This is a genomic window from Streptomyces sp. sk2.1 (assembly GCF_008120935.1).
Taxonomy (GTDB): domain Bacteria; phylum Actinomycetota; class Actinomycetes; order Streptomycetales; family Streptomycetaceae; genus Streptomyces.
In genome coordinates, this window is sequence record NZ_RDBO01000077.1 from 1521401 (window position 1) to 1565588 (window position 44188).

Annotated in this window: 37 protein-coding genes, 2 pseudogenes and 1 riboswitch; of the genes and pseudogenes, 33 read left to right on the top strand and 6 right to left on the bottom strand. The window is 72.8% G+C overall.

The features are described 5' to 3' along the window. Together EAO76_RS34000 and EAO76_RS34005 are read left to right on the top strand one after the other, a co-directional pair. Complete coding sequence (locus EAO76_RS34000; protein ID WP_148839932.1) at nucleotides 1–4296, top strand: TIGR02680 family protein; 4296 nt, start codon at nucleotides 1–3, stop codon at nucleotides 4294–4296. Next, complete coding sequence (locus tag EAO76_RS34005) at nucleotides 4293–5561, top strand: TIGR02679 family protein (RefSeq protein ID WP_262375931.1); 1269 nt, start codon at nucleotides 4293–4295, stop codon at nucleotides 5559–5561. The genes EAO76_RS34000 and EAO76_RS34005 overlap by 4 nt, the downstream gene beginning before the upstream one ends. A gap of 24 nt (nucleotides 5562–5585) precedes the next feature. On the opposite strand, the gene EAO76_RS34010 is transcribed toward EAO76_RS34005, so the two are convergent. Genes EAO76_RS34010 through EAO76_RS34025 form a run of 4 tightly spaced genes read right to left on the bottom strand, consistent with a single transcriptional unit; the run spans nucleotide 5586 to nucleotide 8274 of the window. Then, a complete protein-coding gene (locus tag EAO76_RS34010) occupies nucleotides 5586–6440 on the bottom strand; it encodes an energy-coupling factor ABC transporter ATP-binding protein (RefSeq protein ID WP_148839933.1) in 855 nt (284 codons plus the stop codon). Further along, entirely contained in the window at nucleotides 6437–7186 is a 750-nt protein-coding gene (cbiQ, locus tag EAO76_RS34015) for a cobalt ECF transporter T component CbiQ (RefSeq protein WP_148839934.1), read from the bottom strand. Before cbiQ ends, EAO76_RS34010 begins: the two co-directional genes overlap by 4 nt. 6 nt (nucleotides 7187–7192) lie before the next feature. After that, entirely contained in the window at nucleotides 7193–7573 is a 381-nt protein-coding gene (locus EAO76_RS34020) for an energy-coupling factor ABC transporter substrate-binding protein (protein ID WP_148839935.1), read from the bottom strand. Beyond that, nucleotides 7570–8274, bottom strand: coding sequence for an energy-coupling factor ABC transporter permease (locus EAO76_RS34025; RefSeq protein WP_148839936.1), 705 nt, complete (start codon nucleotides 8272–8274; stop codon nucleotides 7570–7572). The genes EAO76_RS34020 and EAO76_RS34025 overlap by 4 nt, the downstream gene beginning before the upstream one ends. Nucleotides 8275–8303: 29 nt before the next feature. Next, a riboswitch (cobalamin riboswitch) is annotated at nucleotides 8304–8488 on the bottom strand. 359 nt (nucleotides 8489–8847) lie between these two features. Between EAO76_RS34025 and EAO76_RS34030 the strand changes: the two genes are divergently transcribed. The 11 genes from EAO76_RS34030 to EAO76_RS34080 all read left to right on the top strand — a co-directional run bounded on the left by EAO76_RS34030 (nucleotide 8848) and on the right by EAO76_RS34080 (nucleotide 20120). Next, a complete protein-coding gene (locus EAO76_RS34030) occupies nucleotides 8848–9714 on the top strand; it encodes a Gfo/Idh/MocA family protein (RefSeq protein WP_148839937.1) in 867 nt (288 codons plus the stop codon). A 475-nt stretch (nucleotides 9715–10189) separates the two neighbouring features. After that, nucleotides 10190–11155 (top strand): winged helix-turn-helix domain-containing protein, encoded by a 966-nt coding sequence (locus EAO76_RS34035; RefSeq protein WP_187438877.1) that lies wholly within the window; start codon nucleotides 10190–10192, stop codon nucleotides 11153–11155. A 202-nt stretch (nucleotides 11156–11357) separates the two neighbouring features. Continuing rightward, nucleotides 11358–11687 carry a hypothetical protein gene (locus EAO76_RS34040; protein ID WP_148839939.1) on the top strand — a complete coding sequence of 110 codons (330 nt, stop codon included), beginning with the start codon at nucleotides 11358–11360 and terminating at the stop codon, nucleotides 11685–11687. A gap of 262 nt (nucleotides 11688–11949) precedes the next feature. Then, nucleotides 11950–13014 (top strand): phytanoyl-CoA dioxygenase family protein, encoded by a 1065-nt coding sequence (locus tag EAO76_RS34045; protein ID WP_148839940.1) that lies wholly within the window; start codon nucleotides 11950–11952, stop codon nucleotides 13012–13014. Beyond that, the gene (locus tag EAO76_RS34050; protein WP_222872218.1) at nucleotides 12996–14417 is read left to right on the top strand and encodes a DUF6271 family protein; all 1422 of its coding nucleotides are present in this window, start codon (nucleotides 12996–12998) and stop codon (nucleotides 14415–14417) included. The genes EAO76_RS34045 and EAO76_RS34050 overlap by 19 nt, the downstream gene beginning before the upstream one ends. A gap of 16 nt (nucleotides 14418–14433) precedes the next feature. Beyond that, complete coding sequence (locus EAO76_RS34055; RefSeq protein WP_148839941.1) at nucleotides 14434–15603, top strand: type III PLP-dependent enzyme; 1170 nt, start codon at nucleotides 14434–14436, stop codon at nucleotides 15601–15603. Nucleotides 15604–15615: 12 nt separating this feature from the next. After that, nucleotides 15616–16173, top strand: a complete 558-nt coding sequence (locus EAO76_RS34060; RefSeq protein WP_376041131.1) for a GNAT family N-acetyltransferase — start codon at nucleotides 15616–15618, stop codon at nucleotides 16171–16173. Nucleotides 16174–16179: 6 nt separating this feature from the next. After that, nucleotides 16180–17346 carry an MFS transporter gene (locus EAO76_RS34065; protein WP_148839942.1) on the top strand — a complete coding sequence of 389 codons (1167 nt, stop codon included), beginning with the start codon at nucleotides 16180–16182 and terminating at the stop codon, nucleotides 17344–17346. A gap of 205 nt (nucleotides 17347–17551) precedes the next feature. Continuing rightward, nucleotides 17552–18268 carry a 4'-phosphopantetheinyl transferase gene (locus tag EAO76_RS34070; RefSeq protein ID WP_148839943.1) on the top strand — a complete coding sequence of 239 codons (717 nt, stop codon included), beginning with the start codon at nucleotides 17552–17554 and terminating at the stop codon, nucleotides 18266–18268. Between the two features lie 88 nt (nucleotides 18269–18356). Next, nucleotides 18357–19490, top strand: coding sequence for a P1 family peptidase (locus tag EAO76_RS34075; RefSeq protein ID WP_262375932.1), 1134 nt, complete (start codon nucleotides 18357–18359; stop codon nucleotides 19488–19490). A gap of 90 nt (nucleotides 19491–19580) precedes the next feature. Further along, on the top strand, nucleotides 19581–20120 hold the full coding sequence (locus EAO76_RS34080; protein ID WP_148839944.1) for a hypothetical protein: 540 nt from the start codon (nucleotides 19581–19583) through the stop codon (nucleotides 20118–20120). A gap of 63 nt (nucleotides 20121–20183) precedes the next feature. On the opposite strand, the gene EAO76_RS34085 is transcribed toward EAO76_RS34080, so the two are convergent. Continuing rightward, nucleotides 20184–21068, bottom strand: coding sequence for an SIS domain-containing protein (locus EAO76_RS34085; protein ID WP_148839945.1), 885 nt, complete (start codon nucleotides 21066–21068; stop codon nucleotides 20184–20186). A 185-nt stretch (nucleotides 21069–21253) separates the two neighbouring features. Here EAO76_RS34085 and EAO76_RS34090 point away from each other — a divergent pair, with 185 nt between their 5' ends. The 19 genes and pseudogenes from EAO76_RS34090 to EAO76_RS34180 all read left to right on the top strand — a co-directional run bounded on the left by EAO76_RS34090 (nucleotide 21254) and on the right by EAO76_RS34180 (nucleotide 42492). After that, nucleotides 21254–22054, top strand: coding sequence for a DeoR/GlpR family DNA-binding transcription regulator (locus EAO76_RS34090; protein ID WP_148839946.1), 801 nt, complete (start codon nucleotides 21254–21256; stop codon nucleotides 22052–22054). 260 nt (nucleotides 22055–22314) lie between these two features. Further along, entirely contained in the window at nucleotides 22315–23496 is a 1182-nt protein-coding gene (locus EAO76_RS34095) for a Gfo/Idh/MocA family protein (protein ID WP_148839947.1), read from the top strand. A gap of 423 nt (nucleotides 23497–23919) precedes the next feature. Then, nucleotides 23920–24915 carry an MBL fold metallo-hydrolase gene (locus EAO76_RS34100; RefSeq protein WP_148839948.1) on the top strand — a complete coding sequence of 332 codons (996 nt, stop codon included), beginning with the start codon at nucleotides 23920–23922 and terminating at the stop codon, nucleotides 24913–24915. Nucleotides 24916–24984: 69 nt separating this feature from the next. Continuing rightward, nucleotides 24985–26385, top strand: coding sequence for an ATP-binding protein (locus EAO76_RS34105; protein WP_262375933.1), 1401 nt, complete (start codon nucleotides 24985–24987; stop codon nucleotides 26383–26385). After that, nucleotides 26382–26807 (top strand): roadblock/LC7 domain-containing protein, encoded by a 426-nt coding sequence (locus tag EAO76_RS34110; RefSeq protein ID WP_148839949.1) that lies wholly within the window; start codon nucleotides 26382–26384, stop codon nucleotides 26805–26807. Before EAO76_RS34105 ends, EAO76_RS34110 begins: the two co-directional genes overlap by 4 nt. Next, complete coding sequence (locus EAO76_RS34115; protein WP_148839950.1) at nucleotides 26804–27157, top strand: DUF742 domain-containing protein; 354 nt, start codon at nucleotides 26804–26806, stop codon at nucleotides 27155–27157. The genes EAO76_RS34110 and EAO76_RS34115 overlap by 4 nt, the downstream gene beginning before the upstream one ends. After that, nucleotides 27135–27749 carry an ATP/GTP-binding protein gene (locus EAO76_RS34120; protein WP_148839951.1) on the top strand — a complete coding sequence of 205 codons (615 nt, stop codon included), beginning with the start codon at nucleotides 27135–27137 and terminating at the stop codon, nucleotides 27747–27749. Before EAO76_RS34115 ends, EAO76_RS34120 begins: the two co-directional genes overlap by 23 nt. Continuing rightward, nucleotides 27746–29035, top strand: a complete 1290-nt coding sequence (locus EAO76_RS34125) for a cytochrome P450 (protein WP_148839952.1) — start codon at nucleotides 27746–27748, stop codon at nucleotides 29033–29035. Before EAO76_RS34120 ends, EAO76_RS34125 begins: the two co-directional genes overlap by 4 nt. A gap of 104 nt (nucleotides 29036–29139) precedes the next feature. Continuing rightward, nucleotides 29140–29541: a cell division protein SepF gene (locus EAO76_RS34130; protein ID WP_148839953.1), complete on the top strand. Its 402-nt coding sequence runs from the start codon at nucleotides 29140–29142 to the stop codon at nucleotides 29539–29541. 195 nt (nucleotides 29542–29736) lie between these two features. Beyond that, complete coding sequence (locus tag EAO76_RS34135) at nucleotides 29737–30999, top strand: ATP-binding protein (protein ID WP_187438878.1); 1263 nt, start codon at nucleotides 29737–29739, stop codon at nucleotides 30997–30999. Next, a complete protein-coding gene (locus tag EAO76_RS34140; protein ID WP_148839954.1) occupies nucleotides 30996–31364 on the top strand; it encodes a nucleotide pyrophosphohydrolase in 369 nt (122 codons plus the stop codon). The genes EAO76_RS34135 and EAO76_RS34140 overlap by 4 nt, the downstream gene beginning before the upstream one ends. Before the next feature lie 123 nt (nucleotides 31365–31487). Further along, nucleotides 31488–32012 (top strand): annotated as a pseudogene (locus tag EAO76_RS45560) (DUF6099 family protein); the annotation flags it as partial. Nucleotides 32013–32092: 80 nt separating this feature from the next. Beyond that, entirely contained in the window at nucleotides 32093–33016 is a 924-nt protein-coding gene (locus EAO76_RS34150) for an LLM class F420-dependent oxidoreductase (protein WP_148839955.1), read from the top strand. Nucleotides 33017–33209: 193 nt separating this feature from the next. Beyond that, nucleotides 33210–34217, top strand: coding sequence for a homocysteine S-methyltransferase (gene mmuM, locus EAO76_RS34155; RefSeq protein ID WP_376041146.1), 1008 nt, complete (start codon nucleotides 33210–33212; stop codon nucleotides 34215–34217). 44 nt (nucleotides 34218–34261) lie between these two features. Beyond that, a complete protein-coding gene (locus EAO76_RS34160) occupies nucleotides 34262–35770 on the top strand; it encodes a 3' terminal RNA ribose 2'-O-methyltransferase Hen1 (protein WP_148839957.1) in 1509 nt (502 codons plus the stop codon). Beyond that, a complete protein-coding gene (locus EAO76_RS34165; RefSeq protein WP_148839958.1) occupies nucleotides 35767–38340 on the top strand; it encodes a polynucleotide kinase-phosphatase in 2574 nt (857 codons plus the stop codon). The genes EAO76_RS34160 and EAO76_RS34165 overlap by 4 nt, the downstream gene beginning before the upstream one ends. Before the next feature lie 103 nt (nucleotides 38341–38443). Continuing rightward, entirely contained in the window at nucleotides 38444–39676 is a 1233-nt protein-coding gene (locus tag EAO76_RS34170) for an arginine deiminase (protein WP_148839959.1), read from the top strand. Between the two features lie 123 nt (nucleotides 39677–39799). After that, nucleotides 39800–40807 (top strand): ornithine carbamoyltransferase, encoded by a 1008-nt coding sequence (gene argF, locus EAO76_RS34175; protein ID WP_148839960.1) that lies wholly within the window; start codon nucleotides 39800–39802, stop codon nucleotides 40805–40807. Nucleotides 40808–41049: 242 nt separating this feature from the next. After that, the gene (locus EAO76_RS34180; RefSeq protein WP_148839961.1) at nucleotides 41050–42492 is read left to right on the top strand and encodes an amino acid permease; all 1443 of its coding nucleotides are present in this window, start codon (nucleotides 41050–41052) and stop codon (nucleotides 42490–42492) included. A 46-nt stretch (nucleotides 42493–42538) separates the two neighbouring features. On the opposite strand, the gene EAO76_RS34185 is transcribed toward EAO76_RS34180, so the two are convergent. Then, nucleotides 42539–42970 (bottom strand): ATP-binding protein, encoded by a 432-nt coding sequence (locus EAO76_RS34185; protein WP_148839962.1) that lies wholly within the window; start codon nucleotides 42968–42970, stop codon nucleotides 42539–42541. A 244-nt stretch (nucleotides 42971–43214) separates the two neighbouring features. Between EAO76_RS34185 and EAO76_RS34190 the strand changes: the two are divergent. After that, nucleotides 43215–44036, top strand: a pseudogene (locus EAO76_RS34190) (enoyl-CoA hydratase family protein); the annotation flags it as partial. Nucleotides 44037–44188: the final 152 nt, after the last annotated feature.

Here is a 44188-nt window from a genome sequence, read left to right on the forward strand (position 1 = left end):
GTGCGGACGGTTCGGTGGTGCCCCCGGTTCCCTGACGACTGCCTCGYCGACCTGTTCCACTACGACGTCGAGGAGTTCTGGTTCCGCGACGGCCGGCTGCTGCTGCGCGGCAACAACGGCACCGGGAAGTCCAAGGTGCTCGCCCTCACCCTGCCGTTCCTGCTGGACGGGGACCTCTCGGCCCGCCGGGTCGAGCCCGACGGCGACCCGGGCAAACGGATGGAGTGGAACCTGCTGCTGGGCGGCGAGCACCCGCATCCCGAACGGCTCGGCTACACCTGGATCGAGTTCGGACGGCTCGACGGGACCACCGGCGAACCCCATTTCCGTACCCTGCTCTGCGGGCTGAAGGCCGTCACCGGACGCGGCATCGCCCGCCACTGGTTCGCGGTGACCGACCAGCGGATCGGCGCCGGACTCGACCTGCTCGACGCGACCGGCACGGCCCTGTCCCGGGACCGGCTCGCGGAGGCCGTCGGCAGCCGCGGCATGGTGTACGACACGGCGAAGACGTACCGCCGGGCGGTCGACGAGGCCCTCTTCGGACTGGGGGAGCAGCGCTACGGCGCGCTCGTCGACCTCCTCATCCAGCTGCGCCAGCCCCAACTGTCCAAGCGCCCCAACGAGGCGGCCCTGTCCCGGGCGCTGACGGAGGCGCTGCCGCCGATGGACCAGGCGGTCGTCGCCGACGCGGCGGAGGCGTTCCGGTCGCTGGACGAGGAGAAGGAACAGCTGCGGGCGGCCCGCGAGGCCGAGGAGGCGTCGTCGGGGTTCCTCGACCACTACCGGCGCTACGCCCGCATCGCCTCCCGGCGCCGGGCCCGGCTGCCCCGCACCGAACACGCCCGCTACGAGCACATCCAGCGCGAACTCCTCAAGGCGCAGGACGCCCGCGAACAGGCCGTGGCGGACCGGGCGAAGGCCCAGGAAAGGGCCGCGTCGCTCGACGAACACGCGGCGCGGCTGGGCGCGCAGGACGCGGCCCTGCGGACCGGGCCCGAAATGCGCGACGCCCGCGCGCTCGACCAGGCGGCGGTCGACGCCTCCCGCACGGCGGCGGACCTGACGCGCGCCGAGGAGGACCGGCGGACGGCCGCCCAGGCGCACACCCGGGCCCTGGGCCGGCTCGACACCGCGACGAACCGGCTGACCGCCGCGCAGGAGGCACTGGACGACGTCCTGGGCCGGGTGGCCGGGAGCGCCGCGGCGGCCCGGCTCGACGTCCCGCGGACCGAGGACGCCCCCGTCCCGGCGCTGCGCCGCGCGGCGGACGAGGCGACGACGGGCCGGCGGCGCGCCGTCGGTCACGTGGAGGCCCTCGCCGAGCGCGCCGAACGGGCCGGGGAGGCGCACAACGCCGCCCGGCTGCGCGCCGACGAGGCCGACGAGGAGGCCGTGCACGCCGGGGAGCTGCTGGCCCGGGCCGAGGAAGGAACCGCGCAGGCCGGGCGCGCGCTCGTCGCGGCCGTCCGGGAGCACCTGTCCGGGTGCGCGGAGCTGCGGCCGGCCGGGCTGCCGGGGGTGCTCGACGCGGTGCAGGAGTGGGCGGGCCACCTGAACGGCCCCCACCCGGCGCTCGTCGCCGCGGCCGGAACCCACCGCGCCCTCGCCTCGGCCCTGGCCGACCGGGCCGCCGCCCTGACCCACCGCGAGACGGCGACGGCGGAACGGCAGCGGCTGGTGGCACAGGAACTGGCCGCGCTCGAAGCGGGCGGGCAGCGGGGCCCCTCGGCTCCGTACACCCGCACCCCCGACGTCCGGACCCGAGGCGCCGGGGCCCCGCTGTGGCGGCTGGTCGACTTCCGTCCGCACGTCACCGGGGCCGAACGCGCCGGACTGGAGGCCGCCCTGGAGGCGTCGGGGCTCCTCGACGCCTGGGTGCGGCCGGACGGTTCCGCCGTCGCGGCGAACGGGCACGACGTGTTCCTCGCGCCCGTGGACCGGCCCGGTGGGAACGGCCTCGACCGGGCGCTGTGCCCGGCGGTCGACCACGCCGACGCGGGGGCCGCAGCCGTGGGGGAACAGGCGGTCCAGCGCCTGCTGGCCTCGATCGGGCTGACCGGCGAGGACGGTGCCGGGCCGGCGGAGGGGGCCCGGTGGGCCGGGYCCCACGGCACCTGGGTCGCCACGGACGGGAGCTTCCGTATCGGCGCGCTGACCGGGAGCTGGGCCAAGGACGGCGCCCAGTACGTGGGGGAGGGCGCGCGGGAACAGGCGCGCCGCGCCCGGATCGCCGAACTGCACGTCGAGCGGGACGAGTCGGAGGCGGAGCGGGAGCGGCTGGCCGGGGAGCTGCGCGCGGTGGCGGGGCGCCGCGAGGTGCTCGACGCCGAACTCGCGGCCGTACCCGGCGACGACGAGCTGCGCCACGCACATGTACGGGTCACCGCCGCGACCGACGCGGTCCGGCGGGCCCGCGCCCGGCAGCGGGAGCGGGCCGCCGAACTCGACGGGGCGGCCGGGGAAGCGGAGCGCAGAGCGGCCGAACTCGGCGAGACGGCCGCCGACCTGCACCTCCCCACCGACCGGGAGGCACTGGCCCTCGTGCGTCAGGCACTCGCCGATCACACCGCCCACCTCGCGGAACTGTGGCCGGCCCTGCGCGAGCGCACGGACGCCGAGCACGCGGTCACCGGCGACCGGGCCGAGACCGACCGGGCCGAACACCGCGCCCTCGAACTCGCGGAACGCACCGCGGAGGCGGCCCGCCTGGCCGCCTCCGCGGACGAACACCTGCGCACGCTCCGCTCCACCGTCGGAGCGGCCGTCGCCGAACTCCAGCGGCGGCTGGAGGAGACCGCGACCGCCGCCCGCGCCTGCGCGGACGAACAGCAGCGGGCACAGGCGGACATCCGCGACGCGGACCGGCGGGCCGGGCACGCCGAGGGGCGCATCGAGCGGCTGGAGGAGGACGTCACGGACGCCACCGCCGCGCGCGGGCGCGCCGTCGCGGCGCTCCAGCGGTTCGTCTCGACCGGGCTGCTCGCCGTCGCCCTCCCCGACGTCGCCGTACCGGACGACGACGGCGGTACGTGGGCGGCGACCCCCGCTGTGAACCTCGCCCGTGCCATCGAGTCCCGGCTCTCCTCCACCGACGACTCGGACGCGGCCTGGGAACGCGTCCAGAAGCGGCTGAGCGAGGAGTTCGGCCGGCTCCAGGACGCGCTCTCCCGGCACGGGCACACCGCGACGGCCCGGCCGGGCGAGGACGGCATGCGGGTCGACATCGTCTACCAGGGCCGACGGCGCGCCGTGCCCGAACTCGCCGAGGCGCTGGCCGCCGAGGTCACCGAACTGACCCGCCTCCTGTCGGCGCACGAACGCGAGATCCTGGAGACCCATCTGATCACCGAGGTCGCCGGGACGCTCCAGGAACTGATCGGGGCAGCCGAACGCCGGGTGCGTGCCATGAACCGGGAACTGGAGGAACGCCCGACCTCGACCGGCATGAAGCTGCGCCTGGTGTGGCGGGCCTCCCGCCGGGCCCCGCAGGGCCTGGCCCAGGCCCGGGAACGGCTGCGCCAGTCGGCCGACGCCTGGTCGCCGCAGGACCGGGCGGCGGTCGGGGTGTTCCTCCAGGAGCAGATCGCCCGCCGCCAGGCCGACGACAGCGCGGGCAGCTGGCAGGAGGACCTCACCGCCGCCCTCGACTACCGGGCGTGGCACGAGTTCGGCGTCGAACGGCACCAGCACGGCAAGTGGGTGCCCGCCACCGGGCCCGCCTCCGGCGGCGAACGCGTCCTGGCGGCGTCCGTACCGCTCTTCGCCGCCGCGTCCTCCCACTACGCGAGCGCGGGCGGCGCGCACGCCCCGCGACTGGTCACCCTGGACGAGGCGTTCGCGGGAGTGGACGACGACTCCCGCGCCAAGTGCCTCGGCCTGCTGCGCGCCTTCGACCTCGATGTCGTCATGACCAGCGAACGGGAATGGGCCTGCTACCCGCAGGTGCCCGGCATCGCCATCGCGCAGCTCTCCCGCGTCGACGACATCGACGCCGTCCTGGTGACCCGTTGGGAATGGGACGGCTTCGACCGGCGGCGCGGCACCGAGCCGGGAACCGCACCGCGTACGACGACGGTGCCCCTCCAGCCCGACGGCCGCGAGCGGAGCGGCCGGGGCGTCGGGGGAACGGCCACCGGGACGGCGTGGACCGGTGGCACGCAGGAGCCGGGAGGAACCGGCGCCGTGCCGGGCACGGGGGACACCGCCGTACAGGAACCGGGCGGAACCGGCGTGCCGGGCACGGGGAACACCACTGCGCAGGACCGGGGAGAGCAGGAGTCCCTGTGGGGGTGAGCCCTTCCGACCGCCTCGACACCGACCGCCCCGGTGCCGACCGCCTCGGGCGGCTGCTCGGCGACCCCGGCCTCGCCTGGCTCCTGGAACGCGCCCGCCGACGGATGGCCGCTGGCCGGCCCCTGACCGGCACGGTCACCCTGGCCCACCCCGACGAACTCCAGCGGGAGGCCGCCGAACGCCTGCTGGGGCGCGCACCCGGCGCGGGCCGCTCCCTGACCGTACGCCTCGACGCGGTGGACGAGGTGTTGCGCCGGTCCGGGGCCGGTCCCGAGGGGCTGGAGGCCGCGGTGGTGGCCCTGACCGGGCCCGTCGCCGTGCACGCGGAGGTGCGCGACCGGGAGGAACGGGCCTGGGAGGACGCGTACGCACCGTTCGACACCCTGACCCCCGGGCTGGCCGACTGGGCGGAACGGGTCCGCGGGGACGGCCTCGTACGGCGGCTCGCACGCACCCCGGAAGCCGCCGGTCCGCTGGTGGACGCCGCCGCACGGGCGCTGCGCGCACTGCCCGCGGTTCCCCCGGTGTCACGTGCGACGTTCGCGGCACGCCATCTCTCCGGCGCCCACGCCCTGGACGAGGGAACCACGCTCGCCGCCCTGGTCCTGTCGGGGCTCCGGGCCCTCACGGGCTTCCCGGACGGCTCCGGCGCCGAGTGGCGGCGGGAGGCATGGGCGTCGGCGGGGCTGCTCAGGGACGACGTGTCGTCGACCGTCCTGACCCTCAACCTGCGGGGGACACCGGCCCTCGACTGGGCGGCCGACGAGGGGGAGCCCGCCGTCCTGACGCTGCGTTCGCTCACCCGGCACGCCCCGAGCGGCGCCCTCCCGGGAACGGGGACCGTGTACGTGTGCGAGAACCCGGCCGTCCTGTCCGCCGCCGCCGACACCTTCGGACCGGCGTGCCCGCCCATGGTGTGCCTCCAGGGGCAGCCCTCGGCGGCCGCGCTCGCCCTGCTGCGCGGCCTGTCCGCGCGAGGAGCCGGGTTCCTCCACCACGGCGACTTCGACTGGGGCGGGATGCGCATCGCCGCTGCGCTGGGGCGCGGTGTCGCGTGGCGGCCCTGGCGCTTCGGGGCGGCCGACTACCTGGCCGCTCTGGCCGGGGTGACGGAACCGCAGCGGCTGACCGGCGCGCCCGCCGCGACCCCGTGGGACCCGGCCCTGGCCGTCGCCCTCGCCGAGCACGGGATCCGGGTCGAGGAGGAGGCGGTGCTCGACGATCTGCTCGCGGACCTGGAGGAGCGGGCCCGTCGCGGCGGATGAGCCCGGGGCGCGCGCAGCGGCGGTTCAGCGGTCGGCCGGGATCTCCGGCATCAGTGCGGCCAGCTCCTCCGGGGTGCGCGGACCGGTGGCGTCTTCGGTCAACAGGCCGTGGATGCGCAGGAGTTCGGCCGCCGCGACACCCCACGGCAGACGCAGCCCCGCCTGCCGGAGCAGGTCGGTGCGGGCGAGGGCGGCGGGTGCCGGACCGATGTGCGCGCCGGACGGGGTGAGGAGTGCGGCGTCGTCGGCCCAGCGCAGGGCGAGATCGACGTCATGGGTGGCCATGACGACGGTGGTGCCGCTCGCACGCAGCCGGTCGAGGGTGTCGAGCAGCCGTTCCTGGCCGTCCGGGTCGAGCCCGGCGGTCGGCTCGTCGAGGATCAGCACCCGGGGCCGCATGGCGACGGCGCCGGCGATCGCGGTCCGCTTGCGCTGCCCGTAGGACAGCAGATGGGTGGGGCGGTCGGCCAGCGCGCCGATGTCCAGGGCGGTGAGGGCCTCGTCGACGCGCGCCCGCACCTCGGCGTCGGACAGACCCAGGTTGAGCGGGCCGAAGGACACGTCCTGGAGGACGGACGCGGCGAAGAGCTGGTCGTCGGGGTCCTGCACCACCAGCTGCACGGTCGTGCGCAGCCGGGTCAGCCCCTTGCGGTCGTACGCGACGGGGTTCCCCTCGACGGTCAGTTGCCCGGTGCGCGGCCGCAGCCCGCCGCTGAGCAGCCGCATCAGTGTGGTCTTGCCGCTGCCGTTGCGGCCCAGCAGCGCGAGCGCGCGCCCCTCGCGCACCTCGAAGTCGAGCCCGTCGAGGACGGTCGGCCCGTCCTCGTACGAGAAGGACGCGCCCCGCAGGGCGACCAGGGCGGCGGCGGGCTCGCTCATGACAGCGGCCTTTCCAGTACGAGGGCGAGGACGGTCAGGGCCGCGAGCAGGGCGAGGCTCGCCGCGGTGAAGGGGGCGGAGACCCGGGCCTCGGGCACCAGGACGCGCAGGGTGCCGTCGTAGCCCCGTCCGGCGAGCCCGGCCTGGAGCCGCGCCGCCCGGTCGAAGGCCCGGACGAACGCGGTGGCGCCGAGTCCGCCGAGGGAACGCCAGGTGGCGGCCCGCGTGGTGTGCCCGAGCCGGGCCGCCTGCGCCTGACGGATCAGGCGCAGGGAGTCCAGCAGCAGGAAACTCATGCGGTACGTCACCAGGGCGACGTCCACGACCGGCGCGGGCACCCCGGCCCGCACCAGGCGCGGCAGCAGGTCGGACATCGGTGTGGTGAAGGCGAACAGCAGCACCCCGAGGGAGGCGGCCGAGGTGCGCAGCAGCAGTTCCCCCGCCCGGACCGGCCCGTCGTCGGCGAGGGCCACGAACCCGCCGGGGCCGCCGACCCGCACCAGCAGGGTGGCCGCCCCGGTCACGCAGAACCCCAACGGCACCCGGTACGCCCGCCACAGCCGCCGGCCCGGCACGCCCGCCGGACCGGTCAGCAACACGAGCGCCGTCACCAGGACGAGCACCGCGCCGGGCCAGGGCGGCAGCGAGATCGCGAGCACGGTGAGCCCGAGTCCGAGCACGGCCTTGTCCACGGGGTGACGGCGGCGCCAGCGGTTGCTGTGCGCCGCCTCGTCGATCGGCAGCACGCGGGTTCAGGCTCCCTCGGCGGGGGAGTCCCCGGTGCCGACGGACGTGCTTTCGGTGTCCCGCCGTGCCCGCTCCTGCGCCTGCGCGAGTTCCGCGCCCTGGCGGCGGCCCCGGCGCAGCCCGAAGTAGTAGGCGAGGACGCCCGCGCCGAGCGCCGCCTGGAGGGCGAAGAGCGCCGACTCGATCTCGCCGGACGGCGGTTCGTACAGGGGCGAGAACCAGGGCTCGTAGTCCGGTTCGATCTCGGTGATCGCCGTCTCCGCCTCGGCGTCGGCGCCCGCGAACGGCTCCTCCTTGTGGTCGCCGAGGCCGAGTGCCAGCGGCAGGACCGCGAGCGCGGCGACGACGAGCAGCAACAGGGCGTTGATCTTCGCGTTACGGCTCATCGGGCCACTCCCTCGGGCGTGCCGGTCCGGTCCGCCCGGGTGGCCGCGAACACGCCGAGCCGGGTCAGCTCTCCCTTGCTGGACTGCGCCAGCAGCCGCATCACGACCACCGTCAGCAGCCCCTCGCTCACCGCGAGCGGGATCTGGGTGACGGCGAAGATGGAGCCGAACTTGCCGAGCGCGCCCAGGAATCCGCTGCTCGGGTCGGGGAAGGCCAGCGCCAGTTGCACACTGGTGACGCAGTAGGTGGAGAGGTCGGCGGCGAACGCGGCGAAGAACACCGCCACCATCAGCGGCACGTCGAACCGCCGCAGCAGCCGGTACAGCGCGTATCCGGCCCAGGGGCCGACGATCGCCATCGAGAAGACGTTGGCGCCGAGCGTGGTCAGGCCGCCGTGGGCCAGCAGCAGCGCCTGGAAGAGCAGGGTGATGGTGCCGAGCACCGCCATGATCGGCGGCCGGAAGAGGATGGCGCCCAGCCCGGTACCGGTGGGGTGCGAGCAACTCCCGGTCACCGAGGGGAGTTTCAGGGCGGACAGGACGAAGGTGAAGGCACCGGACGCGCCGAGGAGCAGGGTGCTCTCCGGGTGCTCCTTGACCTCACGGGTGAGTGACCGTACTCCGTGTACGACGAACGGCGCGGACGCGACGCCCCAGGCGATCGCGTGCGCCGGAGGCAGAAAGCCCTCGGCTATGTGCATGGCTCAGTAGACCCTCTCCAGCACCTCGTGGATGGTTGACGCGCCTTGGCCGGTCTCCTGGCTGACGGGTACCACCGCCCGTGCTCCGCCTTCCCGGGTCCGAGGACCCAGTGGCTGCCCGCAGGGGGCTGGAGCCGGACTTCCCGATCACAGTGGCGAGGGCCGCACCGGTATCACACCGGATTTCCCGTTCACCAAGGCGTGGTGACAGTAATGCCTGGCCCGGGGTGGTGACAAGCACGCCCGGAGGGGGCGGGGAGCGCCGCGCGCACGCCTGCGCGCCCGCGCGTGCAGGGATGCGATGCCGGGTGCGCCACGCCCGTTTCCGCACGCCCGCGCACCCGCGCACAGGGGCCGGCGCGCGGTGCCGGCCACCCGGGCGGACGGCCCGGTACGGGGGCGTACGGGGCCGTCCGCCCGTACCGCCCCTGCCGTCACCGCGTACCGCTCCTGTGGTCACTCCGTACCGCCCCTGCCGTCACCGCGGGCCGGGTCCGTTCGTCCCCTGTGCGAGACTCGATGCCGCACCATGGGCGGGCGGGCCGCCGCCACCGATGAAGGGAACGTCTCCGGATGCGCATCGGGATCGTCGGCACCGACAGCAGCCACGTCGACCAGATCGTCCGCCACCTCAACGTCGACGGGGCGGGCGGTGACGCGCGCGTCGTGGCGCTCAGCGGCGGGCACGGCCCGCGCAACGACGCCCTGGCGGCCACCGGCGGGATCACGAGCATCGTCGACGAGCCCGCCGGACTGCTCGGACTGGTCGACGCCGTCGTCGTCGCGGACCGGTACGGCACGCGCCACCGCGACCTCGCGGTCCCCTTCCTGGCCGAGGGCCTCGCGGTGTTCGTCGACAAGCCGCTCGCCCGCACCGTCGAGGACGCCCGGGCCATGATCGACACCGCGCTCGCCCACGGCGCGCCGCTCACCTCGTCCTCGGCGCTCCGCTGGATCCCCGACACCGAGGAGCTGGCGGCCCGGTCGGCGGCGAACGGCACACCGCACCTGGTCGTCGTGTCCGGGCCCGCCGACCCCGACAGCGAGTACGACGGGATCTTCTTCTACGGGATCCACGCGGTGGACATCGCCCTCCGGCTCGCGCCCGGAGCGATCTCCGCCATCCGTACGGATCTCACCGGCACCACCGTCACCGCGTCGTTCACCGCGGGCGGCACCCGGGTCGTCGTGAACCTCGTCCGGCCGGGCAGTACGGAGCAGATCCCGTTCCACGCGATGGCCGCCACCCGCGAGGCCATGGTCCAGCGGACGCTCGTCCCCGGCGCGGACTACTGCGTACCGGGTCTCGAAGCGTTCCTGGAGATGGTCCGTACGGGCGGGCAGCCGATCGGACACGAGGACCTGTTGCGTCCGGTCGAGGTCCTGGAGGCCGTCGCCGAGGCCCTTGACGAGGCGACCGCCGGTCCCCGGACGGGGTGAACCGGGCCCCGGTCCCGGTCTCGTCGGGACCGCGCCGACGAGGGCGCCCCGCGAACCGGACGAGGGTTGCGGCGGAGTGACGGGAGGGGAACCGACAGGTGCCCCCCGGAGGAAGGTTGGCCTGGTGAGGGCCCTCCCGGGGGTACTTCCCGGCGCGAAGTCAACACACTTTCAGGCAACATGTCTAGACCAGGGGTGGCTACCTTTCGTGTTCGGGTGCTCGCCCCGAGCGACGGTCGTGTGACCTGGGGCACAACGTTCTTGACAGTCGCCGCGCGGGTGTCGAAAGCTCATGCATCATTGGTCTGGACCACGAGGGGTGGGCGGGGTTCATGTTCGATTCGCCATGCGCTTCTGGCGCCGAAGTGTCGCTCATCTGGAGTGAACGCAGCTTCAGAACATGGGAGTTGACGGATCGTCGGTTCTTCGCCGGGATGTGCGTTCCGGTGCGTCGGCGTGCGGTCCTGGAGGGCTGATGGACCGACAGCAGCCCGACGTGCGGCTGGCATTGTGCGATCTGTGGCAGGCGTTCGGCGCCGTCGCGCTGTTGACCCGGTACGGATCCGACGCCCCCTGGCCCCACCGCTCCTGGGCCCGTGAGGCGCACGGGGCGCTGACGCCGCGTCTGAGGTCCGTGGTCGCCCTGGCCCGGCGGCGGGGGCGCGTCCCCTCGTTCCTGGGGTCGGGCATCGCCTCACGGCGGGCGGGGATCACCGAGGAGCTGGACGACCTGGCGCGCGCCCCGGCCGCCCCGGTCCGCGACGAGATCGCCCGGGAGTACCCGGCGGCCGTCGAGGATCCTCCGATCGCCGCGCTGATCCGTGACCCGGAGAACCAACTCCGTTGTCTGGCGGTCGATTTCGCGAACTTCTGGCGGATGGCGGTCGAGCCGCGCGAGGCCGGTCTGGCGCGCTGTCTGGAGGAGGAGATCCTCTTCCGCTCGCGCACCCTGGCGATGAGCGGGGGAGCGGCACTCCTCCATGAACTGGGGCTGCCGCTCGAACGCGCCGACGGCACGGGCCGGTTGACCGCCGTGCCGATGATGTTCGCGGACGGCACCCACTGGTGGTCGGTCGCCGGCGGCCGGATCGCGGTCTCCTTCGCGGCACGGGGAGCGGGGCTCCTGCACGCCGGTCGCACCGGCCGCACCGGACCGAAGCGGGAGGGCGCCGCCCAGGACCGGCGCGAGGACCGTCTGGCGATCCTGCTGGGTCGGGGGCGCGCCTCGGTCGTACGCGAACTGGCCGAACCGATCACCACCTCCGCACTCGCCGACCATCTGGGGCTCGCCGCGAGCACGGTCTCCCAGCACCTCTCGGCACTCGTCTCGGCCGGTGTGGTGCAACGCCACCGGGCCGGTACGCGCGTCCTGTACGAGCTGAACCGTTCGGGCATGACGTTGACGCAGTGTCTGATGAGTCAACAGGCGTCACAGGGCTGACCGACGGTGCCGACGGGCCCGCCGCAATCGGAGATCGCCCGACGGGCCCGCCGCCCCCGGCCACCGGGCCCATGGGCCCGCCCTCGACCATCGGGCCGACGGGCCCATCGCAACCGGACACCGGACACCGGACACCGGGCCGGCGCTTGGCGCCGCGCCCGGTGTTGTGTTTTTCATGACGCCCAAAGGCCCGGTGGCGAGCATGGCCAAAACGCTGTGCCACTCGGTGTCCAGAAGTGTGAGTTTGCGTCTCCCACCGGCGATTACGCCGGAAATCGAGGAGCCGATCCGGCATGCCGCCGGGGCGATTCGGTGTACGCCGAAAGGCTTGTCGGGCACCCGGGGCTCGACAAGAGTCGAGGCGGGAACTGCTCGACCGGAGGACCGCGAAGACGTGAGCAAGGCACTGGGAAACATTCATTTCCTGGAAACCGATCCGCCCGCAGGGCCGAGCGCGAACCACGACACCGACAGAGCCGACGGCACCGCCACGACCCACCGGACCGGCAGAGCCGTCGGCCACCGCACCTGACGCGCGACGCGACGCCGCCCGTACCGCCGCCTCCCGACCCGTCCGCCGCACCGGACGCACGAGGCCGGTGAACGGGCCGGCCCGTCGTTCGAACAACCCGGACCACACCCGTCGCACGGCCCGACACCGTACCGGCGCCGGTCGACGACGACGGCGCCGGGGCCGTCACCGGCACCCACCGAGGTGGAGCGCCCGGACCCGTACCGCAGGGGGAGCGGTCGGTCCGCCCAGCAACGAAGAACCCGAGCCCTGGAGTGAATGCATGACGACGCCCGACTCCTATCTGCACCGATCCCCTTCGGACCGCCCGTACTTCAGCTCGGACGGCGAGTCCTACCTGGCGCAGACACCACTGCGGGACATCCGGAAGTCGCGGGAACTGCGGGTGCTGTCCGAGGCGGACTTCGATTTCTGGCAGACCTACGGCTACGTCATCGTGCGGGAGGCGATCCCGGCCGACGCGGCGCGCCGCCTGCTCGACTTCACCTGGGACTTCCAGGGACTCGACCCGGCCCGGCCCGACACCTGGTACGAGGACCGCCCCTTCCGGGACGACCTGGACCGGGAACTGCACGTCTACGGGTTCGTCGAGGCGTACCACCACCAGCTCATCTGGGACAGCCGGCAGACGCAGCGCGTCTACGACGCCTTCGTCGACGTGTGGGACTGCGAAGAGCTGTGGGTGACCCTGGACCGGCTCAACCTCAACCCGCCCAACGTCGGGAACCGGGACCGGGCGCTCATCGCCCCCACCGACAAGGGCTTCGACATCGAGCTCCACTGGGACGTCGACACCACGCTCGGGGTCCTGCCCCAGCGGGTCCAGGGCATCATCGCGCTGAACGACACCCGGGCGGAGGCGGGCGGCTTCCAGTGCTCGCCGGAACTCTTCCGCCGGTTCGAGGAGTGGAAGACCGGGCAGCCCGCGGACCGGGACCCGATCAGGCCGGACGCCGACCGCGCGGAGTTCCCGGTGATCCGCCCGGAGCTGCGGGCCGGGGACCTGCTGATCTGGAACGGCCTGCTCGCGCACGGGGTGGCCCGCAACACCTCGCGGGACGAGGTCCGCGCCGTCCAGTACCTCTCGATGATGCCCGCGCTGGAGTCGCACGAGGAACTGCGGCGCTCCCGGATCGATTCGTGGCGCGACCTCGCCACCCCTGAGTGGAACGGGACGCTCGTCGGCGACGTCACGAAGCACGAAGCCCTCAGGTACGGCACTGCCACGCTGAACGACCTCGGCGAGAAGCTGCTGGGACTGAAGTCCTGGCGCGGGCAGGACGGCGAGTGGTCGACCGGAGAGCGGGCATGCGTCGAATCTGCCTGACCCTTCCGACCAACAGGGCCTGCGCCGCGACGATCTCGGCCGTCGGCGAGGAAGCGGACCACGCGGCCGAACACTTCGGCGTCGAGGTGCACCTGCTGATCCTGGACTCCTCGGGCGAACGGGAGTTCGCGGAACACGCCAGGGTCGTCGCCGGGGAACGCCGGGCCCCGCACGTGGTCGTGCACCACCTCGGCGAGGCGGAGCAGCGGGACTTCCTGCGGCGGGTGATCCGGCGCTCCGGCGTCGCCGAGCCCGACCTGACGCTCGATCTCATGCTCCCGGACGGCGTCTCCTACGGAGCCTGCACCAACCGGGCGTTCCTGATCGCCGCCGCGCTCGGCTGCCGGTCGGTGCACCGCCGGGACTCCGACAGCACGTACCAGGTCCTGGACGGCGAGACCGTCTTCCCCGTCCACCACGAACTCGCCTCGCTCGGCAAGGCCGCGGCCGACGCGGCGGCCGGGGTGTCCGAGACCGTGCTAGGCCCCGAGCACGCGCGCAAACCGGTGGCGATGGTGGGCAGTTCCTTCGTCGGCGAGCTGTCGGTGGACATCGGCGAGATCGCCGAGCTGGACGGCGACGTCTACCACGACGTCGTCGGCCTGTGGGCCCCGGGGCACTGGTCGGACGAGCAGAAGCGGGAACTCGTCGAGGAGTCCTTCAGGGGCGCGGGCACCGACCCGTTCGTCCGCGACCACTCGGTCCTCACCCATGTCGATCCGATGCGGGTCGACATGTGCAACATCAGCTTCCTGGACGAGGTGTACGAACGGGTGCCGCTGCCGCCCGCGACCGACACCATCGGCAGCGACTACTTCCTCATGCACCTGGTGCACGACGGCACGCTGCCCGGGGTCCTGCACAACCGCAACATCGTGAACTTCTACACCGCGGAACGCAGGACCGACGCCGGGTTCATGGCGTACCAACTGCGGTTCGCGAAGTTCTTCCTCTCCATGCTCTATTTCAACTTCATCTACGAGAAGATGGCGGAGGCCGGTCCCGCGCTGCTCGACGACCGGTACCGCGTCCGGCCCGCGGCGGTGGCCGAACTCGCCAGACGGAGCGCCCTGGTGGACCGGGCGGAGAACGTGCACCGGCTGGACGTCCTCAACCGCTCCTACCGGAAACTGGGCGGCAGGTACGCCGAGTTCGCCGAGGTCCTGGCGGCAGGCGGCCGACGGCTGCTCGAAGAGGCCCGTTCGGACATCGAGGACTTCGCGCTGCTGACCGAGAGCTGGGAATCCCTGGTGCGGGCGAGCGGATCCACCGGTCTCCATCCGACGGACTGGTCCACCGGTCTCCATCCGACGGAGGGGCCCACCGGTCTCCACCCGACGGACGGATCCACCGACTTCCAGCCGTCGGACGGGTCCAGCGGCCTCCCCTCGTCGGACCGGTAGGCGGGACCGGACCATCATGCAGCTGAACACACACATGCGCGCCGCGCTGACGGCGGCCGACGACGACCGGATCATCTTCGACCTCACCGGCATAGCGGCGCAGTACGAAGCGCTGCTGCGCGAACTGCCGGGAATCTCCGTCCGCTTCGCCATGAAGGCATGCCCGGTGGACGAGGTCCTGGCCTGTCTGGCGGAGCGGGGCTCCGGCTTCGACGCGGCGAGCCCCAACGAGGTGGCCCAGGCCCTGCGCACCGGGGTGCCGGCCGACCGGATCCACTACGGCAACACCATCAAGTCCGACCGGAACATCGCCGACGCCCACCGCATGGGGATCAGGACCTTCGCGACCGACAGCCTGGAGGACGTGGCGGCGATCGCGGCCCACGCCCCCGGCGCCCGGGTCTTCTGCAGGCTGGCCACCAGCGGGGCCGGGGCGCTCTGGGGCCTCAGCCGGAAGTTCGGCTGCTCGGCCGCCGACGCGGTGCTGGTGATGGAGGCGGCGCGTTCGGCCGGTCTGACCCCGGCCGGCCTGTCCGTCCACGTCGGTTCCCAGCAGATGACGTCACAGGCGTGGCAGGAGACCTTCGAGTCCCTCGCCGACCTGCTCACGGTGCTGAACCGGCGGGGCATCCTCCCGGACCACGTCAACCTCGGCGGCGGACTGCCCGCACTGGGCTACCTGGACAGCAGGGGCCGGCCCCTGGACCCGCCGGTGGACAAGATCTTCGCCGTGATCCGCGAGGGAACACAACACCTCGCGGCGGTGTCGGAGGCACCGCTGGACTTCCTCATGGAACCGGGCCGCCACCTGGTGGCCGACCACGGTGCGATCAGGGCACACGTGGCACGGCTGTCGTCCCGGCAGCAGCTCGACGGCGCCCGCGAGAACTGGCTGTACCTGAGCTGCGGGAAGTTCAACGGCCTCTACGAGATGGATCAGTTGCAGTACCGGCTGCTGTTCCCCTCGCACGACGAAGGCGACCACGTACCGGCCGTCGTCGCGGGCCCGACCTGCGACAGCGACGACGCCTTCGCCCACGAGCACAACCGCGTTCCGGTGCCCCGGGAGGTCGCCTCGGGGGACCCCGTGTGGATCCTCTCCAGCGGCGCCTACGCGACCGGATACATGACGCGGGGATTCAACGGCTTCGATCCGCTTCCGTACGCGTGGACGCGCGGCGACTAGAGGGACCACCACGTGCGCATACGGCACATATCCAATGACGACTGGGACGGCATCACCGCGCTGGAGGCCGAGGAGTACACCGCCGACGGACTGTCGGAGGGCCGGGACGCGCTGCGGTCCAGGGCCCACGCCTCACCGGCCACCTGCTTCGTCCTGGACCACACCGGCCGGGTCGCGGGATACCTGCTGGCCCTGCCCTACCCGAAGTTCGAGTACCCCGACCTGGACCGGAAGGAGGGCATCGTCCCCCACTCGCGCAACCTGCACCTGCACGACCTCGTCGTGGCCCGGCGGTTCCGCGGCAGGGGACTCGCGAAGAACCTCCTGCGCCACTTCACGGCGACGGCGGGATCGAAGGGGTACGAGGAGGTGTCCCTGGTCGCCGTCCGCGGCAGCGACACCTTCTGGGCGGCCCACGGGTACCGGGCCCATCGGGAGGTCGAGCCGCCGACGAGCTACGGGACGGGCGCGGTGTACATGTCCAGGACGGTGCCGGGAGTCCGGGCCGGAAGAACGAACCCCGCCGGCCTGCCGGCACCCGGGGTACCTCCGAAAGACGAAGTGGGCTGATTGAGCATGTCCGGTGTTCGTGACGAATTCCACCGAGCACAACTGGCGATCGGGGCGCTGTTCTGTTTCCTCGGGTTCCAGTACGCGACCTGGGCCTCCCGGCTCCCCGCGATCAAGGCGGAACTCGGCCTGACGGAAGCGGAACTGGGCCTGCTGCTGATGGCCTGCGGTGCGGGTGCGGCGGCCTCGTTCCCCCTTGTCGCGGTCCTGATGAGGCGGATGGGATCGCGCCGGCTCGCACTCGTGTCGGTCGGCTTCCTGAGCCTGCTCCTGCCGGCGCTCTCCGTGGCGCCCAACTACCCGGTCGCACTCCTGATCATCTGCTGCGACGGGGTCGCCGTCGGGAGTCTGAACGTCGCGATGAACGCCCAGGGGGCGGCGCTCGAAGCCGCCCACCGGCGCACCGCCATGGCCAGGCTGCACGCCGTGTTCAGCGCCGGTTCCCTGTTCGCGGCGCTGCTCGCCTCCGGGGTGAACGCGGTGACCCCAGAGGTCGCGGTGCACTTCGGGGTGGCCGCCGTCCTCCTGCTGCTGCTGGTCGGACTGACCCGGAAGGGCCTGCTGACGGAGGACCCGCGGCCCGCGGAGCAACAGGCCCCGAAGAAGAGCCGCCGCAGGCTCACCATGCCGTCCCGCGTGACGGTGTGGATGGGCTGCGCGATGGTCTTCGGCACCGTGACCGAGGGCGCCATGAACGACTGGTCGGCGCTCTACCTGGAGGACGTGGTCGAAGCGGCGCCGGAACTGGCGCCCCTGGGCATCGCGGTCGTCTCGGGGATGATGGTGCTGGCCCGCCTCTTCGCCGACGGCTGGCGCAGCCGCTGGGGCGACGGACGGATCGTCCGCGTCGGCAGCGCGGTGGCCGGTACGGGACTGGCGCTCGCCCTGCTGGCCGGCGGCATCGTGCCGACACTGATCGGGTTCGCCTGCGTCGGGCTGGGCGTCGCGGCCGTCACACCGTGCATCTACGTGGCGGCGGCGGGGCAGGGCACGGACGCGCTGGCCCTGGTCGCCGCCATGGGGACGACCGGTCTGCTGGCCGGGCCCGCGGTGATCGGCTTCATAGCGGAAGCCGGCAGCCTGGTCTGGGGCATGGGGGCGGTGGCCGCCTCGGCGATCCTGGTCTCCCTGTGCGCCACCCGGATCCGCTGGCCGGAACCCGCCGGGTCCTGACACCGCCCGCGCGGCCCCTTCGCGCGGCCCCCTTCGTACGCGACGGCGCGGAACACGAGATACCGTCGTGCACGCCGGGTCCGACGGCACCCGACCGCGGCCGGGAGCATCGGCGGAGCGTCCCGCGCGTCGGCCGTCCGGTGCCCGGACGGACCGGCTCCGGGACCGGTGCGGGGTGTGGGCAGTCAGCAGGCAAGGGGAGACCGTGATCGAGAAGATTCTGCCGTCGGGGGTGGCAGTGGCAGAGGTGTTCTCCGACCTGCCCGACGCCGTGCTGATGCCCGCCGAGGAGGAACTGGTCCACCGCTACGTGGAGAAGCGGAGGCTGGAGTTCACCACGACGCGTCACTGCGCGCGCCGCGCGCTCGGGGAGCTGGGCATCGCACCCGTCCCCATTCTCAAGGGCGAACGCGGCGCCCCGGTCTGGCCGCAGGGCACGGTCGGCAGCATGACCCACTGCACGGGCTACCGCGCCGCCGTCGTGGCGCGCGGCGCGGACGTGCTCACCATCGGCATCGACGCCGAGCACAACGCGCCGCTCCCCGACGACGTGCACGACAACATCGCGCTGACGACGGAACAGGAGCGCGAGCACGAGCTGCGCCGGAACAACCCGGACATCCACTGGGACCGGCTGCTGTTCAGCGCGAAGGAGAGCGTCTACAAGGCGTGGTTCCCGCTGACCCGCCGTTGGCTGGGGTTCGAGGAGGCCGACATCGTGCTCCGCCCGGACGGCGGCTTCACCGCCGAGATCCTGGCCTCCCGGGCGACGGCGGGGAGCGGTGCGAACCCCCGGGCGCCCTTCGGCGCGGTCCCGGAGCCGTCGGCCGGGCCGGCCGGGGAACCGTCGGAGTTCCACGGCCGGTGGCTGGCCGCGGACGGCCTGCTGGTGACCGCGATCGTCGTGGAGAAGCCGGTCTGAGGGCCGCCGCCGGCCGCCCGCCGGGGAGCCCGGAAGGGCCCTCGGGCCCTCTCGTCCGGCACGCCCCGTTCCCGTAACCTCTCACCGCATGAACGCAGATCACCGCGGCGAGGGCCGCATGCGCGCACGTGAGGCGGGCATTCCGCTGCCGGGCGAGCCCGGTCAGTGGAACGCGATCACGGACGTGCCGGGAGTCGAGGTCGGGTACGTCACGCTCGTCGAGGGCGACGACGTGCGGACGGGGGTGACCGCGCTCCTGCCGCGCGGCCGGGACGGCGTGGGCACGCCCTGCGCGGCCGGCTGGCACTCGTTCAACGGCAACGGCGAGATGACCGGCACCGCCTGGATCGAGGAGAGCGGCTCGCTCGCCGTGCCGGTGGTCATCACCAACACGTACGCGGTCGGCCCCGTGCACCGGGGCGTCGTGGAGTGGGTGCGCGCCAACTGCGGCGGCATGGCGCCGGAATGGCTGCTGCCGGTGGTCACGGAGACCTGGGACGGCCACCTCAACGACATCCACGGCGCGGCCGTGCGGTCCGACCACGCGGCGGAGGCGATCGGGACGGCGGCCTCCGGCCCGGTCGAGGAGGGGTGCGTCGGCGGCGGCACGGGCATGCGCTGCTACGGCTACAAGGGCGGCTCGGGCACCGCCTCGCGGGTGGTGCGGTACGGCGAGGACCGGTACACCGTCGGCGCCTTCGTCCAGGCCAACTTCGGCGCGCGGCGCGAACTGGTCGTGGCCGGTGTGCCGGTGGGGCGCGAACTGTCCGGACCGGTGGTGGAGCCGCCCGCGGCGGAGCCCGGCGGGGAACGCCCGGTGCCGCCCGGCGCGGGCTCGGTGATCGTCGTGGTGGCCACCGACGCCCCGCTGCTGCCCGGACAGTGCAAGGCGCTGGCCCGCCGGGTGACGCTGGGCCTCGCCCGCACCGGCACCACCGGCAGCCATTTCTCCGGCGACCTCTTCCTGGCCTTCTCCACGGCCAACCCGTCCGCGTTGACCAGTACGTTCCCCGAGAACGACGGCAGCGCGCCGTACGAGTCGATGCGCTTCGTGCCCTGGGGCCGGATGGACCCCTTCTACGAGGCGGTGGTCGAGTCGGTGGAGGAGGCGGTGCTCAACGTGCTCACCGGGGCCCACTCGATGACCGGCCGGGCCGGGCACCACGTCCCGGCGCTCCCGCTGGACCGGACCGCCGAGCTCCTGGCGGCGCACGGCCGCTGACCCGCCGGCACGGGTCCGGAGGAGGGTGCGGCGGCCCCCGCACGGCAGGGGCGCTGGCTCCGTACAGGTTCGTCGGCCATACTGCCCGCCGTGGAGCAGCGCATAGATCCGAACACTCAGCCCGGGTACGCCGCGGGCACAGACCCGGCGTACATCCCCGGTCTCACGGCCCCCACCACCGCCGTGAAGCCGGACACGAGCCAGGAACCGGCCCCGGAGAAGGAACCGGTGGCGGAGCCGGAAAGGACCGACCCGGAACGGACTGACCCGGCGGACGACGCCGGTCCCGTCGCGGAGACTGAATCCGGGGCCGCCACCGGACCGACGGCGGAGGAAGGGGAGCAGGCGGACGGCCCGGCGTTCGAGGTGAGCGACCGACGGGGATCGATCACCGTGGACCGCACCGGCGTCCGGTTCCGCCTGGACGACCAGGAGGCCGACTTCCGGTGGGACGAGGTCGGCGCCGTCGAGGTGAAGACCCCCCGGTTCGGCCGCCGGTTCACCGTCACGGTCCACATGTCGACCCGGCGGTGGTTCAACGCAGAGGTCGAGGCACCGGCCAGGGGCGACCTGAAGAAGTGGGCGGCGGAACTCGACGAGGTCCTGGACGCCTACTTCGAGGAGTCCTGAGCCCGACGCACGTCCGGAGGGGCCGGTCGTCCGGCCCCTCCGGGAGCATCGGAGCCGCGGGGGTCAGGACTCCGTGAGCACCACCGAGCGGGTCAGGTGACGCGGGCTGTCCGGGTCCAGGCCGCGGGCGGCGGCGCGGGCGATCGCCAGACGCTGGACGCGCACCAGCTCGGCCAGCGGGTCCAGGCCGCTCTCCAGCCACAGGGCGCCGGTCGCCCGCACCTGCTCCGCGAGCCCCTCGGGGGCGGTGCCGAACATCCAGGTCGCGGTGCCGGCGGTGGCGATGCTGATCGGACCGTGGCGGTACTCCATCGCGGGGTACGACTCCGTCCAGGACAGCGACGCCTCCTTCATCTTGAGCGCCGCCTCGTTGGCGAGCCCCGCCGTCCAGCCGCGGCCGAGGAAGGTGAACTGGGTGCACTCCAGCAGGCCCTCGGGCAGCGGCTCGGCCAGCGCGGTCTCCGCGTCGCGGACCACGTCGTCGGTGTGCAGGCCGAGGTGGGCGCGGAGCAGGGTCAGCAGCGTGGTGGCGAACCGGGTCTGCACGACGGACCGCTCGTCGGCGAAGTCGAGCACGACGACGTCGTCGGCGGCCGTCATGACCGGGGTGTCCGGGTCGGCGGTGATGGCCACCGTGCGGGTGGTGCCCCGGAGCCGGCCGAGCAGTTCCAGCACCTCGGTCGTGGTCCCCGAACGCGTGAGGGCGACGACCCGGTCGTAGCCGCGACCGAACGGGAACTCCGAGGCGGCGAAGGCGTCGGACTCGCCCTGCCCGGACCCCTCGCGGAGCGCGGCGTACGCCTGGGCCATGTAGAACGAGGTGCCGCAGCCGACGACCGCGATGCGCTCGCCGGTGGCGGGCAGCGCGCCCGCGTCGGTCCGGGCCAGCTCGGCGGCACGGCGCCAGCACTCCGGCTGACTGGCGGTCTCGGTCTCGACAAAAGACACGTCTGCACTCCGTACTCGTAGTGGGATGCTCATTTACGCACGTTACACGCGCTGTATGAACATCTTCAAGCAAGCAGTTTGCAGGATGCTTGACTGGGCAGGGCCTTGTGCGACGCTTGCGCGTGTCCGGCGACCGTATCCAAGGGGATGGGTGCCCGAAGACCGGGCCGGTGAGGAGAGTTCTCTTGTCCAGGGATGCCCGGTGGAACGCGCTGCTGGAACTCGTCGGCAAGAACGGCCGGGTGGAGGTCGAGGACGCGGCCGCCACGCTGGACGTCTCGGCCGCGACCATCCGCCGCGACCTGGACCAGCTCGCCGAACAGCAACTGCTCACCCGCACCCGAGGCGGCGCGGTGGCGCACGGCGTCAGCTACGAGCTCGCCCTGCGCTACAAGACCGGCCGCCACGCCCCGGAGAAGCAGGCCATCGGCCGTGCGGTCTCCGAACTGGTGGCGGTCGGCGAGGTGGTGGGACTGACCGGCGGCACGACGCTGACCGAGGTGGCCCGCTCGCTGGCGATGCGCTCCGACATCGTGGGCGAGGGTGCCATGGGGGCGGGCGGCCAGCCGACGCTGACCGTCGTCACCAACGCGCTCAACATCGCCAACGAGCTGGTGATCCGCCCGCAGATCAAGATCGTGGTGACCGGCGGGGTGGCCAGGCCGCAGTCGTACGAACTGACGGGCCCGCTGGCCAGCGGGGTGCTGGGCGAGATCACCCTGGACGTCGCCGTGCTGGGCGTCAACGCGATCGACACCGAGCGCGGCGCGTACGTCCACCACGAGGGCGAGGCCAGCATCAACCGGCTGCTCGCCCAGCAGGCGCAACGGGTGGTCGTGGCCGCGGACTCCTCGAAGATCGGCAAGCGGGCCTTCGCCCGGGTCTGCGATCTGGGGCAGGTCGATTTCCTGGTCACCGACAAGGGGATCGCGCCCGAGGCGGCCGCCCGCTTCGCGGAGGCCGGGGTCACGGTCGTCACGGTCTGAACGACGGCCGCCCGGCGAGGGGCGGGCATCCCGGAGCCCGGGGTGCCCGCCCCTCGCTTTTCGCGCGCGGTGGGGCCGTGTTGCGCGTGCTGTGTGCACCGAGCAGCAAATCAATGCCCATTCATGTTCGATAAGCCTGTGAAATGAACAACTCTTGCCATCGGTGTGCGCTGTCGTGAACTATGAACCCGTCCCGTACGGACCCGTCCGCCCCACGGCGCGGACCCCGCACCACCAGTACAGACAGAGAAGGGACCACCGTGTCAGACCTGCGACTCGGCGTCATCGGGCTCGGCCTGCGCCGTACCATCGCGACCTCCGCCCACCACCCCGGACAGGGGTCGGCGATCACCGCCGTCTGCGATCTCGACCCCGAGGTGCGGCGGCGCGAGGCCGAGCGGTTCGGCACCGACGTCGCGGTCGAGGACTACCGGCTGCTCCTCGACCGGGACGACCTCGACGCGATCGTCGTCGCCACCCCCGACGACACCCACGAGACCATCGCCGTCGACGCGTTGCGGGCCGGCAAGCCGGTCTTCGTCGAGAAGCCGCTCGGCATCACCGTCGAGAGCTGCGACAACATCCTGCGTGCCGCGTACGAGACCGGGACCGGGCTGTACGTCGGACACAACATGCGCCACATGGGTGTGGTGCGGCTGATGCGCGACATCATCGCCCGCGGCGACATCGGCGAGCCCCGGACGGTCTGGGTGCGCCACTTCGTCGGCTACGGCGGCGACTACTACTTCAAGGACTGGCACGCCGACCGGACCCGCACCACCGGCCTGCTGCTCCAGAAGGCCGCCCACGACATCGACGTCCTGCACTGGCTGGCCGGCGGCTACACCCGTCGCGTCAACGCGCTCGGCGACCTCCTCGTCTACGGCGACCTGCCGCGCCGGGAGCCGGACACCCCGCGCCCGGAGAACTGGCTGCGCGAGTTCGACTGGCCGCCGACGGCCCGCAAGGACCTGCACCACGTCGTGGACGTCGAGGACGTCTCGGTGATGAACATGCAGCTCGACAACGGAGTCGTGGCCGCCTATCAGCAGTGCCACTTCACCCCCGACTACTGGCGCAACTACACGGTCATCGGCACCGAGGGCCGGCTGGAGAACTTCGGCGACGGCCCCGGCGACGAGGTCAGGGTCTGGAACTCCGGCCCCAGCGGATACCGCCGCGACGCCGACATCACCTACCGGGTGCCGGACGCGGGCGGTTCGCACGGCGGCGGGGACACCCGGATCATGCGGGAGTTCTGCCGGTTCGTGCGGGAGGGCGGCGCCACCGACACCTCGCCGGTCGCCGCCCGGATGAGCGTCGCGGCCGGTGTGCTCGCGACCCGCTCCCTGCGCGAGGGCGGTGTGCCGTACGAGGTGCCCGCCCTCGACCCGGAACTGATCGCCTACTTCGAGGGCGGCCAGGTCCGCCGGCCCGCGTAGCGTCCGCGCCGGTCCGGCCGTGCGTCGGTCTGTGTGCGGGGCCATGTGCGGGCCCGCACACGGGCCCGTGTGCCGGTCCGGGCGTGGGTCCGTACGGGGTCCTCCGGACCGGTGCCTCCGGGGCGACGCCTTCCGGTGCTGCCACGAAGATCTTCGGACAGCTGTTTTCGGCCATGCTCGGTGGGTAATCGGCTTGTTCCGGTTTGGTGGCTCCGTGAGGGATGCCCGTCTCGGCGTGTGACATTGCCGGGTTGATTGGTATGAACTGCGTCGAATGCGGCATGTAGGGATGCGGAGTGTCGATTCCTCAGGGTTACCGGCACTGTACCGATGAGCGAAATGAAGGGTGATTTCACGCCAACGGAATGGGGCAGTGGCCGAGTTCGAACGCGCTGCCGGATCGGGGTCGGCATAATCGCGTCCATGTCGATCACGGGTGGGGACGTCGTTGACCTGGGGCAGGGCCTGTACGCGTGGCTTCCGCCGAAACGGGGCTGGGGGCTGGCGAACTGCGGCCTCCTCGTCTCGCCCCGCGGCGCGCTCTGGATCGACACCCCGTACGACCCCGTGCTGGCGGGTCAGTTCCTGACCGAGTCCACGAAGCGGCTGCCCGAGGGCGTCCACATCGACCGGGTGATCGTCACCCATGCGAACGGCGACCACTTCTGGGGCGCGGGGGTGCTCCCGGACGCGGAGATCATCGTGACCCGCGAGGCCCGGGAGCACATCCACTACGACCCCACGCCGAAGCAGCAGCACGCCCTCGTCACCGCGGGCGACCGGACCACACCGCTCGGGGACTACCTCGCGCGCCACTTCGGCGTCTTCGACTGGTCGGGCACCGAACCGGTCGTGCCGACCACGTACTTCACCGGGGAACTCGAACTGACCCTGGGCGACTACCCCGTCCGGGTCTCCTCGCTGCCGCCCGCGCACACCGCCGGTGACCTGATCGTCCACCTGCCGGTGCAGGACACCGTGTTCAGCGGCGACGTCATCTTCTCGTCCACCCCGGAGCGGCCCGGCGACCACCCGGTGCACTGGGCGGGCCCGATCGACAACGTGATCTCGGCCTGCGAGCAGGTGCTGGCCACCGGCGCCGGGACCATAGTCCCCGGACACGGCCCGATCCTCGACCGGGCCGGGGTGCGCGACCACATCGTGTACCTGGAGTACGTGCGCGAGCGCGCCCACGCCTTCCACACCGCCGGCGTCCCCTCCGTCGAGGCGGCCCGCCGGATCATCGGCGAGGGCCGCCACCCGGAACTCGGCCTTCCCGAGCGGCTGGTGGTGACCGTCGGCAGCGAGTACCGGCACCTGGACGGCTCCGAACTGCCCGGCGTGCTCGAAGTGATGACCGATGTCGCCGTGGTGGCCCGGGAGACGGAGCGGGCCCCGCGGTCGGCGGACCCGGCGTAACAGCAGGCGGAGCTTCGGCCGTCGGCCCGGGCCGGACGACCGATCCGACGACAGGAATGCGGTGACGGCATGGGATGGATAGTGGCGGTGATCGCCGTCGCCGCTGCCGTGGCGGCGATGGCCCGGGCGCAGAACGCGGCCCGTGCCGAGTACACGGCCCTGGGCCGGGTCGAGGTGGCCGAGCGCCAGGCGAAGGCGGCCGAGGCCCGCACCGCGGCCCTCACCGAGGAGATCCGCCAACTGGCCCGCAAGCGGATACCCGCCGTCGCGATCGCCCTCTCCCACCCCACCGCCCAGGTCCCCGGACTGCGCGAGGCGGCCGAGATCGACGGCGAGGCGGCCCGGCTGCTCGCCGAGTCGGTGCAGGCGGCCCGCGCGGCCGTCCTGGAGGAGCGCGGACGCGTCGACGCCGCCGCCCGCGCGGCGATGCGCGGCACCTCCGCCAAGATCCAGTCCCTGCTCAACCAGTCGCAGCAACTGCTGCACGAGCTCCAGCACGAGTACGACGACCCGCGCATCCTGCAACTGGACTTCCGCAACGAGCTGGCCCTGCGGCGCACCCAGACCACCGCCGTGCTCTGCGACGCCTGGCCGGGCCTCGCCCGCCAGAACTCGCCGCTCGTCGAGATCGTCCTCGGGGCCCAGTCGAGGGTCGCCGGCTACGAACGCGTGAAGGTCACCAACCACCTGCGCGACGAACGGCTCGCCCTGGTCGCCCGCGCCGCCGAGCCCCTCGCCATCGCGCTGGCGGAACTCCTGGCCAACGCCACCGCCTACTCGCACCCCGACACCGACGTCCAGGTCACCCTCCAGCAGAGCGGCGGCCGCGGCGCCTTCCTGGTGGTCGACGACGCGGGCATCGGCATGGACGACGACGCGCTCGACCGGGCGCGGACCCTGCTGGCGGGGCCGGACGAGGTCCTCCTGACCGAGCTGGGCGACCCGCCGCAGACCGGCTTCGCCGTCGTCGGCCGGCTGGTGGCGCAGTACGGCTTCGACTGCCACATCGAGGCGTCGCCGTTCGGCGGGATGCGCACGATGCTGCGCGTCCCCGCCCATCTGCTGACCGTGCTGGAGAACGACCACACCCTCTCCATCCTCGCCCCCGAACCGATGCGCGCGCAGGCGCCCGCCGTTCCCGAGGCCCCCGCAGCCGCCCCCGCCGTTCCCGTACCGGCCGAGCAGGAGCCCGTACCCGTGTCGCAACCCGCCGCCGGGCCCGCCGCCGGACTGCCCAGCCGCCGTCGGCGCACCCCGCGCCCGGCCCCGGCCCGGCCCGCGCCCGTCGCCGAACAGGACCGCGAACAGGCGCCCCGTACGCCCGAGCAGGCCGGGGCCTCCTGGGCGGCGCTCCAGCAGGGCACCCTCAACGGCAGGAGCCTCGCGGACCGGTCATCCGCACCCGCTCCGGACCACGACCGCCAGGACGACCACGACCACCAGAACGACCAAGGAGACGACAAGCCGTGAGCGCTCCCACCCCCACCACCGGTGACCTCGCATGGGTGCTGACCCCGCTGCTGGAACTGCCCGGTGTCCAGCACGCGGTGGTCGCCACCGGCGACGGACTCGTCGAGGGCGCCTCGCCCGGCCTGGACCGCGCCTCCGGCGAACGGGTCGCCGCCATGACCGCCACGCTGCACGCCGCGGCACGCGCGTTCACCACGGCCTTCACCGACGCCGAGGCACCGTGCCTGGCCCAGACGGTCGTCGAGTCCGACCTGGGCTTCGCCATCGTCGTACCGGCCGGGAACAACACCACCCTCGCCCTGTTCGCGGAACCGGGGGCCAAGCTCGGCGACATCGCCTACCAGATGCAGGTGCAGGTCACCGCCCTCACCCGGGCGATGAACGCACCGGCCCGCAAGCCGGACACCACCGCCCGGCCATGACCGCCGGACCGGGGCGCCGTCTGATCCCCGCCTATCTGGTCACCGGCGGCCGGACCAGGCCCGCCGGTCCCGCGCTCGACCGGCTCGACGTGCTCGTGCGCACCGGCACCGGCCTGCCCCCGGACCTCGGCTCGGAACAGCGCAGGCTGTGCGAGCTGCTCGAACCGGGCGCACTCACCGTCGTCGAATGCGCGGCCCACCTGGACCTGCCGGTCAGCGCCACCGTCTTCCTGGCCACGGACCTCGCCGCCGCCGGGCATCTGCACACCCGACCGCCCATCCCCAGCGCCGGGGAGATCGACCGGTCGCTCGTCGAGAGGCTGCTCGTTGGACTCCGCTCCCTCCACTGAACGCACCGGCGTCGGCTATCTGCCGCCCGCCGCCAGGACCCTGATGAAGCTCGTCGTCACGGGGCCGTTCGGCGTGGGCAAGACCACCCTGATCCGTACGCTGTCGGAGATCGCCACGCTGCACACCGAAGAGGCGATGACCCAGTCCAGCACCCGGCTCGACGACACTGCGGGACTGCCGGACAAGACCACGACCACGGTCGCGATCGACTTCGGCCGGCTCACCGTCCTGGACGACCTGGTGCTCTACATGTTCGGCACCCCGGGCCAGCAGCGGTTCCTCCCGCTCTGGGAGGACATCGCGCGCGGTGCGCTCGGCGCCCTCGTCCTGGTCGACACCCGCAGGCTCGCCGACTCCTTCGCGGTCATGGACATGGTCGAGGAACAGGGGCTGCCGTACGCGGTCGCCGTCAACCGCTTCCCGGACGCCCCCGCCCACCCCGACGAGGTCCTGCGGAAGCACCTCGACCTCGCCCCCGAGACCCCGCTGGTGCAGTGCGACGCCCGCGAACGCCGCGGCAGCATCGACGCGCTGATCGCCCTGGCCGAACACGTGCTGACCCGGATGCCCCGGCCCGAGGACCCGTCATGACACCGTACGCACAGCCGCCGCAGCCCCTCGCGCTGTACGGCCCGGACTTCGCCGCCGACCCGCAGAGCCACTACCTGCGCCTGCGCGAGCACGGCCCCCTCGCCCCGGTCCGGATCGCCCCCGGCATCGACGCCCTGCTGGTCACCGACTACCAGGCCGCCGTCGACCTGCTGCGCGACACCCACACCTTCACCAAGGACCCGCGCGCCTGGCAGGCCACCGTCCCCGAGGACTCGCCGGTCCTGCCCGTGCTCGGCCACCGGCCCACCGCGCTCTTCAGCGACGGCGAGGTGCACGCCCGCTACCGCGCCGCCATCAACGACGGACTCGCCCTGATCGAACCGCACGTCCTGCGGGCCGAGGTCACCCGGGTCGCGAAGCGGCTCATCGGCGAATTCGCCGCCGCCGGGAGCGGCGACCTCATCGCCCAGTACGCCCGTCGGCTCCCCGTGCACGTCTTCGTCACCTGGTTCGGCACGGCCCCGGAGGACAGCGAACGCGTCGTCGAGGCCGCCGCCGGAATGTTCAACTCCGCCGAGAACGCCGCCGCTGCCTACGCCGACCTGGTCGAGGTCGTCACCGCCCTGGTCGCCGACCGGCGGGCCCGTCCGCGCCGCGACCTCACCTCGTACCTCCTCGGTCATCCGGCCGGTCTCGACAACGACGAGACCGTGCGTCAGATCACCCTGATCATGAGCGCGGGCCACGACCCGACGACCAATCTGATCGGCAACGCGCTGCTGCACATGCTCACCGACACCCGCTACGCCGGCTCGCTGCACGGCGGCTCGCTGCACGGTGGCGCGAAGACGGCGTACGAGGCGATCGACGAGGTCCTCTGGCAGGACCCGCCCCTGGCCAACCTGGCGGCCCACTACCCCAGGCACGACACGGAGTTCCACGGCGTACGGCTGCGCGCGGGGCAGCTGGTCCTGGTCTCCTACGCCGCGGCCAACGCCCAGTCCGCGCCCGACCTCGTGAACCCCGTGCCCCGTTCCGGCTCCAGCGCCCACCTGGCCTGGTCCGCGGGCCCGCACCGCTGCCCGGCGAAACAGCCGGCGCTGCTCATCGCCATGACCGCGATCGAACAGCTCACCAGCCAGCTGTGCGACGCGGAACTGGCAGTTCCGGTCAGTGCGCTGAAGTGGCGTCCGGGGCCCTTCCACCGTGCGCTGGTCCGGCTTCCGGTACGGTTCACCCCCGTCGACATGACTGCGGAAACCGAGCGGAACCGGCCTTCCGGGCACGGGCCCGAGGAGTCCTCGGCGGTGTCGATCGGCCGGTGAACCGTGTCGGTGGTACGCCGAACGGGTGAGTGGCGAGAGAATTGCACGATGAACAGCGAGCGCAGCGGGCGCAACGCGGACCGAAGCACAGACGGGGTGGTCCGGTGAGCAGGTACGACAGGTACGACGTCACGGACGAGCAGTGGGAGGGGCTTGCCCAGGTCGTGCCTCTGCGCAGCCGCAACGAGTGGCCGTCCAGGGTGGACCATCGCACGGTCCCCGAGGAGAGCGCGGCGAGCGAGCAGCGACGACTCGTCGTCCTGCGGGTCCAGGTCTTCGCGGACGCCCGGGAGGTGGCCGAGTACCTGGTCGCGCAGATTCCGGTGCTGCTCGACCTGACCAGCGCCGAGACGGACGTGGCCAAGCGGATCCTGGACTTCACCAGCGGGGTCGTCTTCGGCCTGGAGAGCGGCATGCACCGGGTGGACCGGAACGTCTTCCTGCTGTCGCCGGTCGGCATGGAGGTCGAGGGAGTCGCGGCAGCGGCGGGAATCCCCGGCTCGTAACAGGCCCCCACGGACACACGGGTCCCACCGGCCCCTCCGGAGCTGGGCCCCCGGGCCGGGATGTATGGCCCGCACGGCCCGTGCGGGCCATACATCCCGGCCCGGGGGGCACGGCGGTTCACCGCGTAGCCCGATCGTAGGAAGGTCGTTCAGGCGGAACGGTTCGGCAGTTTGTGCCCTGCGTACGGTCCGCCCATGACTGCTCTCCGCCCGGATGCCATTTCCCCGTCCCCCGCCGACCTGTCCGAGCCCGCTCCCGCACCGGCGGCCGCCGGTGCGGGACCGTCCGGCGGGCGGGCCCGTTCCGCCGAGCGGGGCCGCGTCGCGGGGCGGAGCCGCCCGATCGGCCCGGTCGTCACCGAGTTACGGCTGTCCGCCTTCGCCTCGCATCGGGGCGCGACCTTTCCCCTCCGCCCGGTCACGCTCTTCGGCGGGCCCGGCGGCAGCGGCAAGACGAACGTGCTGCGGGCGTACGGGGCGCTGGCGCGGCTGGCCGACGGGGAACCGCTGGAAGCGGTGTTCCCGGATCCGGGCGCCTGCGTGCCGGAGGGTGCCGTGCCCGACGCCCAGGGGCGGCGCGGGTTCCGGATCGGCTGCACGGCGGACGGCCCGGCGGGCCCGGTGCGGCTCGATGTCGCCGTCCAGACGGAGCCCACCCTCCGGATCGCCGGCGAGCGGCTCACCGGCGGCGGCGAGACCCTGCTCACCACCGCGCTGCGCGACCCGGGGCGCTCGACGGTCCAGGCGGCCTGGCACACCGCCGACGTGGTCCCGGTGACCCGGGCGCCGCTGCCGGGCGACCGGCTCGGGACGGCCCTGCTGCCGCTGCGGGTCGCGGGCCGGACCGAGGGGCAGTTACAGGTCCTGGCCGCGGCCGAGCAGATGGTCGTGGCCCTGCGGTCGGTCTTCCGGTGCGAGCCGCAGCCGCGGCGGATGCGGGCCCCCGCGCCGCCCGGCGCCGACGGGCTGCGCCGGAGCTGCGAGAACATCGCCGCGGTGCTGGAACGGGTGCACGCGAGGTCCGCCCGGCGCCGCGCCCGGCTGGTCGCGGCGGTGCGCGCGGGCTGCGCGGGGCCGGTGACCGGGCTGGACGTCGAACGGCTCGGGGACGGATCGCTGAGCGCGGCGGTCGCCCGCGGCGAGGGGCGTGCCACGCCGATCGGGCGGCTCGGCGACGGCGAGCTGAGATACCTCGCGCTGGCCCTGGTGCTGCTCACCGGCCCCGGGGTGCAGGCGGTGGACCCCGCGGGCGAGGTGCCGTCGGCCGTGCAGCCCCTCACCGTGCTGACCGACGGGTTCGACCGGGACCTGGACGGACGGCAGTTGCGCGAACTCCTGTCGCTTGCGGTGTCGATCGGCGGGGCCGGACATCTCCGGCTGCTGGGGACGGTCTCGGAGTCCGGCGCGGCAGGGGCCCGGGAGGTCCCCGGGGTGTCGATGGTAGACCTGGGTCCGTGACGGAACTCGATGTACGGGCCCTGCAGCAACGACTCGCCGCGTTCGCGGCCGCGCGGGACTGGGAGCGGTACCACACCCCGAAGAACCTGGCGGCGGCGCTGAGTGTCGAGGCGTCCGAACTGGTCGAGATCTTCCAGTGGTTGACGCCGGAGGAGTCGGCGCGGGTGATGGAGAGCCCCGGGACGGCGCACCGGGTCGCGGACGAGGTCGCGGACGTCCTCGCGTATCTGCTGCAGTTCTGCGAGGTGTTGGGGATCGATCCGCTGGAGGCGCTGGCGGAGAAGATCGACCGGAACGAGGCCCGATTCCCGGTTCCAGGGCTCCCGGACACCTCCGAATCACCTGACCGTCACTCTTCGGAGTGATCAACTTGCCCACAATCGATTTTGTGTCCACAGATTTCCGAATTCCTCTGGCTTTTCGGTGCCGGTGACCTCACTGTGGGTAATGGATGAGGTGAGCGGCTTTTCGTATGGACGGGGGAACGCATGGAAGCGGAGCGGCTGGTCGGGGTCAGTCGGCGTGCGCTGGCTCAGAGCAGGGGAACGCCGGACATCATCGCGGAGGCATGGCAGGCCCAGGCGCTGGCCCAGGCGATCGGCAGCCGCCTGGCCGCCGACGGCCCCAAGGCGTTACGGGCCGAGGCGCGCGGACTCAGCGAGATCGGCGGGCGCAGCGGTGGGGCGCTGGACCACCCGGCGGCGCGGGCGGGGGTGGCCCGGGCCGCGCAGCTCTCGGAGCTGGCCGAGCCGAGGGCGACGCTGACGGGCCTGGGCGCGCTGCTGGGCGAGGTGGGGATGGCCCTGGTGGGGGTGGCCTGCGAGACCGACGAGCAGAGTCTCTACTGGCAGTGCATGGAGGCGATCGACGCGGCCGACGAGTCCATGGACCGGGTGCACGGGATGCTCCGCCGCCTCGACGAGCAGGACCGGGAGCGGCAGCAGGATCTGGAGCGCGGCAGGGAGCGGGACGGTCCGTACGGCGCGGCTCGCGGCCCGGCGGGCTCGACGGCGGCGGAGCATCCCGTGCACCCGGTCCATGGAGGAGGGAGGCGAGGAGGAAGGCCCGGTGTCCGGAGGTGCAGGATGGATGCATGGATCTTCGAATCTTCACCGAGCCCCAGCAAGGGGCGAGCTACGACACCCTGCTCACCGTCGCCAAGGCGGCCGAGGACCTCGGCTTCGACGCCTTCTACCGCTCCGACCACTACCTCCGCATGGGGCCCGGGGACGGGCTGCCCGGCCCGACCGACGCATGGATCACCCTGGCCGGGCTGGCGCGCGAGACCGAGCGGATCCGGCTCGGCACCCTGATGACCGCGGGCACCTTCCGGCTGCCCGGTGTGCTCGCCATCCAGGTCGCGCAGGTCGACCAGATGTCCGGCGGGCGCGTGGAGCTCGGCCTCGGAGCGGGCTGGTTCGAGGAGGAGCACAAGGCGTACGGCATCCCGTTCCCCAAGGAGAAGTTCGGCCGGCTGGAGGAGCAGCTGGAGATCGTCACCGGGCTGTGGGCCACCGAGGTCGGCAAGACGTTCAGCTTCGACGGCACCTACTACCAGCTCACCGATTCGCCCGCGTTGCCCAAGCCGGCGCAGGCCAAGGTGCCGGTCCTGATCGGCGGCCACGGCGCGACGCGCACGCCGAGGCTCGCCGCCCGGTACGCGGACGAGTTCAACATCCCCTTCGCCTCCCTGGAGGACAGCGAGAAGCAGTTCGGCCGGGTCCGGGACGCGGCCGGGGCGATCGGCCGCGACCCCGACGACCTGGTGTACTCCAACGCCCTGGTGGTCTGTGTGGGGAAGGACGACGCCGAGGTGGCACGCCGTGCTTCCGTCATCGGCCGTGAGGTGGCGGAGCTGAAGGCGAACGGGCTCGCGGGCTCGCCCGCCGAGGTGGTCGACAAGATCGGCCGGTACGGCGCGATCGGCTCGTCCCGGATCTACCTCCAGGTCCTGGACCTGGACGATCTGGACCACCTGGAGCTGATCGCCTCCCAGGTGCAGCCCCAGCTCGCCTGAGCCGAGGCGGGGGCCGGGCCCACCCGGGCCGGGGTGCGGCCCCGGTTCGTCCGAGCCGWGGGCGGGCGGTCCGGGGCCGGGCGGTCCGGGAGACCGGCCGGAGCGACCCCGGTCCCGGCCCCGCCCGGCCCGCACTGTCCCGTTCCCTGCCCCGTTTTCTGTTCCGATGTGTGAAGGACCGAGGGAGTCACCCGTGCGATCCGCCCGTGCAGCCGACGGCCCGGCCGTCCCCGAAGGCCCCCGGGCCGGTGCGGGGCCCGGCCGTACGCTCGAACGCGCCCTCGCGCAGGGGCCGGTCCTGCTGGACGGAGGGCTCTCCAACCAGTTGGAGGCGCAGGGCTGCGATCTGTCCGACGCCCTGTGGTCGGCCCGGTTGCTGGCCGACGGGCCCGAACAGATCGAGGCGGCACACGCGGCCTATGTGCGGGCGGGCGCGCAGGTGCTCATCACCTCCGGGTACCAGGCGACCTTCGAGGGGTTCGAGCGGCGCGGCATCGGACGGGCGGAGGCCGAGGAACTGTTCGCCCGCAGTGTGCGGCTGGCGCGGCGGGCGGCCGACGCGGTGGAACGGGACGTCTGGGTCGCCGCCTCGGTCGGCCCGTACGGGGCGATGCTGGCGGACGGCAGCGAGTACCGCGGCCGCTACGGGCTCTCCGTGCGGGAGCTGGAGCGGTTCCACCGGCCCCGGATCGAGGCGCTGACCGCCGCCGGGCCCGATGTGCTGGCGCTGGAGACGGTGCCGGACATCGACGAGGCCGAGGCCTTGCTGCGGGCGGTGGAGGGGTGCGGGCTGCCCGTCTGGCTCTCGTACAGCGTGGCGGGCGACCGGACCAGGGCCGGGCAACCGCTGGAGGAGGCGTTCGCCCTGGCCGCGGGGCGGGACCAGGTGATGGCCGTGGGGGTGAACTGCTGCGACGCGCGGGACGCGGACCGGGCGGTGCGGGTGGCCGCCGAGGCGGCGGGCAAGCCGGTGGTCGTCTACCCCAACAGCGGCGAGCGGTGGGATGCCGGGAGACGGGCCTGGACCGGTGCCCCCACCTTCGATCCGGGGCGCACGAGCGCGTGGCGAAGCGCCGGGGCCCGGCTGATCGGCGGCTGCTGCCGGGTCGGCCCGGACCTCGTCGCGGAGCTGGCCGGGATGCTCGGACGGCCGGTGGCGGAGCGGCCGGAAGAAGGGGGGACGGCACGCCCGGGCGGGTGAAATTACCTGGTGGGGGAGAAGTGGACCGGACCATACTCGGACGTGTGTTCCTGACAATCAGTACGACCGGCATCCCGGAACGTCCCGCGACCGACCTCGGCTTCCTGCTGCACAAGCATCCCGAGAAGGCGCAGGCGTTCTCCACCTCGCACGGCACCGCGCATGTCTTCTACCCGGAGGCATCCGTCGAGCGCTGCACCGCGGCGCTGCTGCTGGAGGTGGACGCCGTGGCGCTGGTGCGGCGCGGCAAGGGCAAGGGCCGGGGCGGCGCCCCCGACGCGGCGCTCGCGCAGTATGTCAACGACCGCCCGTACGCGGCCTCCTCGCTGCTCTCCGTCGCGATGAGCACGGTCTTCAAGTCCGCGCTGAGAGGGGTGTGCCGGGCTCTGCCGGAGCGCGCGGCGGCGCCGATGCCGCTGCGGATCGAAGTCCCCGCACTGCCCGCCCGGGGCGGCGCGGAGCTGGTGCGCAAGCTCTTCGGGCCGCTCGGCTGGGCGAGCGTGGACGCGGTGGCCGTACCGCTGGACGAGCAGTTCCCGGAATGGGGGGACTCCCGGTACGTACGGCTGGTGCTGGAGGGCGAGCTGCGGCTGGCGGACGCCTTGCGGCAGCTGTACGTCCTGCTCCCGGTGCTCGACGACGCCAAGCACTACTGGGTGGCGCCGGACGAGGTGGACAAGCTGCTGCGGGCGGGCGAGGGATGGCTGGCCACCCACCCCGAGCAGAAGCTGATCACCAGTCGCTATCTGTCCCGGCGCTGGGGTCTGACCCGGCAGGCGACGCAGCAGCTCGAAATGGTACGGCTCGCGGAGTCGGACGACCTCGACGTCGAGAGCGTCGACAACGCCGTGGACGAGACGACCGACACCGAGGAGAAGCCGGTGCCGCTCGCCGAGCAGCGGCGCGCCGCGATCCTCGGGGCGCTGCGCACCGCGGGCGCGAGCCGGGTGCTCGACCTGGGCTGCGGCCAGGGCCAGTTGGTGCAGGCGCTCCTGAAGGACGTGGGCTTCACGGAGATCGTCGGCGTCGACGTCTCCATGCGCGCCCTGGCCATCGCCTCGCGCCGGCTGAAGCTGGAGCGGATGGGGGAGCGGCAGGCCGGCCGGGTCACGCTTCGGCAGGGCTCGCTCACCTACACCGACAAGCGGCTCAAGGGATATGACGCCGCGGTGCTCAGCGAGGTCGTCGAGCACCTCGACCTGCCGAGGCTGCCCGCGCTGGAGTACGCCGTGTTCGGGTCGGCCCGTCCCCGCACGGTGCTGGTGACGACGCCGAACGTCGAGTACAACGTCCGCTGGGAGACGCTGCCCGCCGGACAGGTGCGCCACAACGACCACCGGTTCGAATGGACCAGGGCCGAATTCCGGGACTGGGCCGGGCAGGTGGCCCGGCGACACGGGTACGAGGTCGCCTTCGTTCCCGTGGGGCACGACGACCCCGAGGTGGGACCGCCCACCCAGATGGCCGTGTTCACGATGGCCGACAGCAGGAACGAGAACAAGCACGACAGCAAGAACGACAACGGGAACGAGAAGGAGGCGGAAGCCGCATGACCGGTACCTCGCGCACACTGCCGGTGACCGACCTCTCCCTCGTGGTCCTCATCGGGGCCAGCGGCTCCGGCAAGTCCACCTTCGCCCGCAAGCACTTCAAGCCCACGGAGATCGTCTCCTCGGACTTCTGCCGCGGGCTGGTCGCCGACGACGAGAACGACCAGAGCGCCAGCGGTGACGCCTTCGACGTCCTGCACTACATCGTGGGCAAGCGGCTCGCCGCCGGACGGCTGACCGTCGTGGACGCGACCAGCGTGCAGTCCGAGAGCCGCAGGCAGCTGGTCCAACTGGCCCGCAGCCACGACGTGCTGCCCATCGCGATCGTCCTCGACCTGCCCGAGGAGGTCTGCGTCGCGCGCAACGCCTCGCGCCCCGACCGCGCCGACATGCCGCGCCATGTGGTCCAGCGCCACCGCCGCGAGCTGCGTCGTTCGCTGCGCGGCCTGGAACGCGAGGGCTTCCGCAAGGTGCACGTCCTGCGCACCGAGGAGGAGGCGGAGAACGCCGAAGTGGTGCTGGAGCGCCGCTACAACGACCTGCGCCACCTCACGGGCCCCTTCGACGTCATCGGTGACATCCACGGCTGCAGTTCCGAGCTGGAGACCCTGCTCGGCAAGCTCGGATACGTCGACGGCGCGCACCCCGAAGGACGTACGGCGGTCTTCGTCGGCGACCTCGTGGACCGCGGCCCCGACAGCCCCGGAGTGCTGCGCCGCGTCATGGCCATGGTCGCGGCGGGCAACGCCCTGTGCGTACCGGGCAACCACGAGAACAAGCTCGGCCGTTACCTCAAGGGCCGCAAGGTCCAGCACACCCACGGCCTCGCCGAGACCATCGAGCAGCTGGACCGGGAGGACGAGAGGGACCCGGCCTTCCGCGGACAGGTGCGGGAGTTCATCGAGGGGCTCGTCAGCCACTACGTGCTCGACGGGGGCAAGCTCGTCGTCTGCCACGCCGGGCTGCCGGAGAAGTACCATGGACGCACCTCCGGGCGGGTCCGCTCGCACGCGCTCTACGGGGACACCACCGGCGAGACCGACGAGTTCGGCCTGCCCGTGCGCTACCCGTGGGCGGAGGAGTACCGGGGCCGGGCCACCGTGGTCTACGGCCACACCCCGGTGCCCAGCACCTCCTGGGTGAACAACACCATCTGCCTGGACACCGGCGCGGTCTTCGGCGGGAAGATGACCGCGCTGCGCTGGCCGGAGCGCGAACTGGTGGACGTACCGGCCGAGAAGGTCTGGTACGAGCCGGCCAAGCCGCTGGCCACGGAGGCGCCCGGCGGCCGGGAAGGACGGCCGCTGGACCTCGACGACGTGCAGGGCCGCCGGATCGTCGAGACCCGGCACATGGGCCGCATCGCGGTCCGCGAGGAGAACGCCGCCGCCGCGCTCGAGGTGATGAGCCGGTTCGCCGTCGACCCCCGGCTGCTCGGCTACCTCCCGCCGACCATGGCGCCCACCGCGACCTCGCACGAGGAGGGCTACCTGGAGCATCCGGCCGAAGCCTTCGCCCAGTACCGGGCGGACGGGGTCGACCGGGTCGTGTGCGAGGAGAAGCACATGGGCTCGCGCGCGGTGGCGCTGGTCTGCCGGGACGCGGCCGCCGCCCGCGAACGGTTCGGCGTCGGGGCCGCACCCGGGGAATCCGGCGCCGCGGGCGGTCCGACCGGGGCGCTGTACACCCGCACCGGGCGGCCGTTCCTCGACGACGACGCACTCACCGAGGTGATCCTCGGCCGGCTGCGCGAGGCCGTCACCGCCGCCGGGCTCTGGGAGGAGTGGGGCACCGACTGGGTGCTGCTCGACGCCGAGCTGATGCCGTGGTCCCTCAAGGCCGGCGGGTTGCTGCGCTCGCAGTACGCCGCGGTCGGCGCCTCGTCCGGCGCCGTCCTCCCGGTGGCCGACGCGGCCCTCGCGGCAGCGGCGGCGCGCGGCGTGGACGTGGGCGAGCTCGCCGGGCGCCAGCAGGGGCGCGCCGAGGACGCCGCGGCGTTCACCGAGGCGTACCGGCGTTACTGCTGGAGCACCCGGGGCCTGGACGGGGTGCGGCTCGCGCCGTTCCAGATCCTCGCCGTCCAGGGGCGCTCGCTGGCCGCCGTGCCGCACGACGAGCAGCTGGCCTGGCTCGACCGGCTGGTCGAGCACGACCCGACCGGGCTGCTCCAGGTCACCCGTCGGCTCGTCGTCGACACCGGGGACGAGGCGTCGGTGCGCGCCGGTGTCGACTGGTGGCTGGAGATGACCGGCCGCGGCGGCGAGGGAATGGTCGTCAAGCCGCTCGCCGCACTGGTCCGGGACGACCGGGGCAGACTGGTCCAGCCGGGCATCAAGGTGCGCGGCCGGGAGTACCTGCGGATCATCTACGGGCCCGAGTACACCCGCCCGGAGAACCTGGAGCGGCTGCGCGGCCGGTTCCTCGGGCACAAGCGGTCGCTGGCGCTGCGGGAGTACGCGCTGGGGCTCGAAGCGCTGGACCGGCTGGCCGAGGGGGAGCCGCTGTGGCGGGTCCACGAGGCGGTGTTCGCGGTGCTGGCCCTGGAGTCGGAGCCGGTCGACCCGCGGCTCTGAGCGGCGGCGGGCGCGGGTCGCCGGCGGGTGCGTCGGTGGGACCGGCGGAAACCCGCTGGCGATTCGCCGGGTGAACGGCGCTCCGCACGGTGAGGATGAAGGCATGGGATTCCATGTCGACTCCGAGACCGGGCGGCTGCGCCGCGTCATCCTGCACCGCCCCGATCTGGAACTGAAGCGGCTCACCCCGAGCAACAAGGACGCGCTCCTGTTCGACGACGTGCTCTGGGTGCGCCGTGCCCGGGAGGAGCACGACGGCTTCGCGGACGTGCTGCGCGACCGCGGGGTGGAGGTGCACCTCTTCGGCGATCTGCTCCGTGAGTCGCTGGACATCCCGGTGGCCAGACGGCTCGTCCTGGACCGGGTCTTCGACGAGAAGGAGTACGGACCGCTCGCCACCGAGCATCTGCGCACCGCCTTCGAGGAGTTGCCCAGCATCGAACTGGCCGACGCGCTCGTCGGCGGGATGACCAAGCGGGAGTTCCTGGAGCGGCACGGCGAGCCGACGTCCGTCCGCTTCCACGTCATGGACCAGGACGACTTCCTGCTGGACCCGCTGCCGAACCACCTGTTCACCCGGGACACCTCGGCCTGGATATACGACGGGGTGTCGATCAACGCGATGCGCTGGCCGGCCCGGCAGCGCGAGACCGTCCACTTCGAGGCGATCTACCGCCACCACCCCTTGTTCACCGGGCCCGAGGCCGGTGCCTTCCACCACTGGTCGGAGGGGCAGGACGACTACCCCTCCACCATCGAGGGCGGCGACGTGCTGGTCATCGGCCACGGCGCGGTCCTGATCGGGATGAGCGAACGCACCACACCGCAGGCGGTGGAGATGCTGGCCCGCGGACTGTTCGACGCCGGTTCGGCGCGTACGATCGTGGCGCTCGACATGCCCAAGCGCCGCGCGTTCATGCACCTCGACACGGTGATGACGATGGTCGACGGCGACACCTTCACCAAGTACGCGGGTCTGGGCATGCTCCGCTCGTACACCATCGAGCCGGGGGACGGGCCCAGGGACCTGAAGGTCACCGACCACCCGCCCGAGCACATGCACCGGGCGATCGCGCACGCCCTGGGGCTGGACTCGATCCGGGTGCTCACGGCCATCCAGGACGTGCACGCCGCCGAGCGCGAGCAGTGGGACGACGGCTGCAACGTCCTGGCCGTCGAACCGGGCGTGGTCGTCGCGTACGAGCGCAACGCCACCACCAACACCCACCTGCGCAAGGAGGGCATCGAGGTCATCGAGATCCGGGGCAGCGAACTCGGCCGGGGGCGGGGCGGCCCGCGCTGCATGAGCTGTCCGGTGGTGCGCGACCCGGTGTAGGGGCGGCCCCGCACGGGGGCGGGGAGCGGCACGGACACACCACCCTGTATAGCGATGCATTGTGTCGTATACACTTCCAGTGTCAGTGCATGCGTGAACCCCGCCCGACCCAGGAGCCGCCCCATGGCCATAGACCTCGCAGGCCGCCACTTCCTCAAGGAGCTGGACTTCACGGCCGAGGAGTTCCGCGGCCTGGTCGACCTGGCGGCCGAGCTCAAGGCCGCCAAGAAGTCGGGGACCGAGGTGCAGCGGCTGTGCGGCAGGAACATCGCGCTGATCTTCGAGAAGACCTCGACCCGTACCCGCTGTGCCTTCGAGGTGGCCGCCGCCGACCAGGGCGCGTCCACCACGTACCTGGATCCCTCCGGCTCGCAGATGGGGCACAAGGAGTCGGTGAAGGACACCGCCCGGGTCCTCGGCCGGATGTTCGACGGCATCGAGTACCGCGGCGACAGCCAGGCCGCCGTCGAGGAGCTGGCGGCGTACGGCGGCGTCCCCGTCTTCAACGGGCTCACCGACGACTGGCACCCGACCCAGATGCTCGCCGACGTCCTCACCATGACCGAGCACAGCGACAAGCCGCTGGAGCGGATCGCCTTCGCCTACCTCGGGGACGCCCGCTTCAACATGGGCAACTCGTACCTGATCACCGGCGCCCTGCTGGGCATGGACGTCCGGATCGTCGCTCCCGAGGCGTACTGGCCCGACGGAACGGTCGTCGCCGAGGCCCGCCGGCTGGCCGCGGGGAGCGGCGCGACCATCACGCTCACCGAGGACATCGCCACGGGCGTCCGGGGAGCCGATTTCGTCGTCACGGACGTCTGGGTCTCGATGGGGGAGCCCAAGGAGGTCTGGGCCGAGCGCATCGCCGCCCTCGCGCCGTACGCCGTGACCATGGACGTGCTGCGCGCCACCGGCAACGCCGACGTGAAGTTCATGCACTGCCTCCCGGCCTTCCACGACCTCGGCACCGAGGTGGGGCGGCAGATCGAGGCCGCGCACGGGCTGGCCGAGCTGGAGGTCACCGACGAGGTCTTCGAGTCCGCGCACTCGATCGTCTTCGACGAGGCCGAGAACCGGATGCACACGATCAAGGCCGTTCTGGTGGCGACCTTGGCGGACCGCGGCTGACCGTTGCATGGGCATACGTCCGATTGGGTGAACATGCGGACAGGTGGCTAATATGTTGCCTCTTGGTGGGGTTCGGGCTCGCACGCTCGAACCCCATTTCCGTGCGCGCCGCCGGTTCCGGAACCGGCACGGGCCCGTCCCCCGGGGCCCGTGCCGGCGCCGGGACCGGTGACGGAGCCCGGAGTCCCCACGGCTCCGGCGCGCGTCCCCCCACGTGTTCCACCAGAGAAGAGACCGACCCCGTGAGTCCGCTGCGCCCATCGAGTCCCGCGCGCCCGTCCGGGGCCCGCGTCAAGAGCCCCCACCAGCTGATCGCCGAATCCGGCGCCGACCTGGAGGGGCACGGGCTCAAGCGCACCATGGGCCTCTTCCAGCTCGTGTGCTTCGGCATCGGCGCCGTCGTCGGCACCGGCATCTTCGTGGGCCTCTCCGACAGCGTCGCCGAGGCGGGTCCGGCGGTCGTGCTGTCCTTCGTCCTCGCCGCGATCACCTGCGTCTTCACCGCCTTCTCCTTCGCCGAGCTGGGCAGCGCCATCCCGGTCTCCGGCAGCTCGTACTCCTTCGCCTACGCGACCCTCGGCGAGCGCGTCGCGTTCCTCGTCGGCTGGTGCCTGCTGCTGGAGTACGGCGTCTCGGTCTCCGCGGTCGCCGTCGGCTGGAGCCAGTACGTCAACGAACTGCTGGACAGCCTCTTCGGCGCACAGCTGCCCGCCGCGCTCTCGGCGGGGCCCGGAGACGGCGGCGTGATCAACCTGCCCGCCGTCCTGGTGGTCATGATGGCCGCCACCCTGCTGGTGCGCGGCGTCCGGGAGAGCGCCGGGGCCACCGCCGCCATGGCGATCCTCAAGATCACCATCCTGCTCCTGTTCTGTGCCATCGCCTTCACGGCCTTCGAGCGGGGCAACCTCACCCCCTTCTTCGCCCACGGCCCGGCCGGGGTCACCGCCGGGGCCTCGCTGGCGTTCTTCTCGTACATCGGCTTCGACGCCATCACCACCGCCGGCGAGGAGGTCAGGAACCCGCGGCGGAACATCCCGATCGCGATCATGATCTGCATCGGCCTGGTCACCCTGCTCTACTGCGCGGTGGGCCTCGCCGCGATCGGGGCCCTGGGCCCGGACGCCGTCGCGGACCGGCCCGCGGCGCTCTCGATCGTCGTCGACCAGGTCACCGGTTCGACGGTCGGCGGCGGGATCATCGCCTTCGGGGCGGTCGTCGCGATCGCGTCCGTCGTGCTCGCGGTGATGTACGGGCAGACCCGCATCCTGATGTCGATGTCCCGGGACGGCCTGATCCCGCGGGTCTTCGAACGGGTCTCGCCGCGCACCGCCACCCCGGTCGCCAACACCTGGATCGTGGCGGTGGTCTTCGCGGTCCCGGCGGCCTTCTCGTCGCTCGACGTGGTGGTGAACCTGACCACCATCGGCACGCTGGCCACCATGGTCGTGGTGAACCTCGCGGTGATCGTGCTGCGCCGCCGCAACCCGGAGGTGCGGGGATCGTTCCGGGTGCCGCTCTATCCGCTGAGCCCGCTCCTGGGCGTCGGCTTCTGCCTCTATCTGATGTACGGAACGGGCTGGGCGACCTGGCTGCAGTTCGCGGTGTTCCTGGCCGTCGGCGCGACGGTGTACGCCTGCTACGGCCGCAGCCGCTCCCGGCTGGCCGTCGCGGACCCGGGCCGCTGAGGGCGCCCGGCCGGCTTTTGGGGCGCGCCGCCGGGGCGGGGCCGGGTCAGTTCTCGGGCACGAGGGCGGGCAGGGTGAACCACACCGCCTTGCCGTGCTCCGTCGCGCGGTGGCCGCAGGACGAGCTGAGCGTGCGGATCAGCAGCAGCCCCCGGCCGTGCTCCTGCCAGGGGTCGGGCTCCTCGCCGGGCTGCGGGAAGGTGAGGCCGCCGGGCGGGGCGGGGGCGCGGTCGTGCACCTCCACCTGGCAGCCGGTCGGCAGGAGTTCCACCACCAGCTCGATGGGTTCGTCGCTCCCGGTGTGCTCGACCGCGTTGGCGACCAGCTCCGCGGTGAGCAGCTCGGCGGTGTCGGCGCAGGCCGACGCGTCGATGTCCGAGAGCGCGGTGCGGATCAGGGCGCGGGCGATGGGAACGGCCGCCGTCGAGTGCGGCAGGTCGATCCGCCACGCGAGGGGAAAGGGGTCATCGGGAGACACGGCATGGCTTCCCTTCCGGGACGAGAGGGCTCTCTGCGACGAGAGTGTTCTCTGCGGATCAAGACTTCTCCTCTTCAACCTTATGAACCGCAAAAAATCGGACAAGGGACTACCGACAGGTATGCAAGGGACGTTGGACACTTCTTTCCCGTCCTCCCTGTATTGCGTTCTCGTGACGGAAGTCACGCACGGGTGATAAGTTCGGTCGCAGGTAGCAGCCGACGGCTGAAGGGGAGCCCCCTCCATGAGCCCGTTTCCCAGCTCCGCCCGCCGCACGGACGAGTGGCGCCATCTGCGGCTGACCGTGGACGACGGGGTCGCCACCGTCACTCTCGCCCGGCCCGAGAAGCTCAACGCGCTCACCTTCGGCGCCTACGCCGACCTGCGCGACCTGCTCGCCGAACTGTCCCGCGAACGTGTCGTACGGGCCCTGGTGCTCGCGGGCGAGGGTCGCGGCTTCTGCTCCGGCGGGGACGTCGACGACATCATCGGCGCGACGCTCGCCATGGACACCGCCCGGCTCCTCGACTTCAACCGGATGACCGGACAGGTCGTACGGGCCCTGCGTGAATCCCCCTTCCCCGTTGTCGCCGCCGTACACGGAGTGGCCGCCGGCGCGGGCGCCGTTCTCGCGCTGGCCGCCGATTTCCGGGTCGCCGACCCGTCCGCCCGGTTCGCCTTCCTGTTCACCCGGGTCGGCCTCTCCGGCGGGGACATGGGCGCCGCCTACCTGCTGCCGCGCGTCGTCGGCCTCGGCCACGCCACCCGGCTGCTGATGCTCGGCGAACCGGTCCGCGCCCCCGAGGCGGAACGGATCGGGCTGATCAGCGAGCTGGCCGAGGAGGGCCGGGCGGACGAACGGGCGGCGGCGCTCGCCCGCCGCCTCGCCGACGGACCGGCCCTCGCCCTCGCCCAGACCAAGGCGCTGCTCACCGCCGAACTCGACATGCCGCTCGCCGCCGCCGTCGAGATGGACGCCGCCACCCAGGCCCTGCTGATGCACGGCGAGGACTACGCGGAATTCCACGCCGCCTTCACCGAGAAGCGGCCCCCGAAGTGGCAGGGCCTGGGTGGCGGCGTCCATCTCGACGGCGGCGGCGAGCGGCATGTCGAGTTCGGCGGTGAGCAGCGCCTTGGTCTGGGCGAGGGCGAGGGCCGGTCCGTCGGCGAGGCGGCGGGCGAGCGCCGCCGCCCGTTCGTCCGCCCGGCCCTCCTCGG

Excerpts from the sequence above, each read along its gene's own strand:
- EAO76_RS34065 (WP_148839942.1), top strand. The coding sequence starts at position 16,180 with ATGTCCGGTGTTCGTGACGAATTCCACCGAGCACAACTGGCGATCGGG.
- EAO76_RS34020 (WP_148839935.1), bottom strand. The coding sequence starts at position 7,573 with ATGAGCCGTAACGCGAAGATCAACGCCCTGTTGCTGCTCGTCGTCGCC.
- EAO76_RS34125 (WP_148839952.1), top strand. The coding sequence starts at position 27,746 with ATGACACCGTACGCACAGCCGCCGCAGCCCCTCGCGCTGTACGGCCCG.
- argF (WP_148839960.1), top strand. The coding sequence starts at position 39,800 with ATGGCCATAGACCTCGCAGGCCGCCACTTCCTCAAGGAGCTGGACTTC.
- EAO76_RS34150 (WP_148839955.1), top strand. The coding sequence starts at position 32,093 with ATGGATCTTCGAATCTTCACCGAGCCCCAGCAAGGGGCGAGCTACGAC.
- EAO76_RS34050 (WP_222872218.1), top strand. The coding sequence starts at position 12,996 with ATGCGTCGAATCTGCCTGACCCTTCCGACCAACAGGGCCTGCGCCGCG.
- EAO76_RS34135 (WP_187438878.1), top strand. The coding sequence starts at position 29,737 with ATGACTGCTCTCCGCCCGGATGCCATTTCCCCGTCCCCCGCCGACCTG.
- EAO76_RS34115 (WP_148839950.1), top strand. The coding sequence starts at position 26,804 with ATGACCGCCGGACCGGGGCGCCGTCTGATCCCCGCCTATCTGGTCACC.
- EAO76_RS34035 (WP_187438877.1), top strand. The coding sequence starts at position 10,190 with ATGGACCGACAGCAGCCCGACGTGCGGCTGGCATTGTGCGATCTGTGG.
- EAO76_RS34100 (WP_148839948.1), top strand. The coding sequence starts at position 23,920 with ATGTCGATCACGGGTGGGGACGTCGTTGACCTGGGGCAGGGCCTGTAC.
- EAO76_RS34045 (WP_148839940.1), top strand. The coding sequence starts at position 11,950 with ATGACGACGCCCGACTCCTATCTGCACCGATCCCCTTCGGACCGCCCG.
- EAO76_RS34105 (WP_262375933.1), top strand. The coding sequence starts at position 24,985 with ATGGGATGGATAGTGGCGGTGATCGCCGTCGCCGCTGCCGTGGCGGCG.
- EAO76_RS34055 (WP_148839941.1), top strand. The coding sequence starts at position 14,434 with ATGCAGCTGAACACACACATGCGCGCCGCGCTGACGGCGGCCGACGAC.
- EAO76_RS34165 (WP_148839958.1), top strand. The coding sequence starts at position 35,767 with ATGACCGGTACCTCGCGCACACTGCCGGTGACCGACCTCTCCCTCGTG.
- EAO76_RS34075 (WP_262375932.1), top strand. The coding sequence starts at position 18,357 with ATGAACGCAGATCACCGCGGCGAGGGCCGCATGCGCGCACGTGAGGCG.
- EAO76_RS34030 (WP_148839937.1), top strand. The coding sequence starts at position 8,848 with ATGCGCATCGGGATCGTCGGCACCGACAGCAGCCACGTCGACCAGATC.
- EAO76_RS34010 (WP_148839933.1), bottom strand. The coding sequence starts at position 6,440 with ATGAGCGAGCCCGCCGCCGCCCTGGTCGCCCTGCGGGGCGCGTCCTTC.
- EAO76_RS34025 (WP_148839936.1), bottom strand. The coding sequence starts at position 8,274 with ATGCACATAGCCGAGGGCTTTCTGCCTCCGGCGCACGCGATCGCCTGG.
- EAO76_RS34170 (WP_148839959.1), top strand. The coding sequence starts at position 38,444 with ATGGGATTCCATGTCGACTCCGAGACCGGGCGGCTGCGCCGCGTCATC.
- EAO76_RS34040 (WP_148839939.1), top strand. The coding sequence starts at position 11,358 with ATGGCCAAAACGCTGTGCCACTCGGTGTCCAGAAGTGTGAGTTTGCGT.